Source organism: Hymenobacter sp. H14-R3, from assembly GCF_030063445.1.
In the GTDB taxonomy this organism is placed as follows: domain Bacteria; phylum Bacteroidota; class Bacteroidia; order Cytophagales; family Hymenobacteraceae; genus Hymenobacter.
Genome location: NZ_JASITD010000030.1, coordinates 1 through 49,746 on the forward strand (window position 1 = coordinate 1; position 49,746 = coordinate 49,746).

The 49,746-nt window shown below is 63.3% G+C and carries 41 protein-coding genes and 1 pseudogene; 24 read left to right on the forward strand and 18 right to left on the reverse strand.

Features of this window, described 5'->3' with window-relative positions:
* Positions 1–405: 405 nt before the first annotated feature.
* Entirely contained in the window at positions 406–1,278 is an 873-nt protein-coding gene (locus tag QMK33_RS20165) for an alpha/beta fold hydrolase (protein ID WP_283566429.1), read from the reverse strand.
* Between the two features lie 132 nt (positions 1,279–1,410).
* On the opposite strand from QMK33_RS20165, the gene QMK33_RS20170 reads away from it, so the two are divergent.
* Positions 1,411–1,770: a winged helix-turn-helix transcriptional regulator gene (locus QMK33_RS20170; protein WP_283566430.1), complete on the forward strand. Its 360-nt coding sequence runs from the start codon at positions 1,411–1,413 to the stop codon at positions 1,768–1,770.
* A gap of 262 nt (positions 1,771–2,032) precedes the next feature.
* Entirely contained in the window at positions 2,033–2,419 is a 387-nt protein-coding gene (locus QMK33_RS20175; protein WP_283566431.1) for an MBL fold metallo-hydrolase, read from the forward strand.
* A gap of 66 nt (positions 2,420–2,485) precedes the next feature.
* Here QMK33_RS20175 and QMK33_RS20180 read toward each other — a convergent pair whose 3' ends face one another.
* From QMK33_RS20180 to QMK33_RS20215, 8 genes are all read right to left on the reverse strand, one after another.
* A complete protein-coding gene (locus tag QMK33_RS20180; RefSeq protein WP_283566432.1) occupies positions 2,486–2,980 on the reverse strand; it encodes a cupin domain-containing protein in 495 nt (164 codons plus the stop codon).
* Positions 2,981–3,038: 58 nt separating this feature from the next.
* Positions 3,039–3,641: a DinB family protein gene (locus QMK33_RS20185; protein WP_283566433.1), complete on the reverse strand. Its 603-nt coding sequence runs from the start codon at positions 3,639–3,641 to the stop codon at positions 3,039–3,041.
* Between the two features lie 36 nt (positions 3,642–3,677).
* On the reverse strand, positions 3,678–5,240 hold the full coding sequence (locus QMK33_RS20190) for an MDR family MFS transporter (protein ID WP_283566434.1): 1,563 nt from the start codon (positions 5,238–5,240) through the stop codon (positions 3,678–3,680).
* Positions 5,241–5,326: 86 nt separating this feature from the next.
* Positions 5,327–6,709, reverse strand: coding sequence for a TolC family protein (locus QMK33_RS20195; RefSeq protein WP_283566435.1), 1,383 nt, complete (start codon positions 6,707–6,709; stop codon positions 5,327–5,329).
* A 15-nt stretch (positions 6,710–6,724) separates the two neighbouring features.
* The gene (locus QMK33_RS20200) at positions 6,725–7,846 is read right to left on the reverse strand and encodes an ABC transporter permease (RefSeq protein ID WP_283566436.1); all 1,122 of its coding nucleotides are present in this window, start codon (positions 7,844–7,846) and stop codon (positions 6,725–6,727) included.
* 23 nt (positions 7,847–7,869) lie between these two features.
* Positions 7,870–8,805, reverse strand: a complete 936-nt coding sequence (locus QMK33_RS20205; RefSeq protein WP_283566437.1) for an efflux RND transporter periplasmic adaptor subunit — start codon at positions 8,803–8,805, stop codon at positions 7,870–7,872.
* A gap of 120 nt (positions 8,806–8,925) precedes the next feature.
* A complete protein-coding gene (locus QMK33_RS20210) occupies positions 8,926–9,633 on the reverse strand; it encodes an ABC transporter ATP-binding protein (RefSeq protein ID WP_283566438.1) in 708 nt (235 codons plus the stop codon).
* 137 nt (positions 9,634–9,770) lie between these two features.
* Positions 9,771–10,397: a MarR family winged helix-turn-helix transcriptional regulator gene (locus QMK33_RS20215; protein ID WP_283566439.1), complete on the reverse strand. Its 627-nt coding sequence runs from the start codon at positions 10,395–10,397 to the stop codon at positions 9,771–9,773.
* A 370-nt stretch (positions 10,398–10,767) separates the two neighbouring features.
* Here QMK33_RS20215 and QMK33_RS20220 point away from each other — a divergent pair, with 370 nt between their 5' ends.
* Positions 10,768–12,153, forward strand: a complete 1,386-nt coding sequence (locus QMK33_RS20220) for an FAD-binding oxidoreductase (protein WP_283566440.1) — start codon at positions 10,768–10,770, stop codon at positions 12,151–12,153.
* Between the two features lie 22 nt (positions 12,154–12,175).
* Here QMK33_RS20220 and QMK33_RS20225 read toward each other — a convergent pair whose 3' ends face one another.
* Both QMK33_RS20225 and QMK33_RS20230 read right to left on the reverse strand, forming a co-directional pair.
* Positions 12,176–12,415 carry a hypothetical protein gene (locus tag QMK33_RS20225; protein WP_283566441.1) on the reverse strand — a complete coding sequence of 80 codons (240 nt, stop codon included), beginning with the start codon at positions 12,413–12,415 and terminating at the stop codon, positions 12,176–12,178.
* A 337-nt stretch (positions 12,416–12,752) separates the two neighbouring features.
* On the reverse strand, positions 12,753–13,334 hold the full coding sequence (locus QMK33_RS20230) for a recombinase family protein (RefSeq protein ID WP_283566442.1): 582 nt from the start codon (positions 13,332–13,334) through the stop codon (positions 12,753–12,755).
* Between the two features lie 224 nt (positions 13,335–13,558).
* Between QMK33_RS20230 and QMK33_RS20235 the strand changes: the two genes are divergently transcribed.
* Positions 13,559–14,221, forward strand: coding sequence for a recombinase family protein (locus tag QMK33_RS20235; RefSeq protein WP_283566443.1), 663 nt, complete (start codon positions 13,559–13,561; stop codon positions 14,219–14,221).
* A gap of 919 nt (positions 14,222–15,140) precedes the next feature.
* On the opposite strand, the gene QMK33_RS20240 is transcribed toward QMK33_RS20235, so the two are convergent.
* Positions 15,141–16,319 (reverse strand): LacI family DNA-binding transcriptional regulator, encoded by a 1,179-nt coding sequence (locus tag QMK33_RS20240; RefSeq protein WP_283566444.1) that lies wholly within the window; start codon positions 16,317–16,319, stop codon positions 15,141–15,143.
* Positions 16,320–16,702: 383 nt separating this feature from the next.
* On the opposite strand from QMK33_RS20240, the gene QMK33_RS20245 reads away from it, so the two are divergent.
* From QMK33_RS20245 to QMK33_RS20320, 16 genes are all read left to right on the forward strand, one after another.
* Positions 16,703–19,681, forward strand: a complete 2,979-nt coding sequence (locus QMK33_RS20245) for a SusC/RagA family TonB-linked outer membrane protein (RefSeq protein ID WP_283566445.1) — start codon at positions 16,703–16,705, stop codon at positions 19,679–19,681.
* 106 nt (positions 19,682–19,787) lie between these two features.
* Positions 19,788–21,431 (forward strand): RagB/SusD family nutrient uptake outer membrane protein, encoded by a 1,644-nt coding sequence (locus QMK33_RS20250; RefSeq protein WP_283566446.1) that lies wholly within the window; start codon positions 19,788–19,790, stop codon positions 21,429–21,431.
* Positions 21,432–21,504: 73 nt separating this feature from the next.
* A complete protein-coding gene (locus tag QMK33_RS20255) occupies positions 21,505–22,929 on the forward strand; it encodes a hypothetical protein (RefSeq protein ID WP_283566447.1) in 1,425 nt (474 codons plus the stop codon).
* 33 nt (positions 22,930–22,962) lie between these two features.
* Positions 22,963–24,108 (forward strand): glycoside hydrolase family 88/105 protein, encoded by a 1,146-nt coding sequence (locus QMK33_RS20260; RefSeq protein ID WP_283566448.1) that lies wholly within the window; start codon positions 22,963–22,965, stop codon positions 24,106–24,108.
* A gap of 3 nt (positions 24,109–24,111) precedes the next feature.
* Entirely contained in the window at positions 24,112–25,359 is a 1,248-nt protein-coding gene (locus QMK33_RS20265; protein WP_283566449.1) for a DUF2264 domain-containing protein, read from the forward strand.
* A gap of 65 nt (positions 25,360–25,424) precedes the next feature.
* Complete coding sequence (locus QMK33_RS20270; RefSeq protein ID WP_283566450.1) at positions 25,425–26,870, forward strand: alpha/beta hydrolase family protein; 1,446 nt, start codon at positions 25,425–25,427, stop codon at positions 26,868–26,870.
* Between the two features lie 15 nt (positions 26,871–26,885).
* Positions 26,886–28,109, forward strand: coding sequence for a mannonate dehydratase (gene uxuA, locus QMK33_RS20275; RefSeq protein WP_283566451.1), 1,224 nt, complete (start codon positions 26,886–26,888; stop codon positions 28,107–28,109).
* A gap of 88 nt (positions 28,110–28,197) precedes the next feature.
* Positions 28,198–29,013 carry an SDR family NAD(P)-dependent oxidoreductase gene (locus tag QMK33_RS20280; protein WP_283566452.1) on the forward strand — a complete coding sequence of 272 codons (816 nt, stop codon included), beginning with the start codon at positions 28,198–28,200 and terminating at the stop codon, positions 29,011–29,013.
* Positions 29,014–29,067: 54 nt separating this feature from the next.
* Complete coding sequence (locus QMK33_RS20285; RefSeq protein WP_283566453.1) at positions 29,068–30,261, forward strand: BT3233 family polysaccharide utilization protein; 1,194 nt, start codon at positions 29,068–29,070, stop codon at positions 30,259–30,261.
* A gap of 14 nt (positions 30,262–30,275) precedes the next feature.
* On the forward strand, positions 30,276–31,124 hold the full coding sequence (locus QMK33_RS20290; protein WP_283566454.1) for a sialate O-acetylesterase: 849 nt from the start codon (positions 30,276–30,278) through the stop codon (positions 31,122–31,124).
* Positions 31,125–32,531, forward strand: coding sequence for a sialate O-acetylesterase (locus QMK33_RS20295; protein ID WP_283566455.1), 1,407 nt, complete (start codon positions 31,125–31,127; stop codon positions 32,529–32,531).
* A 65-nt stretch (positions 32,532–32,596) separates the two neighbouring features.
* A complete protein-coding gene (locus tag QMK33_RS20300) occupies positions 32,597–35,284 on the forward strand; it encodes a glycoside hydrolase family 2 TIM barrel-domain containing protein (RefSeq protein ID WP_283566456.1) in 2,688 nt (895 codons plus the stop codon).
* Positions 35,285–35,319: 35 nt separating this feature from the next.
* Positions 35,320–36,414, forward strand: a complete 1,095-nt coding sequence (locus QMK33_RS20305; RefSeq protein ID WP_283566457.1) for a LacI family DNA-binding transcriptional regulator — start codon at positions 35,320–35,322, stop codon at positions 36,412–36,414.
* A gap of 82 nt (positions 36,415–36,496) precedes the next feature.
* On the forward strand, positions 36,497–40,207 hold the full coding sequence (locus QMK33_RS20310) for a CBM96 family carbohydrate-binding protein (protein WP_283566458.1): 3,711 nt from the start codon (positions 36,497–36,499) through the stop codon (positions 40,205–40,207).
* Between the two features lie 226 nt (positions 40,208–40,433).
* Entirely contained in the window at positions 40,434–40,904 is a 471-nt protein-coding gene (locus QMK33_RS20315; RefSeq protein ID WP_283566459.1) for a helix-turn-helix domain-containing protein, read from the forward strand.
* The gene (locus tag QMK33_RS20320) at positions 40,901–41,599 is read left to right on the forward strand and encodes an IS630 family transposase (protein WP_283566460.1); all 699 of its coding nucleotides are present in this window, start codon (positions 40,901–40,903) and stop codon (positions 41,597–41,599) included. Before QMK33_RS20315 ends, QMK33_RS20320 begins: the two co-directional genes overlap by 4 nt.
* Positions 41,600–41,758: 159 nt before the next feature.
* Here the strand turns inward: QMK33_RS20320 and QMK33_RS20325 are convergent, their stop codons facing one another.
* Positions 41,759–42,121, reverse strand: coding sequence for a hypothetical protein (locus tag QMK33_RS20325; RefSeq protein WP_283566461.1), 363 nt, complete (start codon positions 42,119–42,121; stop codon positions 41,759–41,761).
* A 277-nt stretch (positions 42,122–42,398) separates the two neighbouring features.
* Here QMK33_RS20325 and QMK33_RS20330 point away from each other — a divergent pair, with 277 nt between their 5' ends.
* On the forward strand, positions 42,399–42,659 hold the full coding sequence (locus QMK33_RS20330; protein ID WP_283566462.1) for an AbrB/MazE/SpoVT family DNA-binding domain-containing protein: 261 nt from the start codon (positions 42,399–42,401) through the stop codon (positions 42,657–42,659).
* Complete coding sequence (locus tag QMK33_RS20335) at positions 42,647–42,979, forward strand: type II toxin-antitoxin system PemK/MazF family toxin (RefSeq protein WP_283566463.1); 333 nt, start codon at positions 42,647–42,649, stop codon at positions 42,977–42,979. The genes QMK33_RS20330 and QMK33_RS20335 overlap by 13 nt, the downstream gene beginning before the upstream one ends.
* Positions 42,980–43,501: 522 nt before the next feature.
* On the opposite strand, the gene QMK33_RS20340 is transcribed toward QMK33_RS20335, so the two are convergent.
* From QMK33_RS20340 to QMK33_RS20360, 5 genes and pseudogenes are all read right to left on the reverse strand, one after another.
* Positions 43,502–44,305 (reverse strand): immunity protein YezG family protein, encoded by an 804-nt coding sequence (locus tag QMK33_RS20340; RefSeq protein WP_283566464.1) that lies wholly within the window; start codon positions 44,303–44,305, stop codon positions 43,502–43,504.
* Between the two features lie 17 nt (positions 44,306–44,322).
* Positions 44,323–45,513 carry a DNA/RNA non-specific endonuclease gene (locus QMK33_RS20345; RefSeq protein ID WP_283566465.1) on the reverse strand — a complete coding sequence of 397 codons (1,191 nt, stop codon included), beginning with the start codon at positions 45,511–45,513 and terminating at the stop codon, positions 44,323–44,325.
* 77 nt (positions 45,514–45,590) lie between these two features.
* Positions 45,591–46,478: pseudogene (locus QMK33_RS20350) on the reverse strand (IS481 family transposase); the annotation flags it as partial.
* Positions 46,373–47,242 (reverse strand): IS3 family transposase, encoded by an 870-nt coding sequence (locus tag QMK33_RS20355; RefSeq protein ID WP_283566466.1) that lies wholly within the window; start codon positions 47,240–47,242, stop codon positions 46,373–46,375. The gene QMK33_RS20355 and the pseudogene QMK33_RS20350, both read right to left, overlap by 106 nt.
* A 226-nt stretch (positions 47,243–47,468) precedes the next feature.
* The gene (locus tag QMK33_RS20360) at positions 47,469–47,618 is read right to left on the reverse strand and encodes a transposase (RefSeq protein WP_283566467.1); all 150 of its coding nucleotides are present in this window, start codon (positions 47,616–47,618) and stop codon (positions 47,469–47,471) included.
* 53 nt (positions 47,619–47,671) lie between these two features.
* On the opposite strand from QMK33_RS20360, the gene QMK33_RS20365 reads away from it, so the two are divergent.
* Positions 47,672–48,112 carry a 5-methylcytosine restriction system specificity protein McrC gene (locus tag QMK33_RS20365; protein ID WP_283566469.1) on the forward strand — a complete coding sequence of 147 codons (441 nt, stop codon included), beginning with the start codon at positions 47,672–47,674 and terminating at the stop codon, positions 48,110–48,112.
* Between the two features lie 264 nt (positions 48,113–48,376).
* Positions 48,377–49,612 carry a Fic family protein gene (locus QMK33_RS20370; RefSeq protein ID WP_283566468.1) on the forward strand — a complete coding sequence of 412 codons (1,236 nt, stop codon included), beginning with the start codon at positions 48,377–48,379 and terminating at the stop codon, positions 49,610–49,612.
* Positions 49,613–49,746 lie beyond the last annotated feature (134 nt).

Consider the following 49,746-nt stretch of genomic DNA (forward strand, 5'->3'; position numbering starts at 1 on the left):
TCTGCACTTTGCTGGATAAGGCGCCGAGTTGCCGGCGTTGTTGTGGCGCAGCCGTGTGGTAGTTTTCCCATAAGTTGGCCTGAAAGCTACGACGCAAAATCCCTCCCCCATCCTCCGGGACCATACAGCTATCTGCTTCACGAAAACGGAGCTATTGCCAGCGGGGCAGCCGTCGGTTTGGCTCTAGCCATTGAGCCGACCGTCCGTCCAGGGCTTCGCGAGAACAAAGCTCCCGGCAGCCTTCGGTTGCGCCCGGCAGGCTATTACAGCGTGGCCTTGGGTGGGTGGGTGCTTAGCCATTAGCTCACTGCTATTTCCCAGCAAACCAGTTACGGCGATTCTCGTGCGAAAGGAAAAAAGGAGGATGAAAAGCCTATCCCGGATTCTATGGTGGTGAGTCCACTATCAGTCTTCAGCCAGAAAATCCAGTAGTAAGCGCTGGAGCTGTTCGGGCTGCTCCTCCTGCACTACGTGGCCGCACTCGGGTAGGAGGTGGGTCTCCAGCGAATCGGTGATGGGGCGCAGCTGCTGGAAGAGCACTTCGCCCACCACGTTGCCGCACACGGCCAGCGTGGGGCAGGTCAGGCGCTGCCCATGTGCCAGCGCTTCGACTACTTGCTGGCGGTTTTGCGGGAAAGCCTGGTAGTGCCGGAAGCTGCCTTGCAGGGCCTCGGTGCCGGTGTAGGCCGCCACGTATTCGGCGCGGGCCTCGGCGGCAATGCCGCGCTGCTGGTAGGTGCTGTGCTGGTAGAACCAATTCAGGTACCGGGCCTCGTGGCCCGTAATTACTGCGGCCGGCAGGTCGGGCACGGCGTGGAAGCCGAACCACCAGGGCGCATTTTGCAAGAAGGTCTCCGCCCCCGGCAAGCCCCCCACAATGGCCTCGCTGAGCACGAGCTTGCGCACGAGCTGCGGGTAAGCCAAAGCCGTCATAAAGGCGATTTCCACGCCCAAGTCGTGCCCCATCACGCAGGCCTGCTCGAAGCCCAGGTGGTGCAACAGGCCCGCCGCGTCGGCGGCGCGCGTGCGGCTGTCGTAGCCGGTGGCGGGCCGGCTCGTCTGGCCAATGCCGCGCAGGTCGGGCATGATGACGGTGTAGTGCCGGGTCAGCGCGGGCAGCACCAGCCGCCAGGTGTACCAGGTGAAGGGCCAGCCGTGCAGCAGCAGCAGGGCCTCGCCCTGCCCAGCCGTGGCGTAGTGAATGCGGATACCGTTGACGTCGGCAAAATAATGGCTGACGGCCGGCGCTTCGGGCGAGGACTCAGGGGAAGTGGCCATAAATGAGTTCGTTAGCGTTGCGCACAAGAAGTTACAAACCTATTTAAAGGCACTATACTTTTACAACTGGTTACTGGTTGGTAAGGCACTATACCAGCGGGAAGTTTTGCTCATTATCAGACTGAAAAAATTATGGCTCCTCCGCTTCTTTCTTGCCCGGTCGACCTCACGCTCACCTTGCTCAGCGGCAAATGGAAGCTCCTGACGCTCCACCAATTACTGGAAGGCACCCGCCGCTTTAGTGAACTGGAACAACTGCTGCCCGCCATCAGCCCCCGGATGCTGGTGAAGGTAGTACGCGAGTTAGAGCAGTATGGGCTGGTGCATCGCACGGTGCATAGCGTAGTACCACCGCGGGTCGAGTACTCCCTGACCGACTTAGGGCGTTCGGTGGGGCCCTTGATTGAGGCCCTGCGTAGCTGGGGCCGCCACTACGATGCGGTGCAGCCGGGAGCCTTGCGTAGCGAAATAACCCTGGTAGTATCTAACTAGACAGGGCCGAACGGGGGGCGTGGCTAATAAGCGTGCTTGAGGTAGCAAAAGCGTCTTTGGGAAGCTTCAGCTGAGGTGACGTGAAACCTCAGTCAGTAAGAATCCAATACCCGCTCCAGATAAGCCCGGCAATTTTCTCCCATTGAGTCACAGCCTCAACAATGGGCGGCAACGTTCGGCCAAAATCCGTGAGGTATATGCTACTTTGGGAGGAGGCTGCGCATGCATGGTTTTGCCAAGTAGGCCGTGCCGTGCCACTTCATTGCGCTTACACGTTGAGTACGCTAAGCGCCAGCGGGCCGGCCTGGTGCGCCGCACTGCGGTGGACGGCACGGAAGTGCTGCCGGGGATTCGTTTTCTGCCCACGCCGGGCCACAGTATTTGCCACGCCTCCATTGAGGTGGCCCAGCAGCAGCAGCAGCAGGCTATTTTCGGGGGCGATGTGGTGCATCACCCGTTTGAGCTATACGACCCGGAGCTGACATCCATGTTCTGCGAGTTTCCGGAGGCTGCCCGAGCCGCTCGGCGCTGGCTCGCCACTACCGTGGCCGACCGCGACATCCGCTACTTCAGCAGCCACTTCCCCGGTAGCTCCGTGGGTCGGATTTCGCGCAACGGGGAGGCGTTTGGTTGGGAGTTTGAGGACTAAGCGGCTATCCCAATGAACGTTGGCCGGGCTACTCAAAACCAGCCCGCTCCCGCTGGGTAGAAAAGCCTACTTTTCCAGCTCCGGCATCGTCATGCCGCACTTGGCGGCTAGCGCAACTAGCTGGTCTTTAGGTAGCTGAGGCTTATCTGCCTGGCCGGGCGGCGGCAGGGTGCGGGCGGCGGCGGGGGCGGCGGTTTGCTGCACGAATTCCTCGAAGCCGGCTGGCGCGTAGGTGTTCAGCAGCCGGGCCACGGGGCTGGTAATGCGGAAGCTGTGCGTGGTGTGCCGGGGAATGAACACCACCGCGCCTGCTTTGGCCTGCACCGTTTGGTTGCCGATGTGGATTTCGGCCGTGCCTTCCATAAGGTATAGCGCCTCGTGCTGCGTATGTTGGTGGGGGCCAGGGCCGGAGCCTTCGCGGCAGAGTTGCTCCAGCAGGGCGTATTGCCCGTTGGTTTGCGCGCCGGTGGCCAGCATCAGCCACAAAATATCGCCCTGCCAATAGGCGGGCGCGTCGTCGCGGCTGGCAACCAGCGGCGGAATAAGGGGTTCGGCTTGCATAAGGGGGTAGGGAAAACGGGCCGCCGGCCGGTGAAGCCGGCAGCCCAATAGCCTTGATTTATTGGCCGTTTGGAGCCGTTGAATTATCCCTGTTTTTTTCGGCTTGCTGGCGGGCGGCGGTCAATTCGGCTTCCCGCGCCGGGTCCCAGGTTTTGACGGTCAGCACCACGTCGCGGATGTCGCCCAGGTGGCGGTTGGTGTGGTGCAGCAGGTAGCGCAGCCAGTCGGTTACGGTCATCGCGCCGAGGTAGAGGTGCGGGTAGGTGTGGTTAGTGAGGGCAATGTGGCCGCCTTCGAGGGCTTGCTGCAATTGGAGGCGCTGGCGCAAAAACAGCTCCCGGAAGCCCGGCACGTCCGTCACGGCCCCGGTTAGCTCTTGCAGCTCGATGGCCGTGATTTTGGGGCCGCCCTTGTACTCCACCACTACGCGCCGGAGCTTTTCGTCGCCGTGCAGCTCACTGACCTCGGCCACGCTGCCCGACTGGCTGGTGAGAAAGTCCAGGGTGCGCCGGTCGGATATACAAATGTGTTCCAGCAGCTCGGCCACGCTGCACTCGCCCGCGTTTTTGGCCGCGAGTTGCGCCGGGGTGTAGTGCCGGATGAGTTCGAGGGCAGCCTGCGAATTCGCGTGCAGGTCGGCCACGTATTGGGGAATATTCATGAGGAATAAAATTGGGTTGGAGTTGAAAAGAGTCATTTAGACCGCCGTGCGCAACGGGACTTCAGGAATGAAAAAGGCGCACACCAACGCCCCCGCTACCAGCAACAGGGTACCGCGATATACCTGCCGCACGGCCCCGGCAAACGCCTCCCGCACGGCCGGCGACGGGCCGCCACTGGCCGGCGGGGCCGCCGGCCCCAGCCCCTGGGCCGCTACGGCGGGGCGTAGCGCGGCCGGCCCAGCCGGCGCGGGTAACTGGCTGGCGGGCAGCGTAGTGGCCAGCGCCAGGGCCAGCACCGCGCCCAGCACCGAGGCCGCCAGGGTGCCGCCAATCTGCCGGAAAAACTGCACCGCCGCCGTGGACTGCCCGATGAGCCGGGGCTCGCTGGCATTCTGCACGGCCAGCGTGAGCAGCGGAAAGGCCGGCCCCACGCCCAGCCCGCACAGGGCCAGGTAGCCCAGCACCCGCGCGTAGCTTACCGTGGCCGGCATGGTCGCCAGCAGCCCCACGCCCAGCAGCAGGAGCCCCGCCCCGCCCCGCAACCAGTAGGTGTAGTGCCCGTAGCGCGACACCAGCCGCCCCCCCACGAGCGAACTCAGCGCCACGCCCAGCGAGAGTGGTACCAGGCTGATACCCGCCCGCGTGGCCGACGTGCCCAGCACGTTCACCATGAAAAGCGGCTCGAAAATAACGAGGCTCAAAAACGCGCCGCCCACCAGCAGCGCCATGCCGGTGGCCGCCCGAAACAACTGACTATCAAACAACCCGAAGTTGAGAATCGGGTTGGCGTGGCGGCGGCTGCGCCCCACGAACGCGGCCAGCGCCAGCCCGGCCCCGGCCAGCAGCGCCAGCGTGAGCGGGGCCGTCCAGCCGTGGTGCGCCTTGTCGAGCTGCAAGGCCACTACCAGCGTGCCCAGCCCCCCGGCCAGCAGCGCGGCCGACAGAAAATCAAAGGCTTGGGGTGCGGTGCGCGGGCGCAGCGGCGGCATCTGGCTCAGCACAAACCACAGCGCCAGCAGCCCCACCGGCAGGTTCACGTAAAACACCAGCCGCCAGCCCGCTACGCCGGGCAGCAGGCCCGTGCCGTGGTCGGTGAGGAAGCCGCCCAGCACCGGCCCCAGCACCGACGAGAGCCCGAATACGGCCCCTACGAACCCCTGGTACTTGCCGCGCTCGGCGGGGGCAAACAGGTCAGCAATCACGATGAAAGCCAGCGCAAATAGCCCCGCGCCCCCCAGCCCCTGCACCGCCCGAAAGATGATGAGCTGGCTCATGCCATCGCCCAGCAGCGGCAGCGGCCCAAACTGCCCCGCCAGCCCGCACAGCATCGACCCCACCAGGAACACGCTGATGGCCACCACTTCTATCGTACGCCGGGCGTACATATCGGCCAGCTTGCCATAAATCGGCACCAGGGCCGTACTGGCCACCAGGTAGGCCGTGGCTACCCAGCTAAAACGCGCCAGCCCGTGCAAATCGGCCACGATGCGCGGCAGGGCCGTGCTCACAATCGTCTGGTCGAGCGCCCCCAGAAACAGGGCCAGCAGGATGCCGGCAAACGTGAGCCGCCGTTGGCGCGGGGTAAGGGTTTCGGACATGGCAAAGGGAGATGAATCTGGTAAGGCGACTAATCAGGGGTGACTCAGCCAGGCAGGCCGTATAATCGCCTGCTTTCAGCGAAAACCTACTCTGCCAGCGCGCCCGTGGTGCGGGCGTATTCGAGCCGGGCGGCCAGAAAATCATACACCGCCTGGAGGTAGTCGCGCTGGGTTTGCTGGCGGGTGGCTTCGGCATCGAGGGCTTCGCGGGGCAGGGCGCGGCCGGCCTGCTGGCGCAGGGCCACCAAGCCGGCGCTTTGGGCAGCCACGGCCACGTTGGCCTGGCGCACGCGCAGGGTTTGCCAGGCATTTTGCAGCTGAACGCGGGCATTGGCTACCTCGTAATCAGTGCTTTGCCGCAAGTCGGCCCGGCGGTTTTGGGCCTGCTGCTGGCGCAGGCGCTGGGTTTCGACGCGGGTGGCGCGGGCCGAGCCGTCGAGCAGGGGTAGGCTGGCTTGCAGGGCCACGTAGGAGTTGCCGTACCAGTGGTGAACGGGGTCGAGAGCGTTGACCAGGCCATTGTCGTAGCCGTTGGCCCCCAGGTAGCCCACCACGCCCACCGTGGGGCGGTAGCCGCTCCGCTCGGCTTGGCCGGTGGCGGTGGCCAGCCGGGCGTTCAGCGCTTCCTGCTCCAACTCCGGCCGCTGTGCCGCGCTGGTGGGGGCGGTCCAGGCGGCCGTGTCGGCGCGGGCGGCGAGCAGGGCGGCCAGCGGGTCGGTGAGGCGCAGGGCGGCGGCCGGGGCGGCGGGCAAGCCCAGCACGGCCAGCAGGTTCTGCTTGCTGAGGCCGATGTTCTGGCGGGCCAAATCCAGGGCCAGGCCGGCGGTGCGGGCCGTGATTTGGGCGGCGCTCACGTCGGTAGCCAGCGCCCGGCCGGCTTGCTGGCGGGCCATTATATCCTGGTACGCGGCTTGGGTGCGGGCCTGGTCGGCCTCGGCAAAGGCGAGTTGGGTTTCGCGCAGCAGGGCCTCGTAGTAGGCCGCGTTCACGGTTTGCACCAGCGTCACGCGGCCGCGCCGGGTGGCGTTGGCGGCCAGCTGCTCGTTCACGGCCGCCACCTGGCGCTGGGCCAGGGCGCTGGCATCGTAGAGGCGCTGGGTGGCGGTGAAGCCCGCGCTGGCCTGGTAGCGGGTGCCAAACTGCAACGCCAGCCGCTCGCCCGAGGCCGGGTTGGCAAAGTTGGGAATGATGTTGGTGGGCAGAATGGCGTTGTAGCGCAGGTCGGCCGCCGCGCCCAGCTGAGGCGCGTAGAGGCCCCGCGCGGCGCGGGCGGCCTGCCCGGCAATCTGCTCGTCCAGGGCTAGGTTCTGGTACGCGCCCTGGTGAGTGCGGGCCAGGCTAAGGGCTTGGTCCAGACTAAGTTCGGTGGGCACGGCGGCGGTAGCGGCCGGCAGGGCTAGCCGGGCGGCAGGTTGGGCCAGGACTGGGGCGGGGCCGGCCAGCGCAATTAACAGGAGAAGCTTACGCATAACGATAGGTAGAAATCAGCCCCGAAAAACACTGGCCGGCTCCACCCCGTTGATGCGGCGGATGGCGAACACCGACCCACCGAGGCTGATGAGCAGGGTGAGGCCCAGAAACACCGCCCGCAGCCCCCAGCCCAGGCTAAAGAGCACCCCCACCTGGCTGATGCCGAAGCGAAAAAGCTCGATAAAGCCGTAGCCCACGCCAAACCCCACCAGCGCAAACAGCACCGCTTGCAGCAGAATCAGCCGGGCCACGTAGCCATTGCTGGCCCCGATGGCCTTGAGCGTGCCGTAGTCCTTGAGGCGGTCGGTTGCCGTGGAATAAAGCGTGAGGCCGATGATAAAAAAGCCCGAAATGACGGCAAACACGATGAGCGTGCCGAAGCTGGTGGCAATGCCCGAAGTGCCCAGCACCGTTTTTTTGGTGGCCGCCGCAAACGCGGCCGGCTGCCAGGCCCGCACCCCGTAAATGCTTCGGTTGATGAGGTCGCGCACTTGCTGCGGGTCGGCACCGGGCCGCACGTCCACGAGCACGGCGCTGATTTTGGTGGTCGGAATGTTGGCCAGGTAGCGGGCGCGTTCCAGCGTGGTGTACATATACACCGCGCCGAAGCCGCGCAGGCCCTCGCTCATGGTGGCCAGGTACACGCGCTTGCCCCCGATTTCAAACACTGCCCCCACCCGCGCCCCGCCCAGCGCCTTGCTGTCGAAGAGGTCGAAGCTCATGGCCCCGTCGGGCACCAGGTCGGCGTAGCTGCCCTGCACCAGCGTGCGGGGGCCAGCCCGAAACGCGGGGGCCTCGGAGCCAATAAGTTGCACCCCCGCATTGGTGCCGTCGGGGAAGCTGGCCGCCCCGCCCGCGATGATAACCGGGTAGGCCCGCGCCACGCCCGGCAGGCTGGCCACCTCGCGCAGAATTCGGGTGTCGAACTGGGCCAGGGCGTTCACGTTGGTCGTGCGGTTGTCCACCACCCACAGGTCGGCGGCGGTGTTGTCCACCAGGCTCGACATGGCCCCCGTCAGGTACAGGAATATCCCGCTCTGCTGCCCAATCAGAAACAGGCTGATGACGATGCCCAGCAGCGCCCCAATGCCCTTGGCCTTATCAAAGAGAATGAATTGAAGCGCGGTGCGAAACATGGCCGGGTGGGGTTACTTCAAGGTTACTGCAAGTCAATCACGCACTCTACCCGGCTGTTGAGCAGCAGCTTATCGCCGCCCACGGGCAGCACCACGCGCACCTCGCGCACCCGGCGGTCTTCGGCCGCGCCGGCGGTGGCGGCAAACAGCGATTTCTGCTTGAGGTAGGGCGCGGCAAACAGCACCGTGCCCGAGGCCAGGTGCTCGGTGCCGCCCTGGGGCCGCACGTAGGCGGCCTGGCCCACCCGCACCCGGCTGGCAAACAGCTCGTCCACCTCGCACAGCACGGTGGGGCGGCCGGCGGGCGCAAAATCACCCAGCGACGTGCCGGGGCTCACGCTGCCGCCCACCTCGGCCTCCCACTTCAGCACGCGCCCCGCGCCGGGCGCGTACACGAAGCGCTGGCGCAGCTGGGCCTCGGCCACGGCCACGCCGGCCCGCAGCGTAGCCAATTGGGCCTGAGCGCTTTGGGCGGCGGCTTGCAGGCGGGCCACTTCCTGCTGCTGGGTAGTGGCCTGGGTCTGGGCATCGTCGCGGCTCTGGGCGGTTTCGGCTCCGCGGGCGGTCAGCTCCTGCACCCGCTGGGCGGTGCGGGCCAGGTTGCGGGCCTGGGCCTGGGCGCTGCGCAGGGCCGCCGCGTCGGCCGCAATCTGGGCCTGCTGGGTGCCGAGCTGGCTCCGCGCCTGGGTTACCTGGGCCTGCTCCACGGCGTGGTTGAGGGTGAGCAGCAACTCGCCTTTTTTCACTTCCTGACCTTCGGCCACGGGCAGCGCCTCCACCACGCCGCTGGCCTGCGCCGCCAGGCTGGTGAGCTTGTGCTCGGGCTCGATGCGACCCAGCGCCACCACTTCCCGCACCGTGGCGGGCTGCACCGGGGCCGGCCCGGCAGCCGACGTAGTGCTTTCCTTGGCCGAGCAGGCCACTAGCAACACGGCCGGCAGGATGAAGATGAAACGCATAATTAGCAGGAAAACAAGGTTATAACGGAGATAAAGCCGGCGGGAACTACGGCGGCTTGCCTTGCGGAGAGGGGAGTGAAACCGCCTGAAAAATTAGCTGGTCAGCTTACTCAAACCGCGCTAATGCAGCTCGTCGGCCGGGGGCTCGGTGCTGACCCGGCCCTGGTCTACGTACACGATGCGGTCGGCGAAGGCCCGCAGGCGCATATCGTGGGTCACGACGGCCAGCGCCTTGCCCTGGCTGGCCAGGGTTTTCAACTCGCGCATCACCACCTCCGCCGATTTGGGGTCGAGGGCGGCGGTCGGCTCGTCGCACAGCACCAGGGGCGGCTCCGTTACCAGGGCGCGGGCAATGGCCACGCGCTGCTGCTGCCCGCCCGAAAGCTGCTTGGGCAGCTGCCGGGCGCGGTCGCTCATGCCCACCGTGGCCAGGGCGCGGCGGGCGCGCTCCCGCGCCTCGGCGGCCGGCACCTGCTGCAAGCGCAAGGGCAACAACACGTTATCCTCGGCCGTGAGCGGCTGAATCAGGTTGAAGCTCTGAAAAACGAACCCGATGTAGTGCAGCCGCAACGCGGCCAGTTGGGTTTCGTTGAGTTGGGAGATATCCTGGCCGCCCACCACTACCTGCCCCTGCGTGGGGTAGATGACGCAGCCTAGCAGCGAGAGCAGGGTGGTTTTACCCGAGCCCGACGGCCCGATAATCAGCAGCAATTCGCCAGCCCGCACATCCAGGTCGCTGGGTTCCAGCGCCGTAATGGTGGTGTCGCCGGTCTGGTACACCTTGCTGGCCTGCCGCACCTGGGCCACATAAGAAGGAGACGGGACCATGGCGTGGATACTTCGTTGAAGAAGTAAATTTACTACGAATTTTAAATAATGATTGCTACGAAATTGAAATAAATAGGCAATAAATGCGTTACTAATTGATAATCAAATAAATAGAAAATGGCGGTCCGCCCGGAGGCTTACTCACCCGCTTTGCGCCCAACGGCGCTGGTATGGGCCGCATTTACTAGGCTGAGCAGCCGCCGCAACTCGGCCTGCTCGCCCGCCGTCAGCGCCTCGTAGAGGTCGGGGCTGAGTTGCTCCATGCGGGCGGTGGCTTTATCGAAGAGCCGCCGGCCGGCCGGGGCTACTTGCAGGCGGCGAGTGCGGCGGTCCTGAGGGTCAGTCACTTCCGTTACCAGGCCAGCCTGCACGAGGCGGCGGGAGATTTCGGTGATAGTGCTCATTTCCAGCAGCGACGTGGCGGCAATCTCCGATTTGGTGGGGGCCGCCTGGTTGGTGATGGCGGCCAGCACGATAAAATCGCGCAGGCTGGTAATGGGGACCAGGTCGGCCAGCAGCTGCTGCGCCCGCAGGTGGGTAAAGTGCTGGAGGCGCGCTACCAACGGCCCCAACTGCGTCAGGGGCGAGAGGTGGTTGAGAAAAGCCGGCTCCTGGGGCGGCAGCTGGGCAGCGGGCGCAGCGGGCAGGGCGGTGCGCCGGTGCAGCCAGGCCGCAAAATCAGCCACCTGCGGGTTGTCGGCGGTTTGGGCGTAGGTGGCTAGTTCGGGCAGCAACTGCTGCAAGAGGGCAAAAGCATCATTCATCGGCAATGAATCAGGAAAAAAAGCAGCTTTGCCGCCGACATATTAATTTGATTTCGTAGCAAATCTACTTTTAATACTACTAACTCAGCGGGCAAACCTACCTCACCTTCTCACCCAAAGCGGCAGCGCTGTCAGTTTGCTGCGGCTTGGCCACGAAAACGCCGCAGCATACTTAGGAGCAGAAGCCGTGGACTTTACCCTGGTACGACCGCCTGTTCGTGGCTGCGTTCCTGGTGAGTTAGCTCACGAGCAACCAGTGTCTGCACGAGGCCGTTACCATCACCGACGGCTAAGCGGCCGGCCGGACTACTACCGCGCCCTTGCCGGATACCCTGCATGCGGCTGCTCCGGCCACTATTTCTCTCTAGCAATGCATACTCCTCCTACTTCCGTTGCTACCCTGCGGGCCGCGCTAACCGGCCTGCTGCTACTGCCCGGCGATGCCGGCTACGACGAAGCCCGCGCGCCGTGGCTGCGCGTCATTGACCAGCACCCGGCCTTGGTGGTAGAAGCCGCCAACGTGGCTGATTTAGTACTGGCCATCACCTACGCCCGCACCCAGGGCCTGCCGCTGGGCGTGCAGGCCACCGGACACGGCATTGCCAAAGCCTGCGACGGCGGCCTGCTCCTCAAGCTCGACAAGCTCAACGCCATCGACCTTGATACCGCTACCCGCCGGGTGCGGATGGGGCCGGGCGTGAGCTGGAAGGACCTGCTGACCCAAACGCAGCCGCACGGCCTGGTGGGGCTCTCGGGGCAGGTAAGCAGCGTGGGCGTGATTGGCTACACGCTGGGCGGCGGCATTGGCTGGCTGGTGCGCAAGCATGGCGAATGCTGCGAATACGTAGTGGGCGCGACCGTGGTGCTGGCCTCGGGCGAAATAGTGCACGCCAGCGCCACCGAGCACCCCGACCTGTTTTGGGGCCTGCGCGGGGGCGGGGGCAACCTGGGCGTGGTAGCCGAGCTGGAGCTGCAATTGGTGGCCGAGCCGCACGATATGCTGGCGGGCCTGCGCTGGTACCCAATGGCGCGCGTGGCCGAACTACTCCCGCTCTACCGCGACTGGGCGGCCACGTTGAGCCAAGCTACCAGCACCGTGTTTCGCCTGATGCGCGTGCCCGATGCCCCCCAGTTTCCGGCTTCTATCCGGGGTAAGTCGGCCTGCATCGTGGGGCTGTGCCACGCCGACCCAGCTACCCAGGCGCAGGTGCTCGCCTCACTGGCCGTATTCGGCGAGCCGGCCCTCGACCAGGTAAAAATGATGGCCTACCCCGCCATCGCGGCCGCGGAGCCGGCCTCCCACGAGTCCTCCGCCATTACGTACGACCAGGCGGGCTTTCTGCGGGAGTTGAGCGACGAGGCCATCGCGCTGCTGGTCGAAATCGGCCGGTCGGAGTTTCCGCCCCTTTTGCAGCTGGAAATCCTGCAGCTCGGCGGCCACCTCACGCCCAGCGTGGCTGGCCCGCTGCCCAGCCAGGCTTCCCGCACGCCCACGGCCGCCTTCATGCTGCATACCGTGACGATGCCCGAGCAAAGTGGTTGGGAAGAAGTGAAGCAGGTTACTGAGGAAACGTTTGCTCGCCTGGCCCCCGTGCTCACGGGCGAGTTGTACTACAATTACCTGCGCGGCGACCAGCAAGTACAGGTAGCCGCCGCTTTCACAGAAAGCTCCTGGCTACGATTGCGGGAAGTGAAGCGCCGCTACGACCCGGAAAATCTCTTCCGGTTCAACCTCAACGTGGAGCCAGCCGAGTGACAAGAATAGCTTATTGCCCACTCTACCCTACTATTTTAGGGAGTTGATAATAAGTAACTTGTCGAATAATCCAGTCTAACAGGGCCGTAATTTTACGGGCCACTGGCTCTTGCAGTCGGGCATTGGGCCGCGTGAGCTGCCGCAGGATGTTGAGGCCATTGCGGCTCAGGCTCGTGGCCCGGTAAGCGTGGTTTTGGGGTGCAATGGCCTTGATTTTTTCGTGCGCTACGGTGCTCACGCTCAGACACAAGGCGATTGGCATTCGGGCCGGAGCCGTGCTCGTCAAGTGTGAGCCACCACGCAAAGGCTGCGGGGCTGAGCTGCTGCGTCAGGTGCTCGTGCAACGAAAAGCCCCGGACTTCGAGCAGAAACCGCTTAAATGACAGATTATGCCGCGCCGCAGTAAAGCCGGTGGCCCGGTACAGCCTAGTGAGTGCTGGGGGCAAGCCCGCCAGCTAGCCGGAAAAATCGGCTTCGGTTGGCACCAGTTCCGCCCCCTGCTGAAAATACTGGTAAACGGCCTGCTGCACCTCGATGCGCAGTACTTGGGGGAAGGTTGAGGTGGTCCGATTACGCTGGACGGTTTAGGCTTACCGCCATCACGTAACGAGCGGCATATATAGCAGTCGGTGGACCGTGGTGGCATGAAACCCCTTCCCACGTCGGGTGCGGTAACCCGCTTCGTTGAGCTTAGTAGCGATTTGCCACAACGTCTGCCCCTTTGCCCGCAGGAGTTCGGCCAACTGCGCGGCCTGGCGATTGGCTTGGTGTTCGCGGGCATTGCGCTGCATGGCTTCCCGACCCTGCCGGTTGATGGCCGGCGTCACGTTCTGCGGATTACCCAGCTGGTCACCCTGCGCTTTCTTGGCGGCGAGCGCGTCCTTGGTGCGTTTGGAAATCGTCTCCCGCTCGTGCTGCGCGAGCACGGCGAAGAGACCTACGGTGAGGGTGTTGGCGTCGGGTATGTCGCAGCAGACAAAGTCCACCCCCGAATCACGCAGGGCCAGGATGAAGCTGGCATTCCTGGAGAGGCGGTCGAGTTTGGCGATGAGCAGCGTGCTACCTACCCGCCGAGCCTCGGCCAGGGCGGCGAGCAGCTGGGGGCGCTGGTCCTTTTTGCCACTCTCGATTTCGACGTACTCGCTCAGTAGCTGCGCGGGGTCGGGGACGAAGGCCCGCACCGCGGACCGCGGCCTGCTGAGCTTCGAGACCGAGCCCCGAGATTCCTTGCTTTTGGGTGGAGACTCTATACTAAGGAGTATAGATGGGCAGTGAAGTCATGGCACAAAAGGCGAGTACAAAACCGGATTTGGGGAGATATAAGGTAAAAGCACACCATTTTACATCTTAGCAACGCACGTTTAACTTTTGTGACAAATAGTAAAACAGGGGTACTTTTGCCCCGATGACCAAATTCGTGGCCTACTTCCGTGTCAGTACCGTCCGCCAGGGCCAATCCGGTTTGGGCCTCGATGCCCAGCAAGCAGCCGTGCAAAATTTCCTGCGCGGCGACTCCACCTTAGTGGCTACGTTTGTCGAAATTGAGAGCGGCCGCAAAAACGCGCGGCCTCAGTTGCAGGCGGCTATTGCCCGCGCTCGGCAGGAGGACGCGGTGTTACTCGTGGCTAAACTGGACCGACTGGCGCGCAACGTCGTCTTCCTGGCCACCCTCATGGAAAGCCGGGTGCGCTTCCAGGCCGTCGACCTGCCGGCCGCCGATGAGTTTACCCTCCACATCATGGCGGCCGTCGCCCAGAAAGAAGCGTCGGCTATTTCCTCCCGCACCCGCGAGGCGCTCGCCGCCAAGAAAGCGCGGGGCGCGCAGCTGGGCACGCCGGCTAATTTGACCCAGGCCGCCCGGGAAAAGTCGTGGGTGGCCATGCGCGAAAATGCGCAGGCCAATCTCAATAATCGGCAGGCCGCGCAGTTAGCCACCCTGCTGCGAGCAACGGGGGCGACGTTGCGGGCCATTGCCGAGCAGCTTAACCAGTCGGGTTACCGCACACGGCACGGGAAGGCCTTTCATCCCATGGGCGTGCAACGCCTCTTACCTAAACCAACCGAATAACCCATTAATGGGTAATAAAAATTTCTTTAAAATATTTAAAATTATTGTATCAAATATTATTTAATACAATAAAATTTTTGTTTATTTACTAAGCCACTTACTACTCGTGAAAACCACTCGCCAAAGGTAGTCGGGTCTAGACCTCGCATAGTGGCTTATAATTAATGGCTAGATAACAAATTATTTAGAATAATTTTATAAATAGCTAATTCACTAACAATTCAGCTTACTTTGCCGCATGGCAAAGTAAATCTTACCTATATGGGATGTTGTTAAACAAATACGGGAAATCCTCCGAGTCCGTGACTAACTGGTATTGTTTCTCGTGATAAGTACCCGTTGGCAAATAGTTTATGTTAAAAAAAGAATGTCATGCTGAACGCAGTGAAGCATCTTAGTCGCGTAACCAGCTCTAAACGTGAAGATTGCTCTTCTGATTAAGATGCTTCACTGCGTTCAGTATGACGTTTTTGTATAGCAAACTAATGAGCAACGGGTACTTTAAGGTGCAAATGCGGCGTAAGAGCATCGAAAACCGATGGTTTTACACGTTCCTGAACGCAATCAAAATCTGCCAGCGAAAACGAACGTTAAGACGATAGTTTTGTCCACATATTGGGTAATATATTGTCAGCCAGGGTTCTCATTATGAAAATTAGGTAGCCACGCACCAGAGCCAGAGGTTTTCCCCTGTTTATTTAACAGTACCCTATAGGGCCCCGGAAAGTCGTAGATTGGGTCTCGTATAAAGATATTAAGATTTTTAGCGTATTCCACTCTTATAAATTCGCTTTGTGTCTGGCGGCGTAATCTTTTCAGGCGTTTACCTTGATTATAGGCCTGTAAAAAGCTCTGTAAGTGCGTGTTGAGTTCGGCCACTGTTCATAGCGCCCGCCGCGCTTTAAAGCAGGCGGGTAGGCTAAAGGCCCAACCGGAAGGCATCGTCGCGGATTTTGCGCGAGGACTGCCGCACAATGAGGTCACCCTGAATGACGTAGGTGCGGGGGTGAAATTGCTCGCGCAGCTCAATTTGCTCCAGAAACAGGCGGGCGGCCTGCTGGCCCATGCGGTACGGGTGGAGGTTAACCGTGGTGAGGCCTGGCTCAATCATGCCCGCCAGGAACTCATCGCCAAAGCCCACCACCGCCACATCGTCCGGAATGCGCAGGCCGCGCTGCTTGAGGCCCAGCAGCACGTCGAAGGCATCGGTGTAGCGGATGGCAAAAATGGCATCGGGCGGCTCGGGCAGGGCCAGCCAGTATGCCAGAGCCGCCCGCGTCAGCTCGGGCTGAAAATCGTTGTAGCGTACCCATTCGGGCCGGGCCTCTAGGCGGTGCGCTTTGAGGGCCTGTTGGTAGCCGGCCACCCGCTGCTGGCTGATGAGCAGCCCCTCGATGCCAGCCAGCACGGCAATGCGGCGGCAGCCCTGCTGCGCCAGGTGCTCGACCACGGCGTAGGCCCCGTTCCAGTCGTCAATCATCACGCGGGCGCTGGTTACCTCGTCGCTCACCCGGTCGAAATGCACCACCGGCAGGCCCCTGGCCGCCGGCCGGCGCACGTGGTCAAAGTCTTGGGTTTCGCGCGAGTGGCAAATCAGCAGGCCATCGACCCGGCTGGCTACCAGGGCGCGCACGTTGCGCACCTCCGTGGGATATGACTCGCGCGACTGGCAAATCATGACCTGGTAGCCGGCCTCGTCGGCCACCTGCTGAATGCCGCTGACGGCGGTGGCAAAAAACGGCCGCTCAATATCCGGAATCACCACGCCGATGGTGTGGGTGGCGTTGCTTTTGAGGTGCTGCGCCAGCAGGTTGGGCTGATAGTCGAGTTGGCGGGCGGCCTCCAGAATGGCCTGGCGGGTGGTGGCGTTCACGTCGGCACGGCCGTTGAGCGCCCGCGACACCGTGGAGGGCGTAACGCCCACGGCCTGCGCCAGGTCGTCGATGGTGGTTTGGGTGCGGCGGCGCGACACGGCGGGAGCATCGCCCGGCAGGGTAAAGCGGTAGTCGCAGGCCTTGCAGAAGTAGCGCTGCAACCCCCGCACAAAACCGGCTTTCAGCACGGCATCGGGGCGCTGGCATTTGACACAGGCGGGCATAGTCTTAGTTGCACATAACTTATAAAGTGAGTATTTGGTCAGAAAAAGCGCGGGAACCGGCAAAAAGTAATCACTCGCTTACTACCAACTTATTTTTGCTAAATAACAGCCGGAAATACGTATCGGCATCGCAACCGGCATCGGTGCCGATACTTTTTAGCAGAAAAACTTCATTTTTTACCCGTTTAAGGCCTTTTTAAGATTGGGCAAACAGGTTACATTTGGGTAACATAGCTAAACAAGCCGCTAGCCTTTCTTCGCGCAGCTACTACGCAACCCAGGCAGCTTTACGATTGAATTTGTATTTTTTCAATATTCCACCCGGCGTTCCTACTGGTTGAAGCTGGCCCTTCCCGCACCACCACACCCACTTCCCACCCTTTATGAAAAAGCACGTTTACTGTTTTGCAGGTTGCTTCAGGTACCGCCTGGGCCGGGGGCTGGTGGCCGGGGCGCTGGCTACGCTGGCCCCAGGCCTGGCCCTGGCCCAGCAGGCCACGCGCACCGTTGGCGGCACGGTGCGCGACGAAACCAACTCGGGCCTGCCCGGCGTAACGGTATTGCTGAAAGGCACCACCACCGGCGCCACCACCGATGCCACCGGGCGCTACTCGCTGACCATCCCGGCCGAGGGGGGCACGCTCACGTTTTCGTCGGTGGGCTACACGGCGCAGTCGGTGGCGCTGGCCGCCGGCCGCACCACCGTTGACTTGCAGCTGGCCCCTGAGAGCCAAGCCCTTAACGACGTAGTGGTGGTGGGCTACGGCACCCAGAAGCGCAGCGACCTCACCGGCTCAGTAGTGTCTATCAACAAGGACCGCCTCACGCAGCTGCCCAACACCAACATTGCCCAGGCGCTACAAGGGGCCATTCCGGGCCTGTCGGTGATTAACGGCGGCGGTGGGGCCGAGCAGGGCAGCCCCTCCATTCTGATACGCGGGCGCAGCTCCATCACCGCCAATACCGGCCCGCTGATTATTCTGGACGGCATCCCGTACACGGGCAGCATCTCCGACATCAACCCCTCCGATGTGGAGAGCATTGAGGTGCTCAAGGATGCCTCGGCGGCGGCCATTTACGGCTCGCGCGGCTCAAACGGCGTTATTCTGGTAACTACCAAGCACGGCAAGGCCGGGCAGGTGCGCGTGAGCTACGACGGCTTCTACGGCTTTCAGCAAATCATCAACAAGCCCAAGCTGCTCGACGGCTCGCAGTTCTACGCCTTCGTGAAGAACCGGGCCAACATTCCGCCCACCTCCATTGCGCCCTCCGAGCAGGCGCTTTACGATGCCGGGCAATCGACGGACTGGTACAAGGAAGCCACCCGCATCGGGCACCGCTCCCAGCACAGCATCGGGCTGTCGGGCGGCAGTGAGAAGGCTACTTTTTACGTGGGCGCTACCTACCTCGACGTGGGCGGCGTGGCCATCAACGACAACTACAAGCGCTACACCCTGCGCCCCAACGTCACGGTTCAGATTAAGCCCTGGCTCAACTTTACGTCCGCCTCGCAGCTTTCGCTCACCGACCGCAGCGGCAACCCGGCCGACTTTGGGGGCGAGTACGGGGCCAACTTTTTCATTCCGCTGGCCACGCCCTACAACCCCGACGGCTCGATTGCCATTTATGCCTGGCCCGAGTACAACCTGGCCGGCAATCCGCTGGGGCCTACCCTGGCCAGCAACACTGACCGCGCCTACCGCACCTTCAGCAACAACTCGCTCCGGGTGGATATTCCCTTCGTGCCGGGCCTCAACTACCGCCTCAACACCGGCGTGGAGTTTGAAAACCGGACGCAGGAAACCTACTACGGCCGCGACACCCGCACCGGCTACGAAGGCAACGGCATTGCGACGAACCAGACCACGCAAAACCGCAACTTCACGGTGGAAAACATTGTGAACTACAACCGGGACTTCGGCAAGCACACGGTGGGCGTTACGGCCCTGTACAGCACCCAGAGCAGTGATGGTGAAAACCAGCAGCTGACAGGCAAAGGCTTTCCGGCCGACGTGCTCACCAATTTTCAGATGAACGCGGCCGCGCTGCTCACGCCCACGGCCAGCTACAACAAGCAGAATCTGCTTTCGCAGATGGTGCGCCTCAACTACGGCTACAACAGCCGCTACCTGCTCACCTTCACGGCCCGGCGCGATGGCTACTCGGGTTTTGGGGTCGATACCAAGCACGGCACCTTCCCGTCGGTGGCCGTGGGCTGGAACATTGCTAATGAGAACTTTATGAAATCCCTGCCGGTGGTGAACCTGCTCAAGCTGCGCCTCTCGTACGGCCTGAACGGCAACCAGGCCGTGGACCCCTACCAGTCGCTGGCCACGTTTGGCCTCAACTCGTACCTGCTCGGGGGCACGGTGCTGCCGGGCTATACCCCCTCGCGCCTGGGTAATCCTAAACTCAGCTGGGAATCGACCCGCACGGTTAACGTGGGCCTCGATTTCGGCTTCTTTAACAACCGCTTGCAGGGCAGCGTGGACGTTTACCAGAAAAACACCTCCGACCTGCTGCTGCGCCGCGTTATCTCGTCGGTACAGGGCTTCAACAGCATTGTGCAGAACATCGGCAAGACCCAGAACCGGGGCATTGAGGTGGGCCTGACCTCGACCAACCTGAGCCGCAACGGCCTGACCTGGACCACTTCGCTGAACGCGGCCTACAACCGGAACCGCATCGTGGACCTGTACGGCGACGGCAACGACGACATCAACAACGGCTGGTTTATCGGCCAGCCCATCAGCATCATCTACGGCTACAAGTACGACGGTATTTTCCACTCGGCCGATGAGGTAGCCGCCTCGGCCCAGCCCACGTCCAAGCCCGGCTACGTGCGGGTGGCCGACGTGAACGGCGACGGTAAGATTTCGGCCCTCGACCGCACGGTGCAGGGCAACACGGACCCCCGCTACACCTTCGGCCTCACCAACACGGTGACGTACCGGGGCTTCTCGCTGCTGGTGTTTATTCAGGGCATTGCATCCGTAACCAAGGAAAACCCGCTGGAGCAGGACGGGGTGTACACCGATGCCCGCCGCAACACGACCCGCAAGGACTGGTGGACCCCGGACAACCCCAACGCCGCGCACTGGGCCAACGACAACAACGCTAACCTGTTCAACGTCAACATTTACCAGAACGGCTCCTTTGCCCGCCTCAAGGATGTGTCATTGGCCTACAACTTTTCGACGCCCCTTATGGAACGCCTGCACCTGGCCAACCTGAAAGTGTACGTGACGGGCCGCAACCTGGCCACGGTGACCAGCTACAAGGGCCTCGACCCCGAACTGCTTAACCAGTCTAGCATCCCGCTGCAACGCGAGTTTGTGGGCGGCCTCACGGTGGGCTTTTAAATCCATTTTTCGGGACTCGTTTCTCGTCGATGACTGTTGACCGCCGGCGACGAAAAACGAAAAATGAGCCGCGAAAAACCAACTCCTTTCTCCCCTCGCTTTCAAGATGGAATATACTTTTCCCACCCGCTACGCGCTGGCGGCCCTGCTGCTGGGGCCGGCCCTGGCTACGCTCTCCGGCTGCAACAAAAACTTTTTGGATGAGAACCCCAAAAGCATTCTCACCCCCGACAACCTGTACGTGGACCGGGCCGGCTTTGAGACCGGGCTGTATGGCCTCTACAACCTGGTGCGCAACGAGCGGTCGGGCACCGACGGGGCCGCCAACTTCCTCACGTTTGGGGCCGCTTTCGATGGCACTGACAACGGGTACAGCATTTTTCCGGCCGTGTCGAGCAACGACCAGGTTTTCCAGGACTTTGGCGCGGTGAACACCCCGTTGTTTGCCGGCGTAAACCAGACCTGGCGCTACCTCTACCAGCTAATTAACGCGGCCAATACCATTATCGGGCGGGCCGACGACCCCAAGGTGAGCCTCTCGGATGCCGATAAGGGTCAGATTGTGGGCGAGGCCCGCCTGATTCGGGCAATGGCCTACCGCCACCTGGCCTACCTCTTCGGCGACGTACCCCTGAACCTGGTGGAGAGCACCGGGTCCACCATCCGCACCGACTGGGACCGCAACCCCGTGGCCGAGGTGCGCAAGCAGATGGAGGACGACTTCCTGTTTGCCGAAGCCAACATGGCCGACACCCCGCCCACCGAAAACCGGATGCCCCGCGCAATGGCCACCCACTTTCTGGCTGAGCTGTACCTGACTACCGGCGACAACCAGAAAGCTAAAGACAAGGCGCTCAGCGTAGTACGGAACCCGCGCTACAAGCTCATTACGGCCCGCTACGGCGTGAATAGCAAGCTGCCCGGCACGCCCTTTACCGATATGTTCTTGGATGGCAATTCGCTGCGCAGCCAGGGCAACACCGAGGAGCTGTGGGTGCTGCAAAACGAGTACCTCTCGCTGGGCGGCGACTTCAACATCATGCGCCGCTGGTGGGTGAACCGCTACGATAACATCACGGTGGGCGGCAAACGGCCCATCGCGATATCGGCCGAGTACGGCGGGCGCGGCCTGGGCCGCCTGGGCATCACCCGCTTCGGACTGGACTTGTACGCTCCTGGCGACGACCGCGGCTCGGTTTACGCCATCCGCAAGTATTACCTCTACAACAACCCCGCCTCGCTGCCGAGCAAGGCCAAGCTGGGCGATACCCTCAAAACCACCGCCACCGGCTTTGAGGCAGTGAATAGCACCAACTGGCCCAGCACCCGCAAGTGGGACTACGCGCCGCCCGTAGCCACCGACGTGCAGAACTCCTCAACCTACAATGACCAGATTTACCTGCGCGTGGCCGATACCTACCTGCTGCTGGCCGAGGCCCAGTTTCAGCTCGGCGACGCGGCCGGGGCGGCCGTCACTATCAACGCCCTGCGCACCCGCGCCCACGCCAAGCCCATCACGGCCGCCAACGTCACGCTCGACTATATCCTGGATGAGCGCTCGCGCGAGCTGGTGACGGAGGAGTACCGCCGCTACACGCTATTGCGCACCAATAAGTGGCTGGAACGCACGAAGCTCTACAACAAGCTCTCGGGGCCGAAAATCACGGACCGCGACAAGCTGCTGCCCATTCCGCAGTCGGTGATTGATGCGAATCTGACCAAGGTGATGACGCAGAATCCGGGGTATTAGTGTCGTCCCAACGGTGCGCCTCACGGGACTCCGCGCGCCCCCTTCTTTTTCTCCACCAACCAACCCCTTACCCTTGCCCTTCCTCCTCAATTCTCGCCCGCGCCTGGCCCTTGGGCTGCTGCTACTCGGCCCCGCCGCCGCCCACGCCCAGCGGGCCGATTCGGTGACCGTGGAGGCCCGCGCCTGGAACCGCGACAAAAACCGCCAGGTGGTGTACTCGCCCTGGAAGCCGTACCAGTCGATGACGCTCAAGCGCTTGCCGGGTTTTAAGCCGACTGTGGCACCCAAGCTCAGCAAGTACGGCGGCGACCTGGGGCGCACCTGGAAGGCGACCGGCTTCATCCGCGTGCAGCAGGACAAGGGGCGCTGGTGGATGGTGGACCCCGCCGGGCACCCCTACATTGCGGTACCCATGAACAGCGTGCGGCCCGCGCCCTCGGCCACTAGCAAGGCGGCGTTTGCGGCGGCGTTCCCGTCGGCGCAGGCCTGGCTGACCAAGACTCAGGGCCTGCTGCTGGATAATGGGTTCAACGGGGTGGGGTCGTGGTCAGATATTCCGGCTATTCAGACCTATAACCGCACGGCGACGAAGCCCATCACCTACGCCACCATGTTCAATTTTATCTCCTCTTTCGGCAATCAGCAGGCCAAGGCGCGGCCCGCCAGCAAGGCCGTGCCCGAGCCGGCGCTGGTGTTTGAGCCCGAGTGGCCGGCCTTTTGCGAGGAGCGGGCTAAGCTGGCCGAGCCATTTGCCCAAGATGCCAACGTGCTGGGGCACTTCTCCGACAACGAGATACCGTTTTTGCCCAAGCTGCTGCCCCAGGTGCTGGCCCTGCGCGACCCCGCCCAGCCCGCCTACGCGGCGGCGCTGGACTGGCTGCGCACCCAAAAGGCTGATACCGCGCATATTACCGACGACCTCAAGGCGGCCTTTGTGGGCTACGTGGCCGGCAAGTATTACCAGGCGGTGGGGCCGTCCCTCAAGAAGCATGACCCTAACCACCTGTACATCGGGACCCGACTGCACTCGTCGGCCAAGTTTAACCACTACGTTTTCACGGCCGCCGAGCCTTTTGTGGATCTGGTTTCCATCAACTTCTACGGCTACTGGCGGCCCACGCCAGGCATGATGGCCGACTGGGCCAAGTGGACCACTAAGCCCTTCTTTATCACCGAGTTCTACACCAAGTCGGAGGAGTCGGGCCTGAGCAACATTGCCGGCGCGGGCTGGCTGGTACACAAGGAAGCCGACCGGGGCATCTTCTACCAAAACTTCGGCCTGGGCCTGCTGCAAGCCAGGAACTGCGTGGGCTGGCACTGGTTCCGCTACCAGGATAATGACGCTTCGGAGCCCGGCACCGACAAACCCGACATGGGCTCCAACAAGGGCATTGTGGACACCAAGTACCAGCCCTATCCCACCCTGCTGACCGATATGAAGGCGCTAAACCAGCAGGTGTTCGGGCTGATTAATTTCTTTGACAAGCCGAAAAAATAGCCAGCCCTGGCTAGGGCTATCACCTTCGTTACCATGCGTTTGCACTCCCGCTTTCTTTCCGCCCTCCTCGCTACCGGGCTGCTGATGGGGCTGCTTGGCAGCTGCGCCGGTAGTCGGCCGGCCACCCCGGCTACCGCTGCCGCCGACCAACGGCTGTTCCGGCCCGCCTACATTAAGCGGCAGCTGCTGAAGGTGGCCAACTGGCAGCTGGCCCACCCCCGGCACCCGCTCACTGACTGGACCAACGGGGCTTTTTATACCGGCGTGTTTGCCGCTTACGAGGCCACGAAATCGCCCAAAATTCTGGACTCGCTGCGGGCGATGGGTGAGCGCACCCGCTGGCGGCCCGGCCCCAAGTTTGGCCACGCCGACGACATCGCCATCGGCCAGACCTACTTCGACCTCTACCGGCTGCGGCCCGACCAGCGGCTCATTCAGGCCACCATCGACACGGTAAACAAGCTGCGCCGGCTGCCCACCAACCCCGAAAAAGCCCGGCAGGGCATCACCTGGTGGTGGTGCGATGCCCTGTTTATGGCCCCGCCCCTGCTGGCCAAAATGAGCGTAACCCTGCACGACCCCAGCTACTTCACCTACGCCGACTCGCTCTACCGCCAGACCTACGCCCGCCTTTATAACCCCGAGGAACACCTCTTTGCCCGCGATGCCCGCTACCTCTCGCCCGTGCCCGGCCAGGGCCAGCGCGAGGCCAACGGCCAGCGCGTGTTCTGGAGCCGGGGCAACGGCTGGGTCATCGGCGGCCTGGCCTTGACGTTGCAAGAACTGCCGCCCGACTACCCGCGCCGGGCATTTTACGTCACGCTTTTTAAGGAGATGAGCGCCCGGCTGGTGCAGTTGCAACAGCCCGATGGGCTGTGGCGGGCCAGCCTGCTCGACCCCGCCGCCTACCCCGGCGGCGAAGGCTCGGGCTCGGGCTTCGACTGCTACGCCCTGGCCTGGGGCATCAATAACGGCCTGCTCGACCGCGCCACCTATCTGCCCGCCGTGCAAAGGGCCTGGGTGGCAATGAATGGATTGGTGTCGGCCGAGGGCCGGGTGGGCTGGGTGCAGCCCATTGGCGGCGACCCGCGCCGCAACTTTTCGGCCGACAGCTGGGAGGTGTACGGGGCCGGGGCCTACCTGCTGGCGGGCTCAGAAATATTGAAAATCAAGCACTAAGCTATGAAACGTCGCCACTTCACCGGCTTGCTTTCGGGCGCGGCAGCCCTGCCGCTCGTCGGCGCGGGCGCGCCCGGCGCGGCGGCGCGGCCCAAGCCCAAGCCCACGCTCACCGACCGGCAATACTGGCTGCAAACCCTGCTGCGCGTGGCCGACCCCGTGCTACTGGCCCTCGAAAAACGGGAACTGCACGCCCAAATGCCCGTGGAATCGGCGGCCAACGAACAGGCCGGCCGCCGCAAGGTATCGCACCTCGAAGCCCTGGGCCGCCTACTGGCCGGCCTGGCTCCCTGGCTCGAAACCGAAGCGCCCCCCGCCGAGCTGGCCCGCCAGGCCCGCTACCGCGAGCTGGCCCGCCGCGGCATCGCGGCCGGCGTAGACCCCGCCTCGCCCGATTTTATGAACTTCACCCAGGAGCGGCAGCCGGTGGTGGATGCCGCCTTCTTGGCCCACGCCCTGCTGCGCGCCCCCACCCAGCTGTGGGCGCAGTTGCCAGCCGCCACCCAGCAGCAGCTGGTGGCGGCGCTGCTAAGCACCCGCGTCATCAAGCCCGGCTATAATAACTGGCTGCTGTTTAGCGCCATAATCGAGGCGGCGCTGCTCAAATTTACCGGCACCTGCGATGAGATGCGCCTCGACTACGCCTTGCGCCAGCATCAGGCCTGGTACAAGGGCGACGGCATCTATGGCGACGGCCCCGATTTTCACTGGGACTACTACAACAGCTACGTCATTCAGCCCATGCTGCTGACCATCACGCGCACGCTGGTAGCGGCTGGCAAGGGCGATAAAGCCTTTGCTGATAAGGTATTGGCCCGCGCCCAGCGCTACGCCGTAGTGCAGGAGCGCCTCATTTGCGCCGATGGCTCGTTTGCCACCTTCGGGCGCTCGCTGGCCTACCGCTGCGGAGCTTTCCAGCTGCTGGGGCAGGTGGCGCTGCAAGGCGAACTGCCCCCGGCCCTGCCCCCCGGCCAGGTGCGGGCCGCGCTCACGGCCGTTATCCACCGCACCCTCGATGCGCCGGGCACCTTCGACGCAGCGGGCTGGCTGCGCATCGGGCTGTGTGGCCACCAGCCCAGTATTGGCGAAAATTACATTTCGACGGGCAGTCTTTACCTGTGCGCAGTGGGCTTTTTGCCGCTCGGGCTGCCGGTTACGAATGCTTTCTGGACTAGTGCGCCGCTGCCCTGGACTTCGCAGAAAATCTGGTCGGGGGTGGATGTGCCGACGGACCATGCTTATAAGGAGTGATGGGTTGGGGGGTGAGGCGCTCCGCCAGGACGACCTCTTCAAAAACTCAATCCTAAAAAATTCTCATGCCCCCCACCCCCTCCACCCTGCTTACCGCCACCCGCGCCGCCCTCTGCAGCCTGGGGCTGCTGTGCGCAGCCGGGCCGGGCCGGGCGCAAACCGCCCCTACGCCCGACCCAACCGCCGAGAAAGCCCGCCGGCTGGCCCTGGCTACCGCCGACTGGCAGCTGATGCTCAACAAATTACACCTAACGCTGCCCACCCTGCCGCCGCCCGCTGCCGACCCGGCCCGGCCGGCCGGCACGGCACAGCGCCCCGGCTTTAGCAGTTGGTTTGATGCGGCCGGCAACCGCTACATCCGCTCTAGCTGGGGGCGGTGGACTAATTACGACCAGGCCACGGCCGGCACCGCCGCCCGCCCCGACCCGCTGGTGCTGCGCAACGGCCGCCCCGTGCGCGCTGCCCGCACTTGGTACCAGCAGCGCCGCCCCGAAATTCTGGCCGATATCACCACGGAGGTCTACGGGCGCATTCCGGCCAATACGCCGGCCGTGCGCTTCGCAATCACGGCTACCGATGCGCAGTACCTGGGCGGGAAGGTAATTAAGCAAACTATTGAAGGACAGATTGATAATGCCCGCTACCCGGCCGCTATACCGCGCATCGGGCTGGTGCTGTACACGCCGGCGGCGGCCACCGGGCCGGTGCCGCTGGTAGTGGTGGTAGGCGACTTGCCGACGGCCCCGGCCGGCCAGCCCGATGTGCTGAGCCAGGTGCTGGCCGCCGGCTGGGCGCTGGCCACCTTCGACCCCACCGCCGTGCAGATGGATAGCGGCGCGGGCCTCAACGAAGGCATCATCGGCCTCATGAGCCAGGGCCAGCCTCGCCAGCCGGCCGACTGGGGCACGCTGGCCGCCTGGAGCTGGGGCCTGAGCCGCGTGCTTGACTACGTAGTCACCGATAAGCGCTTCGATGCCAGCCACGTAGCCCTGCAAGGCCACTCGCGCTGGGGTAAAACCACCCTGCTGGCCGCCGCCCTCGATACCCGCTGGGCCCTGGCCTACGTGAGCTGCTCGGGGGCAATGGGCGCCTCGCTGGAAAAGCGCGACTTCGGCGAAACCATCGACAACGTGGCCGAACCCAGCGAGTACCACTGGATGGCCGGCAACTTCCTCAAGTACGCCGGGCACTGGGAGGCCATGCCCACCGATGCCCACGAGCTGCTGGCGCTGGTGGCTCCGCGTCCGGTGTTCATCACGGGCGGCACCACCGACAGCTGGACCGATGCGCGGGGCACTTTCCTGGCCGGCGTGGGGGCCAGTCCGGTCTATGCGTTGCTGGGCAAAAAGGGCCTCCCCACCGCCGAAATGCCCGCCCCCGACGTGGCCCTGCTCAGCGGTGACCTGGCCTTTCGGGAGCACACTGGCGGGCACACCGACCTGCCCGACTGGCCCGCGTTTATCGAGTTTGCCCGCAAATATTTTCCGGCTCCGGCCGCTGTTATCCACTGATTAAGCTATTTCCCCATGCTGCATACCATGCGCTGGTTCGGGCCCAACGACCCTACTTCTTTGTTTGATTTGCGCCAGGCCGGCTGCGCGGGCGTGGTCACGGCCCTGCACCACCTGCCGGTGGGCGCGGTGTGGCCGGTGGCCGAAATTGCGGCCCGCCAGCAGCTCATTGAGGCCGATAATGGTACCCACGCGCCCCTGCACTGGGCCGTGGTGGAGAGCCTGCCGGTGCACGAGGACATCAAGAAAGGCAAGCCGGGCCGCGACGCGTACATCGCCAACTACCAGCAGAGCCTGCGCCACCTGGCGGCCTGCGGCGTGCGCACGGTGTGCTACAATTTTATGCCTGTGCTCGACTGGTCGCGCACCGACCTGGGCTACGAACTGCCCGATGGCTCGCGGGCGCTGCGCTTCGTGTGGCAGGATTTTGCCCTGTTCGACCTCTGCATTCTGAAGCGGCCGGGGGCCGAAACCGACTACGAGCCCGCCGTGGCTGCGGCCGCCCGCAGGCAGTTTGCCGATATGAGCGAGGAGCAGGTTAAAAACCTCACCAACAATATTTTACTGGGCCTACCGGGGGCCGAGGAAAGCTTCCAGCTGGCGGGCTTTCAGGCCATGCTGGATGAGTACGCGGCCGTGGATGCGGCCACTTTGCGCGAGCACCTGCACTACTTCTTGCGAGCCGTGGGGCCGGTAGCGACCAAAGTGGGCATCGGGCTCTGCATTCACCCCGACGACCCGCCCTTTCCGCTGCTGGGCCTGCCGCGCGTGGTGAGCACCGAGGCAGACCTGGCCGGGCTGCTGGCCGCCTACGACCACCCCGCCAACGGCCTCACTTTTTGCACCGGCTCGCTGGGCGTGCGGCCCGACAACGACCTGGCCGGCATGGCACGGCGCTTCGGCCCGCGCATTCACTTTGTGCATTTGCGCAGCACTAAGCGCGAGGAGAACCCGCGCAACTTCCACGAGGCCGACCACCTGGCCGGCGATGTGGACATGTACGCCGTAGTGCGGGCGCTGGTGCTAGAGGAGCAGCGCCGCGCCGCGGCCGGCGAAACCAACCGCCCCGCCCTGCCCGTGCGCCCCGACCACGGCCACCAGATGCTCGACGACCTGAGCACCGCCAAACGCACCTACCCCGGCTACTCGGCCATCGGCCGCCTGCGCGGCCTGGCCGAGCTGCGCGGCCTGGAGCTGGGCATCCGCCGCAGCCTGGCTGATAGCTTATCTGCTGATTAACAACGTTTTGCGAGGGCCATTTAAAGCCCCTTGCCAACGGCTAATAGCTAACAGCCTACTAAACCCACCCTATTGTAAAATTTTGATTATGAATCATTTAACCAATGACCAGGCGGCCCCGGCCCCCGCGCCGGCCGCCACTCTCCAGCCCAACCCCTTTTCGCTGGAAGGCCAGGTGGCCCTGATAACAGGCGGCGGCACCGGCATCGGCTTCGACATTGCCCGCTGCATGGTAACGGCCGGGGCCACGGTCATTATCACCGGCCGCCGCGAGGCGGTGCTGGCCGAGGCCTGCGCCGAGCTGGGCGCGGGGGCGCATTATTTGGTCAACGACGTGGCCGACCTGCCGGCGCTCGACGGACTGGTGGCCGAGCTGGAGGCCACCTACGGCCCGCTCGACATTCTGGTGAACAACGCTGGCATCAACCTCAAAAAACCGGCCCTGGAGGTGACGGATCAGGAATTTGCGCGCATCCTGCACACCAACCTCCACGCCGTGTTTGCCCTCACGCGGGCCGCCGCCGGGCGCATGGTGGCCCGGCAAAAGGGCGTTATCCTCATGATTTCGTCGATGGCGGCCTACTACGGCATCGACCGTGTGGTGGCCTACGCCGCGTCGAAGTCGGCCGTGGAGGGTATGGTAAAAGTGCTGGCCTCGGAGTTTTCCAAGCATAACGTGCGCGTGAATGCCATTGCGCCGGGCTTTATCGAAACCGAGATGAGCCGCACGGCCATGAACAACGACCCCGAGCGGCGCGACCGGGCCATGCGCCGCACCCCGATGGGCAAGTTTGGCCAGCCCGCCGACATCGGCCACGCCGCCGTGTTTCTGGCCTCCGAGGCCGCCCGCTACATCACCGGGGCCTCGCTGCCGGTGGATGGCGGCAACTCCATCGGGTTTTGAGGCGGGCGGGGGGGCGGCACGGCAGGGAGTTTCACGCAGTTAATTTTTAGACTTATGAGCTTATCGGAATTCTTGTTTGGGTTGTGGGGCGGGCTGGCGCTGGCGGGCGGGCGGCCGGCCGCCCCGCCCCGCACCCTGGCGTTTGTGGTGCAAAACCAGCTGGGCCAGGCGCGCCCGGCCGAAACGGTGAGCCTGCCCCGCCGCCGCTGGCAGGCGCTGGCCGCCGCCGTGGGGGCCGAGAATTTGGTGGTGCGCGAAGCCGGCACCAACGCGGCGCTGGTAACCCAGCTGCTCGACAGCGACGGCGACGGCCGCCCCGATGAGCTGCTGTTTCAGACGGCCCTGCCCGCCAGTGGGCAGCGGCAGTTCACGCTGAGCGGTGCGGGGCCGCGCCCCGCGCCGGAGCACACCACGTTTGCCCGCTTCGTGCCCGAGCGCACCGATGACTACGCCTGGGAAAACGACCGGGTGGCTTTCCGCACCTACGGCCCCAACGCCCAGGAATTATTCGACAAGAAAGACCGCAACGGCACGCTCAGCAGCGGCATGGACTGCTGGCTGAAGCGGGTTTCTTACCCCATCATTGATAAGTGGTACGGGGCCGCCGTGGCGCAGTCGGGCTTTTACCACCACGACCGGGGCGAGGGCTACGACCCCTACCACGTGGGGGCCAGCCGGGGCTGCGGCGGCACCGGCGTGTGGGCCGATGGGCAGCTCTACGTATCGCGCAACTTCTTGAGCTACCGCACGTTGGCCACCGGCCCCATCCGGGCCGTGTTTGAGTTGACCTACGCCCCCTGGCCGGCCGCCGGCCACCTGATAACGGAAAAAAAGCGGATTTCGCTGGACCTGGGCAGCAACCTGACCCGCTACGAGGACTACCTGAGCAGCCCCGCCGCCCTGCCCAACTGCACCATCGGCCTGACGCTGCACCAGCAAAAAGGCCAGGTGCGGGCCGACTCGGCGGCCGGCTGGTTCCGCTACTGGGAGCCGGTGGACGATGCCGCCCTGGGCACCGGCGTGGTGGTGGCCCCCGCCGCCGTGCGCCGCTTTCTCGACTACCGCACCGCCCAGAAAGACCAAAGCCAGCTGCTCATCCTCGCCCGGCCCCAGCCCAGCCCAGTGGTGTACTACGCGGGCTTTGGCTGGACGAAAAGCGGCCAGTTTGCCTCGGCCCAGGACTGGGACGACTACCTCGCCGCCTTTGCCCAGCGGCTAGCCTCCCCGCCGGTCGTACGCTGGCTATAACTTACTGATTTATTATGCGTTATCTATTCTTTTTGCTAGGGCTGTTGCTGGCCGGCTGGCCCGCGCCGGGCCGGGCGCAGGCCCCGGCCGCCTGCCCCGCGCCCGACCCCAACTTTCATATTTATTTGCTGATGGGCCAGTCGAACATGGCCGGGCGCGGGCCGCTTACGCCCGAGCTGGCTGCCCTGGGCAGCCCGCAGGTGTTCATGCTGAACGCGGCCGGCGAGTGGGTGCCCGCCCACAACCCGGTGCATTTCGACAAGCCCCAGGCGGTCGGCGTGGGGCCGGGGCTGTCGTTTGGCCTAGCGATGGCGGCGGCCAACCCTACGGTACGCATCGGCCTGGTACCCTGCGCCGTGGGCGGCACCAGCATTGCCAAGTGGCAGGTGGGGGCCTACGACGAGGCCACCAAAACCCACCCCTACGACGACGCGGTGCTGCGCATCCAAAACGCCATGCGCTGCGGCGTAGTGAAGGGGATGCTCTGGCACCAGGGCGAATCGGACAGCAACCCGGCCGCCGCCGCGGCCTACCTGCCCAAGCTGGCCGAGCTGATTGGCCGGGTACGCACCCTCACCGCCCAGCCCGCGCTGCCGGTGGTGGCCGGCGAGCTGGGCCGCTTCAAGGAGAACGGCCTGAATTTCAACGCCCAACTGCTGAAGTTGCCCGCGCTGGTGCCCCACACGGCCGTCGTAACCTCCGAAGGCCTGACCGATAAGGGCGACCAGACGCACTTCGACGGCGCCTCGGCCAACACCTACGGCCAGCGCTACGCCGTGGCCATGCAGGCGCTGCAAGCCGCCGCCGCGCCCGCTACTTCGCCCAAAGCCAGAGTCAAAATCAAACGTAAACACCACCGCTAAATGAGAGTCCTCGCTTTTTGCCTGCTGCTGCTCGCCGCCGCCTGGCCGCCGCCGGCGCAGGCCAAAGTCCGCCTGCCGGCCCTCATTGGCCCTAACATGGTGTTGCAGCAACGCAGCCAGGCCCCGCTTTGGGGCTGGGCGCGGGCGGGTAGCACCGTGACTATCAGCGCGTCGTGGGATAAAAAAACCTACGCCGCCAAGGCCGATGCGCAGGGCAAGTGGCGCACGAAAGTGACCACGCCGGCCGCCGGCGGGCCGTTTGCACTCACTTTCAGCGACGGCGAAAAGCTGACCATCGGCAACGTGCTGGTGGGCGAGGTGTGGATATGCGGCGGGCAGTCGAACATGGAGATGCCGATGCGCGGCTTCAACTCGCAGCCCATTCTCAATGGTAATGAGCTGATTACCAGTTCCACTAACCCCAAGCTACGGCTGTTTGAGCTGGCCCGCGCCACCTCCCTCACCCCGCAGGACGACTGCAAGGGCGAGTGGCAGCTGGCCACCCCGGCTACCGTGCGCGAGTTCAGCGCCATCGCCTACCAGTACGGGCGCTACTTGCAGCAGCAATTGGGCGTGCCGGTGGGGCTGATTGTGTCGGCCGTGGGCGGCACCCGCATCGAAAGCTGGATGAGCACGCCCAGCCTGAAGGCCTTCCCAGAGGTGAAGATTCTACCCAGCCTCGACACCGTGAAAGCGCCTCACAAAGAGGCTACTACGCTCTTTAACGGCATGATAGCGCCGCTGCTGGGCTACGGCAGCCGGGGCTTTATCTGGTACCAGGGCGAGAGCAACCGCCACGAGCCGGCCCTCTACGGCCGCTTGTTTCCGGTGATGGTAGCCGACTGGCGGCGGCAGTGGGGCGCGGGCGAACTGCCGTTTTACTACGTCCAGATTGCGCCCTACGGCTCGCAGGACAAGGGCCGCAGCGGCCCCCTGCTGCGCGAGGCCCAGCTCAACGCCATGAAGGTTATTCCCAGCTCCGGCATGGCCTCCACGATGGACGTGGGCATGGAAAAATACATCCATTACCTGGACAAAACCGCCCCCGCCCACCGCCTGGCCTACTGGGCGCTGGCCAACGCCTACGGCATCAAGGGCATCGGCTACGGCGGCCCGGTTTTCAAGGCCATGAAGGCAAATGGCCGCCAGGTCACGCTGACCTTCGACTACGCGCAGTTCGGCCTCACGTCGTTTGGTAAGCCCCTGACCCTGTTTGAGATAGCAGGGGCCGATAAGATTTTTCACCCCGCCACGGCAGCCATCAAGGGCGGCAAAATAGAGGTGGAAAGCGAGCAGGTGGCCGCCCCGGTGGCCGTGCGCTACGCGTTTAAGGAGTTCGTGGTGGGCGACTTGTACAACAATGACGGGCTGCCGGCCTCGTCGTTTCGGACGGATGACTGGGAGTGAGGGCAGCCCCACCCCCGGCTCCTCCCCTGCGGGGGTGGGGCTGCACAATAAAAACCTATAAACCAATGCGCTACCTACTCTCCCTTTTCCTCCTCCTCCTCACCGCCGCCGCTGTGGCGCAGCCCACGGCGCGGCAGTCTATCAACAGCAACTGGCTGTTTCGCAAGGGCGATGGCACCGATTTCAGCAAAAGCCCGCCGACGGCGGCTGGCTGGGAGCCGGTGAGCCTGCCCCACACCTGGAACGCCCAGGATGCCTTTGATGATGTGCCGGGCTACTACCGGGGCGCGGGCTGGTACCAGCAGACGCTTTTTGTGCCCGCCGGGCCAGCCGGGCGGCGCGTGTACCTGGAGTTTGAGGGGGCCAACCAGGTGGCCGAGGTGTACGTGAACGGCCAGAAGGCCGGCGAGCATCGGGGCGGCTACACGGCCTTTCGGGTGCCGATTGAGCAGCTGCTGCACCCCGATGCGGCGGCCGGCAATGCGGTGCTGGTGAAGGTGGACAACAGCTACAACGCCGACATTGCGCCGCTCACGGCCGACTTTACTTTCTACGGCGGGCTCTACCGCGAGGCCTCTTTGCTAACGGCCGGGCCGGTGCATTTCGACCTCGATAACTACGCCAGCGGCGGCATTTTCCTCACCACGCCCCGCGTGTCGGCCGAAGCTGCCGAGGTGGTGGCCAAGGCCACGCTCGTGAACGATGGCCGCGCCCCGCGCCGGGTGGTGCTCACGCAGCAGGTGCTCGACTCGGCCGGGCGGGTGGTGGCCCGGCAGCAAAGCCGCCTCACGCTGGCGGCCGGCACGCCCCAAACGGTGGCCCAGACGTTTCGGCTGGCGCGGCCCCGGCTGTGGTCGCCGGCCCGGCCCTACCGCTACCGGGTGGTTTCGACCATTGCGGAGGCCAATACCGTGCTCGATGAGGCCAGCAACCCGCTGGGACTGCGCTGGTTCCGGTTCGATGCCGCGCAGGGCTTTTTTCTTAACGGCCAGCCCCTCAAGCTGATGGGGGCCAGCCGGCACCAGGACTACGCGGGCCTGGGCAACGCCGTGCCCAAGGCGCTGGCCGTGCGCGACGTGGAGTTACTCAAGGAGATGGGCGGCAATTTTCTGCGCATCGCCCACTACCCGCAAGACCCCGCCGTGCTGCTGGCCTGCGACCGGCTGGGCGTGCTGGTATCGGAGGAAATTCCGGTGGTGAACCAGATTACGGAGTCGGAAGCGTTTTTTCAGAACTGCAAAACCATGCAGACCGAGATGATACGCCAGGGCTTCAACCACCCATGCGTTATCCTGTGGACCTATATGAACGAGGTGCTGCTCTCCATTCGGGGCCAGGATATGAGCGATACCAAGGGCCAGGCCTACCTAAGTAGCGTGGCGCGGCTGGCCCAGGAGCTGGACGACCTCACCCACCGCGAGGACCCCGGCCGCCAGACGATGCTAGCCATGCACGGCGATTTTAAGCTCTACCGCAAGGCGGGCCTCACGGCTATTCCCCAGGTAATTGGCTGGAACCTGTACCAGGGCTGGTACTCGCCCGATTTCGAGGGCCTCGATAAGTTTCTGGATACCCACCGCCGCGAATTGCCCGACAAGCCGCTCATTATTTCGGAGTACGGGGCCGATGCCGATGTGCGCCTGCACGCCCAAAACCCCGTGCGCTTCGACAAAACGCCCGAGTACGCGGTGCGCTACCACCAGTACTTTTCGCAGGCCATTCTGAGGCGGCCGTTTGTGGCGGGCGGGGCCATCTGGAACCTGGCCAACTTCGGCTCCGAGGGCCGGCAGGAGGCCACGCCGCACGTCAACGCCAAGGGCCTGCTCACCTTCGACCGCCAGCCCAAGGCTGATTATCTGTTTTACCAGGCGCGCCTGCTCACGCGGCCGTTCGTGCGTATCGGCTCGCGCGACTGGACGTTGCGCAGCGGCGTGGCCGCCGCCGCCGACTCGCTCTTCTGCGCCCAAACCGTGGAGGTGTACACCAACCAGCCCACCGCCACGCTGCAACTCAACGGCCGGCCCCTGGGCACCCACGCCGCCGAAAACGGCGTGGCGCGCTTCCGCGTGCCCTTCACCAACGGCCTTAATCAGCTGGCCGCCAGCACGCCCGCGCCCGGCCCAGCCGGCCACGACGAGGTGGACGTTCAGTTTCAACTCGTGCCGCTCGACCTCCAATCCCGCGCCCTGCCCTTTCAGGAGTTGAACGTGAGTATGGGTGACCAGCGCACTTTCACCGACCCGCCGCGCCAGCAGGTGTGGCTGCCCGAGCAGGCCTACCGGCCCGGCGGCTGGGGCTACGTGGGCGGCCGGATATTCGTGCAGGCCAATACCAGCCGCGTCAGCTACGGTTCCGACCGCGATATTCTGGGCACGGCCTACGACCCCATTTTTGAAACCCAGCGTATTGGTATTGAGCAGTTTAAAGCCGACGTGCCGGCCGGCGACTACGACGTGACGCTGCACTTTGCCGAGCTGCAATACCTGCCCACCGCCGAAAAGCTGGCCTACAACCTCGACAAAGCCGCCGCCGCCGGCACCACCGCAGCGGCCCCCAGCCAGCGCAGCTTCGGGGTGCGCGCCAATGGCCGGCTACTGCTACCCGATATCAGCCCTGCCACCGGGCTGCTGCCTCAAACCGCCCTCAGCCAGACGGTGCGCGTGACGGTGGCCGCCGGCCAGGGGCTGACCCTTGATTTTGTGCCCCACCAGGGCGAGGCCGTGCTCAACGGCATCCAGCTGCGGCGGCGCTAAGGCAACCGGCTCTCCCACCCTTCCTTCTCCCGCCCATGAAACCCGTCAACCTTAAAGCGCTGGCCCAGCAGCTGAACCTCTCGATTGCCACGGTATCGCGGGCGCTCAACGACAGCTACGATATCTCGCAGGCCACAAAGGCGCGGGTGCGCCAGCTGGCCGCGCAGCTCCACTACGTGCCCAACCCGCACGCCCGCAGCCTGCGCCGCAACCGCAGCAACACCATCGGGGTCGTTGTGCCGGAGATAACTAACTCGTTTTTCTCCTTGGTTCTGAACGGCATCGAGGACGTGGCGCGGCAGCAGCACTACCACGTGCTGATTTACCTGACCCACGACGACGGGCAGCGCGAGGCCGCCGCCGTGGAGCTGCTGGCCAGCGGGCGCGTCGATGGCGTGCTGCTGTCGGCGGCCGGGGCAGCCACCGGTCCGGCCAGCGTGCGCCAGCTGGTGGAGCGCGGCATCCCGCTGGTGCTGTTTGATAGGGTATACGCGGGGCTGGACGTGGCCTGCATAACCACCGACGACTACGCCAGCGCCCACGCCGCCACCCGGCACCTGCTGCAAGCGGGCTGCCGCACGGTGGCGCACTGCACCCTGGCCGGGCAGCTCTCGGTGTGCGCCGAGCGGCAGCGCGGCTACCGCGCCGCCCTGCTGGAAGCGGGCCTCGGGCCGGCCCAGGCCGTGGAGCTGGCCACCAGTGGCCCCGGCCCCGAGAGCCAGGCCGCCATCGAGGCAATGCTGCGCCGCCGGCCCGACGTAGATGGCATTTTTGCGGCCGTAGAAAGCCTGGCCCTGAGCAGCTACCAGGCCTGCCAGCGGCTCGGGCGGGTTATTCCGACTGATATTAAGCTTATTAGCTTTTCCAACTCGCCCGTGCTACCGCTGCTAACGCCGGCTCTGAGCACCGTGACGCAGCCGGCCTTTCGGATGGGGCAGGCGGCGGCCGAGCGGGTATTCCGGGCTATTGCCACCGGCCGCCCCGCCCGCGCCGACCAGAGCCTGGAGCTGCGCTCGGAGCTAGTAGACCGGGCCTCGACGCGGCCCGGCCCACCGCCCGGCCGCGTAAACGATTACGTGAATAAACCGCTGACTAACAGCGTCAATAGCTTAGTGATGGCCCGACCTTAGAGGTACGGAATACGCCGGGCCGCACCGGGCCGGTGGCTATCATTTCACGTTCACTTTTCCCACCTATTTTTCATTATCTTTTATGCTATACCACTACCTCCGGCGGGCCGGCTGGTGGGCGGCCTGCCTGCTGCTGACTGGCCCCGCCGCCGCCCAAACCACCCAGACCCTCACGCCTAGCGACGATGCCTACGTGCTGACGGGCAGCACAACACTGCAAAACACCAACTACAACAACGAAACCCGCGTGGTGGTGAAGCGGACCACCAGCGGCACCGCGAACCGCAACGGATACTTGAAATTCAGCGTGATGCCCACCAACCCGAGCCAGATTGGCACGGCTACCCTCAAGGTGTGGTGCTACAAGATATCGTCCACCACGCCCTCGGAAGTGGCGGTGAGCGCCACGGGCAACAACTGGACGGAGGGGGCCATTACCTACGCCAACGCGCCGGCGCTGGGTGCAAGCCAGGGTAGCAGCGGGGTCACGGTGGGGGCCTACACCAGCATCGACGTGACGAGCTACGTGCGGACCAAGTTTCCCGCCGGCACCGCCGCCGCCGACATCTCCTTCGGCCTGAGCGACGTGCTGAACAGCGGCAACCTGATTGAGTTTTACGCAAAGGAAGATGCCGCCAACAAGCCGCCCCAACTGGAGATTGTGACCCAGGCCACCCCCCTGCCGCCAGCTACTGACCTCACCGGCACCTACTACGTGGATGCCACCGGCGGCTCGGATGCCAACACCGGCCTGAGCGCCGCGGCGGCCTGGCAAACGCTGGCCAAGGTGAGCGCCCAGACCTTCGGGCCGGGGGCGCACCTGCTGTTCAAGGCCGGGCAGCGCTTTAGCGGGGTGCTGTTTCCGGGCGGCTCGGGCACGGCGGCCGCGCCCATTGTGGTGGACCAGTACGGCACCGGGGCGCGGCCCGCGCTCGATGGCAACGGCACCACCTACACCCTGCGGCTTGATAATCAGCAGTATTGGGAAGTCAACAACCTGGAAATCACCAACTACAACGCCGCCGAGGAAGCCGGCCAGACCCTGGCGCAGTGGGAGGCCAACAACGTGAGCCAGTGGGCCAACGCGCCCCAAACCGCGCAGTACGCCGTGGTGCGCACCAAGAAATTCGGCATTCTGGTAACGGCCCAGGACCAGGGGGCGGTGCATCACCTGCACTTCGTGAATATTAACATGCACGGTATCAACGGCTTCATTGATAATAATGTGGATGACAGCAAGTTCAACGGCGGCATGTTCTTCGACATTGGCGGCACTACTATTCCTACTTATTTTGATGACCTGCTGGTGCAGGGCTGCCGCATTGCCGACATCGACCGCACCGGCGTGTCGAACCGCTCGACCTGGACCAACCGCACCCTGACGAGCAGCGTGAACTGGACCCCCACGCTCCGCTACGTGCTGCGCAACAACCTTTTTGAGCGCACCGGCGCGCAGGGCCTCATTGTGCGCGACTCGAAAAACCCGCTCATTGAGCACAACACCTTCGACCACTGCGCCATCAAGACCTCGGGCAACGCGTGCTTCAACTTCGACTGCGACGGGGCCACCTGGCAGTTCAACGAGTCGCGCTTTACCCGCGCCAACGTGGGCGATACCGACGCGGGCGGCGTAGACAGCGACTACAAGAGCAAGGGCACCATTATTCAGTATAACTACCTACACGACAACGACTACGGCCTGCTGGTGACCGGCGGCCCCGGTGGCTTCAACGACAGCACCATTGTGCGCTACAACATATTGGAGCGCAACGGCCTGGTGGCCCAGAACAGCAGCGACGGCAAATACCAGCTAAAGGTGTCGGGCACGGCTACCCGCACCATCATTCACAACAATGTTTTCTACGTCGATTCGACCCAGACCGGCACCAAGCCCACGCTGCACAAAATCTGGACCGACTGGCCCGACGAAACGAGCTACTACAACAACGTGTTTTACCTGCTGGGGCCGTCGCCCACCTTCGACTTGGGCAGCAGTACTAACAATTTGTTTTCCAACAATTTATACTACGGCACCACCATCGTTAACAAGCCGGTGGACGCGTACGCTGTGAATACCAACCCCGACATGGTAGCCCCCGGCACCGGCCCCAACGGCTACAAGCTGCAGGCCGGCTCGGCGGCCATCGCCAGGGGCCAGCTCATCCCAACCCTGCCGGCCCTGGACTACTTCCAGAACCCCATTAACCAAGCCAACGCCATCGACCTCGGGGCGCAGCAGTTTTCGAAGGTGCCGCCCCTCGTGGCCCCGCCCGCGCTCATTCCGCAGCAGATTTTTGGTCTGGAGGATGCGTACGTGGAAGGCGGCGCTTCGACCAATATGAACTTCGGCACCGCTACCGTGCTGCGGGTGAAAAACAACCCGGCCAGCGCGGCCGCCACCCGCCAGAGCTACCTCAAGTACGACCTGAGCGGCGTGACCAACCCCGCGGCCATCGTGAGCGTGCAGCTGGTGGTGAACAGCACCGTGAACCCCAGCGGCAGCATCCCGCTGAGCGTGTTTGCCGTGAACGACGACACTTGGCACGAAACCACGATTACCGACGCCAACCAACCCGGCCGCAACGCCTACCTGACTACCCTGGTGGCCAGCGGCAACATGACCAACGCCAAGCAGTTTTCGGTCGATATCACCCGCTACGCGCTCAGCCAACTCACCGGCGACAAAACGCTGTCGCTGGTGCTGGCCGACACCACGGGCAGCAACGTGCTGGCCAACATAGTGAGCAAGGAAGGCGCGGCCCCGCTGCAACATTACCTGCTAATTACCACGCGCGGCACAATTGCCCCGCCGCCCGTAGCCAAGGGCAAATTCGACATCTACCTGCTCATTGGTCAGTCGAACATGGCCGGCCGGGGCGAGATTAGCGCGGCCGACCGCGATTCGCTGCGCAACGTGCTGCTCTTCACCGGCACGGGCTGGGAGAAGGCCACCAACCCCCTCAATAAATACTCGACCGTGCGCCAGGCCCTGAACGTGCAGCAGTTGGGGCCGGGCTACACCTTCGGCCGCAAGCTGGCCGCCCTCACGGGCCAAACCATTGGCCTGGTGGTGAATGCGCGGGGCAGCACCAGCATTTCGCAGTGGCAGAAGGGCTACAGCGGGGCCAACGACTTTGACCTCTACGAGGAGGCCGTGGCCCAGCTGCGCAAGGTGCAGGCCCAGGGCACGTTCAAGGGCATCATCTGGCACCAGGGCGAGTCGGACCAGTCGAACTCCGGTGCCTATCTGGCCAAGTTTCAGCAGCTGGTAGCCGACCTGCGCCAGGACCTGGGGGCCAATACCCCAATAGTAGCCGGTGAGCTGGGCAAGTGGCGCACCTCATCAGTGAACCTGAACGCCGTGATTCAAAGCATTCCGGCCAACGTGCCCAACGGCTACTACGTGACGGCCGACGGCCTCACGCCTCTCAACGGCGACCTCACCGGGCCGCACTTCGACGGCCCCAGCCAGCATATCCTGGGCGAGCTCTATGCCGACCGCATCGCGTCCGTGGTGTACAAAATAGTGCTGGCGACCACCCCCGCTACCACCCCCGCCGCCCAGGTGCAGGCCTACCCCTCGCCTACCCACGGCCGCCTCACGGTAGTGCGCCCCGCCGGCACCGCAGCCACCACCGCCACCCTGCTCAACACCCTGGGCCAGGTGGTGCGCACGCTGCCCCTGCCCACCGCCGAAACCACCGCGGAGCTGGGCGGCCTGGCCCCCGGCGTATACACGCTGCGCCTCACTCTCAATGGCCAGCCCCTGACCCGGCGCGTCGTGCTGGAATAAACCTGAAGCCTAAAGGCTGGAATACATCTGAAGCCCAAAGGGGTTGGGGCCAGTGGCCCCAACCCCTTTGGGCTTTAATAAGGCTACCCGCTAAGTAATTAGCTGTTAGCTAAATAGATGTAATAATCTATCAGATAGCTAGTTAAGCTTGAAAAGCAATAATCCGCGCTAGTGCTGAGTAAGAGAAGTTGACTAACAGAACGGAGTCCGTTTAGGTTAGGCTGTTATGGCCCGACCCCTCACTCCTTTTGCCCTGCCAGCCGCCGACCAGGCTGCCCTGGAAAACTTCACCCACACAGGCTGCCGCCCGGTGCGGGCCGTGCGCCGCGCCCAGGCCCTGCTGGCCTTGGCTACGGGCATCGGCCAACAGGCGGCCGGTGAGGCCGTGGGCCTGAGCCGGCAGACCGTCAGTGAGCTGCGCCGCCGCTACGAAGCGGGCGGCTGGCAGTTCGCCCTGACCGAGGCCCCGCGCAGCGGCACGCCCCCGCGCTTCGACGGCTCCCAGCGAGCGGCCCTGACGGCGCTGGCCTGCACGCCGGCCCCGGTGGGCCACAGCCGCTGGACCCTGCGCCTGCTGGCTGACAAAGCCGTAGAGCTGGCGCTGGTAGAAACCATTTCCCACGAAACAGTGGCGCAGGTGCTCAAAAAAACGAACTGCAGCCTCACCGCCAGCAGTACTGGTGCCTGGGGGCAGTGAACGCGGCCTTCGTAGCCCGGATGGAGGACGTGCTGGCCATCTACGAGCGGCCTTACCACCCGCTTTTTCCCGTCGTCTGCTTCGATGAGCGGCCCTGCGTGCTGCACGGCCAACCCACCGAGCCCCTGCCGCCGGTCCCGGCCCAACCCGCCGTGGGCGCGCAGCCGGCCAAAGCCGGGCGGCCCCGCCGCGAGAGCAGTACGTATGTGCGCCAGGGCACGGCCTGCCTGCTGGCCGCCTTCGAGCCGGGCCTCGGCCAGCGCCTGGTCGAGGTCTCGGCCCGCCGCACCGGGGCCGATTATTGCCGCTTTCTGCAGCAACTGGCCGCTCACTATCCGCAGGCCGAAAAAATCGTCTTGGTGCAGGACAACCTCAACACACCTACCGACGCCGTTTTTTACCAACACCTGCCCGCCGCCGAGGCCCGCGCCCTGGCTGCCCGCTTTGAGGTGCACTACACGCCCAAAAACGCTTCCTGTCTCAACCTGGTCGAACTCGAGCTCTCCGCCATCGCCCGCCAGTGTTTGCACCAGCGCATCCCCACCCTGGACGAACTCACGGCCCACGTCGCCGCGTGCGTAGCCGAGCGCAATGCCGCCCAGGCCACCGTAAAATGGCAGTTTACCCTCGAAAAAGCGCGCGTCAAACTCGACCGCCACTATCAGAAAATTAAGGCAGCTAATTCCCCTGACTGAGCACCCCTCCAAAAAACGAGCGTTTTCTGGAGGGGTGCAGAATCCCACTGCAAGTGGTCGTTCAGCAAAACGAGCGTTCCCACAATTTGTCACGTGCCGTGAAGCTGCTTTGCTGCTTTTTTATCACTTCGTAGTCTGCCTTTAGCTTGAAAAGACTACTCAGATAGTCAAGGGTAGCTTTACGCGGAACAACTTTTTGAGCTGCTCAGGTGACCTAGTCAGAACGGGCAGGGCACCTAAAAGCACGCCCACGCTGGAGGCCATCGCCTCGGTATCCTTGCTCAGGACAGCAACAGCCATCCCAGTGAAGCCTACCAGAAGGGCCGTGCCTGTAAGCAGCCATTTACTCCCGCGATTCACTGCGGGCACCACCCTGAAACCGATCGTGAACAGCACGCCAGAAAAGGCCACTCCGCTGATACCCAAGGCGAACCAATGAATCACCTGCTGTTCTGCCACGAAAGGCAAACTTGCGCCGATACTTAGCACAAAATTTACCGCAAGACCGCCGAGCAGGGCCAATGGGAGAAACGTAATCCAGCGTAGCCTTTTCATTTAATCCTTTTTCTGCTTGTCTTTGCTCTCATGCTACCTCGTTCAGTCAGCCGGTCGTTTTGGTGAATATACTGGCAGACATGACCGCTGTACATCAACGTATGGCTGGTTCCCCGGCGGTATAGCAGGGAGCTCAGGAAGTAGGGCGCGAGGCGGGGTGGCTCAGGAAGGCCAGTTACTGGTAGTTGGTTAGCGAACGAATACTGAGCGCTACATGTACGTACATTGTACGTACATTTGCTTCATGAACACGCGCCTGATTCGGGTCGGCAATTCCCAGGGAATTGTACTGCCCAAGAAGTTACTGCAACAGTACCACCTCGCTGGCGAGGTTGACCTACAGCCCACGCCGGAGGGCCTGCTTATCAAGCAAGTGGAGAAGCCCCGCCGCCAAGGCTGGGACGAGCGCTTTCAGCACGCGATTGCGCAGGGCCAGGCCCCGGAGAGCGAGCTGCTGGAGGGATTCTCGCAGGAGGCCTTTGAGGAAACGGAATGGCAGTGGTAGCCGCGCAGCGCTTCGAGGTGTGGCTCATTAACCTCGACCCGACCCAAGGCAGCGAAATCAACAAAACCCGCCCCTGCGTGGTGCTCTCCCCCGACGAGATGAATCGCCACCTGCGCACGGTGACCATTGCCGCCCTGACCAGCACCCGGCGCGACTACCCCTCCCGGGTAGACTGCACTTTTCAGGGCAAGGAAGGCCAGGTAGCATTGGACCATATCCGCTCGGTGGACAAGACCCGCTTGGTGCGCCGCTTAGGCACCCTGTCTAAAGCCACGGCGCAAGCAGTATGTGAGCGGCTGCAGGAGCTTTTTCAGTATTAAAATCAGCTGGGCAATTCGTGAAGCAGGCAGGTCGTCTAGTTACGCTGGATGGGTGAAGACCTTACTTGCAGCACTTGCACCCCGAAAGGTGCCCCTTGAGGGGCTCAGAAAGTGCCTCTCGGGGCGAATGGCTCCGAAAGTCCACAGCGGGTGCGTATTCGGCTCACGTTAGGGGTTGGGTAAGTGAAAAGGACGCGTCCGAAAGGTGCACCTTCTTGGTCCCACCGCCGCCCAGGGGGAGCGTAAACTAGGCGGCGTCAGGCGACCAGCAACCAACCGCTCGTTTGACCTTTGTACCAAACTTTTAACCAAGGTCATACTTCGTTCGCTGCCGGCTACCGGCTGGTTTTGCTGCTCCCATGACAAGGGAAAGTTACTTTCCCCGTGTCCATTTGTACCCGACCGCCTCACTGTTCCCCGCCCTGGCCGCTAAGCTGCCACTTGCCGAATGCAAGCCGCGCTTGGCGCGGCTAGGTAGCATAGTCGCCATAGTTTTCCTGCTCTTCCCACTGTTCAGTCGTCTTAACCGGGCAGCTGGGCTGGGGGGGCCTGCCACTGCCCCTCGTAGTAATAGCCGCTGGCGGGATTCTCAGCGCTGGCTAACTCGGTAAAGAAGTTAGCCCGGTAGCGGCCCGTGGCTTCTACCACAAACTCTACCTTTTCCCAGTTCGGGTGGCCACCTTTCTTCTTCAACCGGCGCAGTTCCTCCACTGCCAGCAGAGCCGGCCAGCTGTAGGGCAGGTGCAGCGCATCGTCCGCTTCTTCCGTGGGGCTGCGGTAGGCGGCGTGGTGCTCAATATAGCCGATGCCCGCCTCGCGTAGGCTCAGCGTGGCCGTGACCCATTGCTCGGGAATGAGGGCGAGCACGGCCCGCACCAGGTTGTCATACAAGGCTGGGCTGCGGCGCTCGGCCTGGGCCTGCTCGAAGGCATTGAGGGCCGCCGCCCGCTGGGGCCGGGCTAGTGCGCTGGTCTGCTCGAGGTGGTCGAGCACATCCTGCGCGTCCTGGTGCCAGAGAAAGTCAAGCTCGTAGGCCCCGCTGGGCAGCAGGGCAAACCAGAGAAAGTTCCATCGGTTGTGCCCCCCCTCCGTCGTAATGCGATAAATATCTGTTACCGCATCAGTTACTTGATATTTAAGTTGTTTATCACGGATGGAAAATACTTTTAGCAAATCCGAATCGTCCGCGTACTTGCCATTGCCACTGTTCGATATAACACCATCCTGCCTGCCAATTAGCATATAAGCTTTGTCCCATTCTTCGGGAATGTTGTCAGCCATCGCCTGGGCAATGGTTTGGTAGTGACTTAAAATATTAGCTGTCATAGTAAAAGGCAGTAAGGTTACTGAGGAAATGATTCGTTTTCTTCCTCCCCGTTAATCCAATAGTCAACCTCTAGTGAATGAGGCCGCAAGGATTCGCCGGCCGGGGAGCTACCCGTCGCGTTGGGGTAGCGCACGGTCTGCTCCACGTATACGTCGCTGGGGGGCGTGCTGCCCAGCTCCTTGGCCCAGTTGTTTTCCATGGCAAACCAGTTCTCGGCCTGCCGCCGCCGCTGGTTCTGGTCCATGTGCTGGGACACGTAGTTAATCTGCTCCCCCGCCCCGTCAAACTGGGCTCCGCGCAGGTGCCCCCCGTCGTCGAGAAACTCGCGCATTTCCAGCCAGCTGCGCGTATCAGGCACAAAGGCTGGGTTGAGCGGACCGGGTAATTCCTTGGTGCGGGCCAGTTGGCTGCGCGAGTCGGCCACGAAGGCCAGGTTGGGCTGGCCAGCTAGTTTTTTGGTGCGGGCCAGCTGGCTGCGCGGGTCGGCCACGAAGGCCGGGTTGGGCTGGCCGGGCAGCCGCTTGGGCTTTGCCAGCTCGCTCCGCTCGTCGGGCTGGTAAGCCGGGTTTTCTAGGCCGTCCTTGCGGCGTGGGGCAGCGGTCTGCTCGGCTTCGTTGCGCTCGTGCTTGTGGAGGGTCAGCACGCCCCGCAGCTTGACCACGCGCCCCTGCCCGTCGGTTTGGTAGAGGGTCTGGCCCACCAGGTACTTCGCGTCAGCTTCGAGCGGCACCTTATTGAGTTCCGCGTTCCAGCCCGTGGTGCTGTCGCCGGGGGGGCACACCAGCACCTTGCCCGTGGGCGGCCCCAGCGCGGGGCTGGCCGCAAAGCCCGCCCCGCCGCCCAGCGAGGCCGTGCCCTGCCCGGCGCTGCCGAGCTCAATCTTGCCCCCAAAGGTGCAGAACGAGTACGAAGAAGTCAGCAGCAACCGGCGCCCCAGCGACATAAACCCCGCGTGAGTGCCCTGCCAGGGCGTGGGAAACGGCACGCAGGGCACGGGCGTACCCGCCGCGGCGGCCGTCAGAATCTTGCAGGGCGAGAGAAAGGGCGGGACGTTGAAGACGGGGATGAAATCGAGTTCCGTGCCTACGAAACGCCCGTCAATCCGGTGGGCCGGGTTGACGCAGTTGAACACGCTGGGTACGGGCAACTGGGTTTGGTTGCATTTCAACTCCGCGAGTTGGGCGATAAAGTGGTCTCCTTGGGCCATGGCGCTAGTGCTTAGCTGTGTGGTCCCGGAAAGTCATGGATTGGGTCTCGTATAAAGATACCGGGATTTTCAGCCTATTCCGCCCTTATAAATTCGCCTGGTGTCTGGCCGCGCAATCTTTTCAGTCGTTTACCCTGATTGTAAGCCTGTAAAAAGGTCTGTAAGTGCGTGTTGAGGTCGGCCACCGTCTCATAGTGATAGCACTTGACCGTGGCCTCTTTTAAGGTGCGGTTCATGCGCTCAACCTGGCCGTTGGTCCAGGGGTGGGCCACCTGGGTGCATCGGTGCTCGATGCCGTATGCCAGACACACGGCATCGAAGAGGTGGGGCTCTGCGCGCTGGCGATGAGGCAGCTGGGTAAATTGCACCCCATTGTCTGTCAGCATTTTATTGATAGTGTAGGGTACCGCCGCGATGACCCGCCGCCAGAAGTCAGCGGCGCGCACGGCGGTGGCCTCGGGGTGCAGTTCGGCAAAAACCAGTTTGCTGGTGCGGTCAATGGCCACAAATACATAATGCTGGCCATCCCCGATTAACACCTGGGCAAAATCCACGTGAAAGTAACCGATGGGATACGGTTTGAACCTGCCCTTCTTGGCCCCAGTCAGCGTTTCGGCGACCGGCCGGCGACTGATATCGTGGCGTTGAAACAGGCGATGCAAGGCCGAGCGGGAGAGGTGCGGAATCGTTTGCTGTAAGGCGTACAGACAGTCATCGAGCGGCAACAAGGTATGCTGGCGAAAGGCTACGGCAGCGGCCTCCTCCAGCGGAGTTAAGACACTGGAAACCTGGATAGTAGGCCCCATCGGCGCGTCCTGGGTCGTGGCGCGGCTCCGCCACTTGGCCACCGTTTTGGGGTCTACTCCGTGGCGGGCAGCGAGGATGGCGAGGCTTTCCGAACTGGTCTGGATGGCTCGACGAACGGCCGGAGTCGTACGGGCGCTGCCGTGAAGTACTTGTTCCATAAATTTGCACGAAATTCAGAATCCAAATCTACACCACGACTTTTCGGGACTATACATCTAGCCTGGGCGTCGGCTAGGTCGGCAAAAACGGGCCGCTCGCGTAGTTCGAGCACCTCCGTTTTAAGACGTGACCATAAGCTTTTAGCTTGGGCATTGTCGTAGCAATCGCCGCGGCGGCTCTGCGCGCGCACGGCTTGGTGGTCGTGGAGCAACTGCCGGTAGGCGTTGCCGCAGTACTGCCCACCCCGGTCGGAGTGGACGAGCAAGCCAGGGGTAGGGGGTTGCGCCCAAAAAGCGCGCTGCAAGGCCCTGGTAATGAGCTCTTCTGGCATCGAAGCTCCCACCTGCCAGCCCAGTACCTGCTTGCTGGCCATATCCTGGTACGCGCACCGGTACACCCAGTCACCGTTGGCCAGCGGCAAATACGTAATGTCACTGACCCAGACCCGGTTGGCCTGGGTGGGCTTGGGCTGGTCAAGCAGCCGGTTCGGCGCGCAGCGCAGGCCGTGGGTGGAGTCGGTGGTGCGCGGGGTGTAGGCCGTGGGTTGCAGCGCGTGCAGGGCCCGTCGACGCATAGCCGCGCGTAGGCGCTGGCGGCCCACCCGGTAGCCTTTCTGGCGCAGGGCCACCCGCAGCCGGCGGGTGCCATAGCGGCGTTTGTGGTGCGCGAAGACCTGGACCAATGCCGCTTCCCAGGCGGGTGGCTCCTGGTTTACTACCTGCCGTTGAGCTTGTTGCCAGACATAATAGCCGCTGGCCGGCACGCCCAGCCCCTAGCAGAGCAGGCGCACGGGGTACTGGGCGCGTTGCACCTCGATGAAGCGGTAACGACTCATTGGCTGTCGGTCACGGAAAAGAGGGCGATGGCTTTTTTTAACATGTCCAACTCCTGGGCCTGCCGCCGATTGGCGGCCGCAGCTGCCGCAATTCGGCCGCCGTGGCTGGGTCCAGCGCCGCCTCACGGGCGGCCGCCACCGGGGTAAGCGCTTGCTACTGCCACTTATAGATGCGCTTGGGGTCGATGTTCAAGGCGCGCGCGGCGGCTTGAGTCGAGCGGCTTTCACCGGCCAGGCGCAGGGCTTCGGCCCGGAAGGCGGCATCGTAACGCCGACGTTTGGTAGGTGGGGGACTGTCTTTCATGAAGTTGGAAAGTTAAGGCCCTACTCTGTCCAGATTTACCCGACCACCTCGACCTGAACGACACCACGCAGGCTAATTACTGCTTTCTGGTGCCGATGGAGTATGTATTCGAGGATTTTCTACGTGGCTTTATAGAGGAAGTGCTAGGGGAAGAGTACGAGGTAGAATACCAGAAGACGGGCTGGCTAACTGACGAAAAGGCTTTTCAGCTACGCCATGACTTATTTCTAACCCACCGCACTACCAAGTACGCTCTGGTGGCGGATGCCAAGTACAAGCTGCGGGACGAGGAGGAAACGAATAAAAAGGCGGGAGTTGCGCAGAGCGACATGTACCAGTTAGTTAGCTATGCACTGCGCAGTGGCTGCGCAACGGGCTTGCTGCTTTACCCGGCTCAAGACCAGATGGCGGTGCTGGCCCCCATTAAGTTTACCGTTAGCTCGTGCTTTATGCTGGGGGGCCTATTCATGTGTGGGCTAGCAGCCTGCCACTGACTTTGCGAGCAGACGAAGACTTTGCGAGCCTGAAACAGCGGTTGTACGAGTCATTGCACCATGTCTTTACGAGCGTGGAGACTAGTTGAGAAGCTACATGCTCGGCGCTTACCCCTGGTGCAGCGTAACCAATTAGCCAGGAGGTGGCTTAGGACCAACCGGAATATGTATCGGAATCGTAGCAGATATTACAAAGTTATAACACTGGTTAATAATACGTTGTGATACGGAATAGTATTCGGAATACTTCTCGTACTATTGTACATGAAAAACTCCGAAGGACTATACCGGGACCCGGCTGCCATAGCCCCGTTGAAGCCTAGTGAGTTACCGATGGAACTGCGGGAATTGGCCTTGGCTATTGTGGAAGCAGCGGCGCGGTTGGGCGGGTCGCTGCACCCAATAACGGCGCGGGCGATTGCTGACTTTCTGCGGCCGGCAAATAGCTATTACTCGAATTTGATAGAGGGACACGATACGCACCCGCTCAGCATAGCTCAGGCCTTGCGCAAGGAATACGCGCCGGACAGCCATAACCGCTCGCTACAACTGGAAGCCCTCGCGCACATTGCCGTGCACGGGCGACTACCCGAGTTGCTGGCCGCTGCCGGTACCAATCCTTATACAGAAAGCTTTTGGCGGGCGGTGCACCGCGCTTTCTATGCGCACCTACCCAAGGAGTTCCGCTGGGTAAAAACGCAAGAGGGCGAAGAACTGGAAGTGTTGCCCGGTGAGCTGCGAACGAGTGAAGTGCGGGTAGGGCGGCATGTGGCCCCTGCGGCGGCGGCATTGCCCGCGTTTATCGAGCGAATTGAATGGGGGTATCGACCGCAAGTCGAGTCCAACCGATTGGCGCGCATTGTAGCTATCGCCGCGGCGCACCACCGCTTGGCGTGGTTGCACCCTTTCCTAGACGGCAACGGACGAGTAATGCGGCTGTTTAGCGATGCAGCGTTTTTGACGGAAGGGCTGGATGCGGGCGGGCTCTGGTCGATGTCGCGGGGGCTAGCACGTAGCGAGCAGTCGTATAAACAAGCTCTGGCAGCGGCGGACGCGCAACGCCTGAACGACTACGACGGGCGGGGCAATTTGTCGGAGAAGCGATTGGTAGCCTTCTGCCAGTTTTTCCTACAAGTGGCGCTGGACCAGATAGGCTATATGACGCAGGTGCTAGCCATTGATGGGATACTGACCCGCCTGCGGAGCCTGGTGGACTTGCTGGTGTTGAAGCGCAAGTGGCGGCCGGAAGCTTACTATGTGCTGGAAGCAGTATTTCTGAAAGGCAGCGTGGGGCGGGGCGAAGTGATGCGGCTGACGGGCTTATCGGATAAGACAGCGAAGGCCCTGGCGGGTACGCTGCTGGAAACTGGGCTGCTAGCGACGGAGCCTGGGAATCGGTTTGCCCCGTACCGGGCGGCCTACCCGATTGCGTTTGCGCCGGTGCTGTTTCCCGACTTGTATCCGGCGGGCAAAGAAGTCGACATGCTCAACGTGAACTGAGCTACCGGCTACTGGTTGAAAAACATTAGATAGTCGGGTATAATTTAGCAAGTTTGATGCGAGCATCGGCCGTTTTGAATTGCCAGTTGCGGGGCTTGGGCCGCGCATTCTGGCGGTCTTGCCACTGTTCTACC

Coding starts and splice junctions, on each gene's coding strand:
- QMK33_RS20200 (WP_283566436.1), bottom strand. CDS start 7,846: ATGTTTCGCACCGCGCTTCAATTCATTCTCTTTGATAAGGCCAAGGGC.
- QMK33_RS20295 (WP_283566455.1), top strand. CDS start 31,125: ATGAGAGTCCTCGCTTTTTGCCTGCTGCTGCTCGCCGCCGCCTGGCCG.
- QMK33_RS20315 (WP_283566459.1), top strand. CDS start 40,434: ATGGCCCGACCCCTCACTCCTTTTGCCCTGCCAGCCGCCGACCAGGCT.
- QMK33_RS20240 (WP_283566444.1), bottom strand. CDS start 16,319: ATGCCCGCCTGTGTCAAATGCCAGCGCCCCGATGCCGTGCTGAAAGCC.
- QMK33_RS20265 (WP_283566449.1), top strand. CDS start 24,112: ATGAAACGTCGCCACTTCACCGGCTTGCTTTCGGGCGCGGCAGCCCTG.
- QMK33_RS20335 (WP_283566463.1), top strand. CDS start 42,647: ATGGCAGTGGTAGCCGCGCAGCGCTTCGAGGTGTGGCTCATTAACCTC.
- QMK33_RS20195 (WP_283566435.1), bottom strand. CDS start 6,709: ATGCGTAAGCTTCTCCTGTTAATTGCGCTGGCCGGCCCCGCCCCAGTC.
- QMK33_RS20215 (WP_283566439.1), bottom strand. CDS start 10,397: ATGAATGATGCTTTTGCCCTCTTGCAGCAGTTGCTGCCCGAACTAGCC.
- QMK33_RS20305 (WP_283566457.1), top strand. CDS start 35,320: ATGAAACCCGTCAACCTTAAAGCGCTGGCCCAGCAGCTGAACCTCTCG.
- QMK33_RS20300 (WP_283566456.1), top strand. CDS start 32,597: ATGCGCTACCTACTCTCCCTTTTCCTCCTCCTCCTCACCGCCGCCGCT.
- QMK33_RS20205 (WP_283566437.1), bottom strand. CDS start 8,805: ATGCGTTTCATCTTCATCCTGCCGGCCGTGTTGCTAGTGGCCTGCTCG.
- uxuA (WP_283566451.1), top strand. CDS start 26,886: ATGCTGCATACCATGCGCTGGTTCGGGCCCAACGACCCTACTTCTTTG.
- QMK33_RS20245 (WP_283566445.1), top strand. CDS start 16,703: ATGAAAAAGCACGTTTACTGTTTTGCAGGTTGCTTCAGGTACCGCCTG.
- QMK33_RS20185 (WP_283566433.1), bottom strand. CDS start 3,641: ATGAATATTCCCCAATACGTGGCCGACCTGCACGCGAATTCGCAGGCT.
- QMK33_RS20280 (WP_283566452.1), top strand. CDS start 28,198: ATGAATCATTTAACCAATGACCAGGCGGCCCCGGCCCCCGCGCCGGCC.
- QMK33_RS20370 (WP_283566468.1), top strand. CDS start 48,377: ATGAAAAACTCCGAAGGACTATACCGGGACCCGGCTGCCATAGCCCCG.
- QMK33_RS20190 (WP_283566434.1), bottom strand. CDS start 5,240: ATGTCCGAAACCCTTACCCCGCGCCAACGGCGGCTCACGTTTGCCGGC.
- QMK33_RS20235 (WP_283566443.1), top strand. CDS start 13,559: ATGACCAAATTCGTGGCCTACTTCCGTGTCAGTACCGTCCGCCAGGGC.
- QMK33_RS20220 (WP_283566440.1), top strand. CDS start 10,768: ATGCATACTCCTCCTACTTCCGTTGCTACCCTGCGGGCCGCGCTAACC.
- QMK33_RS20180 (WP_283566432.1), bottom strand. CDS start 2,980: ATGCAAGCCGAACCCCTTATTCCGCCGCTGGTTGCCAGCCGCGACGAC.
- QMK33_RS20290 (WP_283566454.1), top strand. CDS start 30,276: ATGCGTTATCTATTCTTTTTGCTAGGGCTGTTGCTGGCCGGCTGGCCC.
- QMK33_RS20360 (WP_283566467.1), bottom strand. CDS start 47,618: ATGAAAGACAGTCCCCCACCTACCAAACGTCGGCGTTACGATGCCGCC.
- QMK33_RS20340 (WP_283566464.1), bottom strand. CDS start 44,305: ATGACAGCTAATATTTTAAGTCACTACCAAACCATTGCCCAGGCGATG.
- QMK33_RS20225 (WP_283566441.1), bottom strand. CDS start 12,415: ATGCCAATCGCCTTGTGTCTGAGCGTGAGCACCGTAGCGCACGAAAAA.
- QMK33_RS20330 (WP_283566462.1), top strand. CDS start 42,399: ATGAACACGCGCCTGATTCGGGTCGGCAATTCCCAGGGAATTGTACTG.
- QMK33_RS20250 (WP_283566446.1), top strand. CDS start 19,788: ATGGAATATACTTTTCCCACCCGCTACGCGCTGGCGGCCCTGCTGCTG.
- QMK33_RS20170 (WP_283566430.1), top strand. CDS start 1,411: ATGGCTCCTCCGCTTCTTTCTTGCCCGGTCGACCTCACGCTCACCTTG.
- QMK33_RS20260 (WP_283566448.1), top strand. CDS start 22,963: ATGCGTTTGCACTCCCGCTTTCTTTCCGCCCTCCTCGCTACCGGGCTG.
- QMK33_RS20285 (WP_283566453.1), top strand. CDS start 29,068: ATGAGCTTATCGGAATTCTTGTTTGGGTTGTGGGGCGGGCTGGCGCTG.
- QMK33_RS20345 (WP_283566465.1), bottom strand. CDS start 45,513: ATGGCCCAAGGAGACCACTTTATCGCCCAACTCGCGGAGTTGAAATGC.
- QMK33_RS20165 (WP_283566429.1), bottom strand. CDS start 1,278: ATGGCCACTTCCCCTGAGTCCTCGCCCGAAGCGCCGGCCGTCAGCCAT.
- QMK33_RS20270 (WP_283566450.1), top strand. CDS start 25,425: ATGCCCCCCACCCCCTCCACCCTGCTTACCGCCACCCGCGCCGCCCTC.
- QMK33_RS20310 (WP_283566458.1), top strand. CDS start 36,497: ATGCTATACCACTACCTCCGGCGGGCCGGCTGGTGGGCGGCCTGCCTG.
- QMK33_RS20210 (WP_283566438.1), bottom strand. CDS start 9,633: ATGGTCCCGTCTCCTTCTTATGTGGCCCAGGTGCGGCAGGCCAGCAAG.